The organism is Pseudomonas sp. XP2 (genome assembly GCF_053557975.1).
The window spans coordinates 49,895-96,589 of the sequence record NZ_JBNRIK010000031.1; the positions used below are offsets into that span (position 1 = coordinate 49,895).

At 62.5% G+C, this 46,695-nt stretch carries 49 protein-coding genes; 30 read left to right on the forward strand and 19 right to left on the reverse strand.

What is annotated here, in order from left to right; translation table 11 throughout:
- Window positions 1-22: 22 nt before the first annotated feature.
- The 6 genes from ispF (at window position 23) to rpoS (ending at window position 5,175) form a co-directional block, all read left to right on the forward strand.
- A complete protein-coding gene (ispF, locus tag ACK1VC_RS25030; RefSeq protein WP_016485229.1) occupies window positions 23-496 on the forward strand; it encodes a 2-C-methyl-D-erythritol 2,4-cyclodiphosphate synthase in 474 nt (157 codons plus the stop codon).
- The gene (gene truD / locus ACK1VC_RS25035; protein ID WP_016485230.1) at window positions 493-1,551 is read left to right on the forward strand and encodes a tRNA pseudouridine(13) synthase TruD; all 1,059 of its coding nucleotides are present in this window, start codon (window positions 493-495) and stop codon (window positions 1,549-1,551) included. Before ispF ends, truD begins: the two co-directional genes overlap by 4 nt.
- Entirely contained in the window at window positions 1,539-2,288 is a 750-nt protein-coding gene (surE, locus tag ACK1VC_RS25040) for a 5'/3'-nucleotidase SurE (protein ID WP_016485231.1), read from the forward strand. Before truD ends, surE begins: the two co-directional genes overlap by 13 nt.
- 35 nt (window positions 2,289-2,323) lie before the next feature.
- The gene (locus ACK1VC_RS25045) at window positions 2,324-2,962 is read left to right on the forward strand and encodes a protein-L-isoaspartate(D-aspartate) O-methyltransferase (RefSeq protein ID WP_191087845.1); all 639 of its coding nucleotides are present in this window, start codon (window positions 2,324-2,326) and stop codon (window positions 2,960-2,962) included.
- A 239-nt stretch (window positions 2,963-3,201) separates the two neighbouring features.
- Entirely contained in the window at window positions 3,202-4,059 is an 858-nt protein-coding gene (locus ACK1VC_RS25050) for a peptidoglycan DD-metalloendopeptidase family protein (RefSeq protein ID WP_060519608.1), read from the forward strand.
- 108 nt (window positions 4,060-4,167) lie between these two features.
- Window positions 4,168-5,175, forward strand: a complete 1,008-nt coding sequence (rpoS, locus tag ACK1VC_RS25055) for an RNA polymerase sigma factor RpoS (protein WP_003252351.1) — start codon at window positions 4,168-4,170, stop codon at window positions 5,173-5,175.
- A 582-nt stretch (window positions 5,176-5,757) separates the two neighbouring features.
- Here rpoS and fdxA read toward each other — a convergent pair.
- The gene (fdxA, locus tag ACK1VC_RS25060; protein ID WP_016485233.1) at window positions 5,758-6,081 is read right to left on the reverse strand and encodes a ferredoxin FdxA; all 324 of its coding nucleotides are present in this window, start codon (window positions 6,079-6,081) and stop codon (window positions 5,758-5,760) included.
- 140 nt (window positions 6,082-6,221) lie between these two features.
- Window positions 6,222-8,795 carry a DNA mismatch repair protein MutS gene (gene mutS / locus ACK1VC_RS25065; protein WP_060519606.1) on the reverse strand — a complete coding sequence of 858 codons (2,574 nt, stop codon included), beginning with the start codon at window positions 8,793-8,795 and terminating at the stop codon, window positions 6,222-6,224.
- Window positions 8,796-8,982: 187 nt separating this feature from the next.
- Between mutS and ACK1VC_RS25070 the strand changes: the two genes are divergently transcribed.
- The 4 genes from ACK1VC_RS25070 to recX all read left to right on the forward strand — a co-directional run bounded on the left by ACK1VC_RS25070 (window position 8,983) and on the right by recX (window position 12,249).
- Window positions 8,983-10,050, forward strand: coding sequence for a hypothetical protein (locus ACK1VC_RS25070; RefSeq protein WP_016485235.1), 1,068 nt, complete (start codon window positions 8,983-8,985; stop codon window positions 10,048-10,050).
- A gap of 54 nt (window positions 10,051-10,104) precedes the next feature.
- Complete coding sequence (locus tag ACK1VC_RS25075) at window positions 10,105-10,587, forward strand: CinA family protein (protein WP_191087338.1); 483 nt, start codon at window positions 10,105-10,107, stop codon at window positions 10,585-10,587.
- 103 nt (window positions 10,588-10,690) lie between these two features.
- Window positions 10,691-11,758: a recombinase RecA gene (gene recA / locus ACK1VC_RS25080; RefSeq protein WP_016485237.1), complete on the forward strand. Its 1,068-nt coding sequence runs from the start codon at window positions 10,691-10,693 to the stop codon at window positions 11,756-11,758.
- Between the two features lie 20 nt (window positions 11,759-11,778).
- A complete protein-coding gene (gene recX, locus ACK1VC_RS25085) occupies window positions 11,779-12,249 on the forward strand; it encodes a recombination regulator RecX (RefSeq protein WP_016485238.1) in 471 nt (156 codons plus the stop codon).
- 294 nt (window positions 12,250-12,543) lie between these two features.
- Here recX and ACK1VC_RS25090 read toward each other — a convergent pair whose 3' ends face one another.
- Window positions 12,544-13,662 carry an LOG family protein gene (locus ACK1VC_RS25090; RefSeq protein WP_016485239.1) on the reverse strand — a complete coding sequence of 373 codons (1,119 nt, stop codon included), beginning with the start codon at window positions 13,660-13,662 and terminating at the stop codon, window positions 12,544-12,546.
- Between the two features lie 160 nt (window positions 13,663-13,822).
- On the opposite strand from ACK1VC_RS25090, the gene ACK1VC_RS25095 reads away from it, so the two are divergent.
- Complete coding sequence (locus ACK1VC_RS25095) at window positions 13,823-14,032, forward strand: hypothetical protein (protein WP_016485240.1); 210 nt, start codon at window positions 13,823-13,825, stop codon at window positions 14,030-14,032.
- A gap of 15 nt (window positions 14,033-14,047) precedes the next feature.
- On the opposite strand, the gene ACK1VC_RS25100 is transcribed toward ACK1VC_RS25095, so the two are convergent.
- Complete coding sequence (locus ACK1VC_RS25100; protein ID WP_016485241.1) at window positions 14,048-14,467, reverse strand: quorum-sensing-regulated virulence factor family protein; 420 nt, start codon at window positions 14,465-14,467, stop codon at window positions 14,048-14,050.
- A 260-nt stretch (window positions 14,468-14,727) separates the two neighbouring features.
- On the opposite strand from ACK1VC_RS25100, the gene ACK1VC_RS25105 reads away from it, so the two are divergent.
- The 3 genes from ACK1VC_RS25105 to ACK1VC_RS25115 all read left to right on the forward strand — a co-directional run bounded on the left by ACK1VC_RS25105 (window position 14,728) and on the right by ACK1VC_RS25115 (window position 16,706).
- A complete protein-coding gene (locus tag ACK1VC_RS25105) occupies window positions 14,728-15,438 on the forward strand; it encodes a tRNA-uridine aminocarboxypropyltransferase (RefSeq protein ID WP_016485242.1) in 711 nt (236 codons plus the stop codon).
- A 178-nt stretch (window positions 15,439-15,616) separates the two neighbouring features.
- The gene (gene erdR / locus ACK1VC_RS25110; RefSeq protein ID WP_016485243.1) at window positions 15,617-16,267 is read left to right on the forward strand and encodes a response regulator transcription factor ErdR; all 651 of its coding nucleotides are present in this window, start codon (window positions 15,617-15,619) and stop codon (window positions 16,265-16,267) included.
- 73 nt (window positions 16,268-16,340) lie between these two features.
- On the forward strand, window positions 16,341-16,706 hold the full coding sequence (locus ACK1VC_RS25115) for a diacylglycerol kinase (protein WP_016485244.1): 366 nt from the start codon (window positions 16,341-16,343) through the stop codon (window positions 16,704-16,706).
- On the opposite strand, the gene finR is transcribed toward ACK1VC_RS25115, so the two are convergent.
- The gene (gene finR, locus ACK1VC_RS25120; RefSeq protein WP_016485245.1) at window positions 16,703-17,629 is read right to left on the reverse strand and encodes a LysR family transcriptional regulator FinR; all 927 of its coding nucleotides are present in this window, start codon (window positions 17,627-17,629) and stop codon (window positions 16,703-16,705) included. The genes ACK1VC_RS25115 and finR overlap by 4 nt on opposite strands.
- Window positions 17,630-17,747: 118 nt before the next feature.
- Here finR and fpr point away from each other — a divergent pair, with 118 nt between their 5' ends.
- Window positions 17,748-18,527 carry a ferredoxin-NADP reductase gene (gene fpr, locus ACK1VC_RS25125; RefSeq protein WP_012270923.1) on the forward strand — a complete coding sequence of 260 codons (780 nt, stop codon included), beginning with the start codon at window positions 17,748-17,750 and terminating at the stop codon, window positions 18,525-18,527.
- A 187-nt stretch (window positions 18,528-18,714) separates the two neighbouring features.
- Here fpr and ACK1VC_RS25130 read toward each other — a convergent pair whose 3' ends face one another.
- Both ACK1VC_RS25130 and ACK1VC_RS25135 read right to left on the reverse strand, forming a co-directional pair.
- Entirely contained in the window at window positions 18,715-19,209 is a 495-nt protein-coding gene (locus ACK1VC_RS25130; RefSeq protein ID WP_023047669.1) for a SprT family zinc-dependent metalloprotease, read from the reverse strand.
- 131 nt (window positions 19,210-19,340) lie between these two features.
- Window positions 19,341-19,940 carry a Yip1 family protein gene (locus ACK1VC_RS25135; protein ID WP_012270925.1) on the reverse strand — a complete coding sequence of 200 codons (600 nt, stop codon included), beginning with the start codon at window positions 19,938-19,940 and terminating at the stop codon, window positions 19,341-19,343.
- A 262-nt stretch (window positions 19,941-20,202) separates the two neighbouring features.
- Here ACK1VC_RS25135 and ttcA point away from each other — a divergent pair, with 262 nt between their 5' ends.
- Together ttcA and ACK1VC_RS25145 are read left to right on the forward strand one after the other, a co-directional pair.
- On the forward strand, window positions 20,203-21,027 hold the full coding sequence (ttcA, locus tag ACK1VC_RS25140; protein ID WP_016485247.1) for a tRNA 2-thiocytidine(32) synthetase TtcA: 825 nt from the start codon (window positions 20,203-20,205) through the stop codon (window positions 21,025-21,027).
- Window positions 21,028-21,031: 4 nt separating this feature from the next.
- Window positions 21,032-21,703, forward strand: a complete 672-nt coding sequence (locus tag ACK1VC_RS25145; protein WP_016485248.1) for a DNA-3-methyladenine glycosylase I — start codon at window positions 21,032-21,034, stop codon at window positions 21,701-21,703.
- 102 nt (window positions 21,704-21,805) lie between these two features.
- Here ACK1VC_RS25145 and ACK1VC_RS25150 read toward each other — a convergent pair whose 3' ends face one another.
- The 3 genes from ACK1VC_RS25150 to arsC are packed head-to-tail and all read right to left on the reverse strand — an operon-like array spanning window position 21,806 to window position 23,167.
- Window positions 21,806-22,219 (reverse strand): DUF2069 domain-containing protein, encoded by a 414-nt coding sequence (locus ACK1VC_RS25150; protein ID WP_060519597.1) that lies wholly within the window; start codon window positions 22,217-22,219, stop codon window positions 21,806-21,808.
- Window positions 22,212-22,817: an NAD(P)H:quinone oxidoreductase gene (gene wrbA, locus ACK1VC_RS25155; RefSeq protein ID WP_060519595.1), complete on the reverse strand. Its 606-nt coding sequence runs from the start codon at window positions 22,815-22,817 to the stop codon at window positions 22,212-22,214. Before wrbA ends, ACK1VC_RS25150 begins: the two co-directional genes overlap by 8 nt.
- Complete coding sequence (arsC, locus tag ACK1VC_RS25160) at window positions 22,814-23,167, reverse strand: arsenate reductase (glutaredoxin) (RefSeq protein WP_060519594.1); 354 nt, start codon at window positions 23,165-23,167, stop codon at window positions 22,814-22,816. The genes wrbA and arsC overlap by 4 nt, the downstream gene beginning before the upstream one ends.
- Before the next feature lie 85 nt (window positions 23,168-23,252).
- On the opposite strand from arsC, the gene ACK1VC_RS25165 reads away from it, so the two are divergent.
- On the forward strand, window positions 23,253-23,717 hold the full coding sequence (locus ACK1VC_RS25165) for a TlpA disulfide reductase family protein (protein ID WP_023047672.1): 465 nt from the start codon (window positions 23,253-23,255) through the stop codon (window positions 23,715-23,717).
- Window positions 23,718-23,751: 34 nt separating this feature from the next.
- Here ACK1VC_RS25165 and ACK1VC_RS25170 read toward each other — a convergent pair whose 3' ends face one another.
- From ACK1VC_RS25170 to ACK1VC_RS25185, 4 genes are read right to left on the reverse strand one after another with little or no spacing between them, the layout of a single operon-like run.
- The gene (locus ACK1VC_RS25170; protein WP_016485253.1) at window positions 23,752-24,156 is read right to left on the reverse strand and encodes an META domain-containing protein; all 405 of its coding nucleotides are present in this window, start codon (window positions 24,154-24,156) and stop codon (window positions 23,752-23,754) included.
- Window positions 24,153-24,590: a hypothetical protein gene (locus ACK1VC_RS25175; protein ID WP_096425701.1), complete on the reverse strand. Its 438-nt coding sequence runs from the start codon at window positions 24,588-24,590 to the stop codon at window positions 24,153-24,155. Before ACK1VC_RS25175 ends, ACK1VC_RS25170 begins: the two co-directional genes overlap by 4 nt.
- 31 nt (window positions 24,591-24,621) lie before the next feature.
- Window positions 24,622-25,611 carry a 2-hydroxyacid dehydrogenase gene (locus tag ACK1VC_RS25180; protein WP_016485255.1) on the reverse strand — a complete coding sequence of 330 codons (990 nt, stop codon included), beginning with the start codon at window positions 25,609-25,611 and terminating at the stop codon, window positions 24,622-24,624.
- A gap of 13 nt (window positions 25,612-25,624) precedes the next feature.
- A complete protein-coding gene (locus tag ACK1VC_RS25185; RefSeq protein ID WP_016485256.1) occupies window positions 25,625-28,408 on the reverse strand; it encodes a response regulator in 2,784 nt (927 codons plus the stop codon).
- Between the two features lie 193 nt (window positions 28,409-28,601).
- Between ACK1VC_RS25185 and ACK1VC_RS25190 the strand changes: the two genes are divergently transcribed.
- The 7 genes from ACK1VC_RS25190 to ACK1VC_RS25220 all read left to right on the forward strand — a co-directional run bounded on the left by ACK1VC_RS25190 (window position 28,602) and on the right by ACK1VC_RS25220 (window position 36,935).
- A complete protein-coding gene (locus ACK1VC_RS25190; RefSeq protein WP_016485257.1) occupies window positions 28,602-29,321 on the forward strand; it encodes a response regulator transcription factor in 720 nt (239 codons plus the stop codon).
- 6 nt (window positions 29,322-29,327) lie between these two features.
- Window positions 29,328-30,719, forward strand: coding sequence for a sensor histidine kinase (locus ACK1VC_RS25195; protein WP_060519593.1), 1,392 nt, complete (start codon window positions 29,328-29,330; stop codon window positions 30,717-30,719).
- A gap of 159 nt (window positions 30,720-30,878) precedes the next feature.
- Window positions 30,879-31,778, forward strand: a complete 900-nt coding sequence (cysM, locus tag ACK1VC_RS25200; protein ID WP_024717686.1) for a cysteine synthase CysM — start codon at window positions 30,879-30,881, stop codon at window positions 31,776-31,778.
- The gene (gene rlmD, locus ACK1VC_RS25205; RefSeq protein ID WP_016485260.1) at window positions 31,779-33,137 is read left to right on the forward strand and encodes a 23S rRNA (uracil(1939)-C(5))-methyltransferase RlmD; all 1,359 of its coding nucleotides are present in this window, start codon (window positions 31,779-31,781) and stop codon (window positions 33,135-33,137) included.
- 96 nt (window positions 33,138-33,233) lie between these two features.
- On the forward strand, window positions 33,234-35,474 hold the full coding sequence (relA, locus tag ACK1VC_RS25210) for a GTP diphosphokinase (RefSeq protein ID WP_016485261.1): 2,241 nt from the start codon (window positions 33,234-33,236) through the stop codon (window positions 35,472-35,474).
- Window positions 35,475-35,535: 61 nt separating this feature from the next.
- Window positions 35,536-36,369, forward strand: coding sequence for a nucleoside triphosphate pyrophosphohydrolase (mazG, locus tag ACK1VC_RS25215; RefSeq protein ID WP_016485262.1), 834 nt, complete (start codon window positions 35,536-35,538; stop codon window positions 36,367-36,369).
- A 26-nt stretch (window positions 36,370-36,395) separates the two neighbouring features.
- On the forward strand, window positions 36,396-36,935 hold the full coding sequence (locus ACK1VC_RS25220; RefSeq protein ID WP_016485263.1) for a DUF2058 domain-containing protein: 540 nt from the start codon (window positions 36,396-36,398) through the stop codon (window positions 36,933-36,935).
- A gap of 44 nt (window positions 36,936-36,979) precedes the next feature.
- Here ACK1VC_RS25220 and ACK1VC_RS25225 read toward each other — a convergent pair whose 3' ends face one another.
- The 4 genes from ACK1VC_RS25225 to purM all read right to left on the reverse strand — a co-directional run bounded on the left by ACK1VC_RS25225 (window position 36,980) and on the right by purM (window position 39,775).
- On the reverse strand, window positions 36,980-37,162 hold the full coding sequence (locus tag ACK1VC_RS25225; protein WP_016485264.1) for a hypothetical protein: 183 nt from the start codon (window positions 37,160-37,162) through the stop codon (window positions 36,980-36,982).
- 182 nt (window positions 37,163-37,344) lie between these two features.
- Window positions 37,345-38,055 (reverse strand): DUF3108 domain-containing protein, encoded by a 711-nt coding sequence (locus ACK1VC_RS25230; protein ID WP_096425703.1) that lies wholly within the window; start codon window positions 38,053-38,055, stop codon window positions 37,345-37,347.
- An 8-nt stretch (window positions 38,056-38,063) separates the two neighbouring features.
- Window positions 38,064-38,717 (reverse strand): phosphoribosylglycinamide formyltransferase, encoded by a 654-nt coding sequence (gene purN / locus ACK1VC_RS25235; RefSeq protein WP_016485266.1) that lies wholly within the window; start codon window positions 38,715-38,717, stop codon window positions 38,064-38,066.
- Complete coding sequence (purM, locus tag ACK1VC_RS25240) at window positions 38,717-39,775, reverse strand: phosphoribosylformylglycinamidine cyclo-ligase (protein ID WP_016485267.1); 1,059 nt, start codon at window positions 39,773-39,775, stop codon at window positions 38,717-38,719. The genes purN and purM overlap by 1 nt, the downstream gene beginning before the upstream one ends.
- Before the next feature lie 436 nt (window positions 39,776-40,211).
- Here purM and ACK1VC_RS25245 point away from each other — a divergent pair, with 436 nt between their 5' ends.
- The 5 genes from ACK1VC_RS25245 (at window position 40,212) to ACK1VC_RS25265 (ending at window position 44,778) form a co-directional block, all read left to right on the forward strand.
- Window positions 40,212-41,279, forward strand: a complete 1,068-nt coding sequence (locus ACK1VC_RS25245; RefSeq protein ID WP_191087340.1) for a DUF2066 domain-containing protein — start codon at window positions 40,212-40,214, stop codon at window positions 41,277-41,279.
- Between the two features lie 12 nt (window positions 41,280-41,291).
- Window positions 41,292-42,365: an AI-2E family transporter gene (locus tag ACK1VC_RS25250; protein WP_016485269.1), complete on the forward strand. Its 1,074-nt coding sequence runs from the start codon at window positions 41,292-41,294 to the stop codon at window positions 42,363-42,365.
- 252 nt (window positions 42,366-42,617) lie between these two features.
- Window positions 42,618-43,325, forward strand: coding sequence for a DnaA regulatory inactivator Hda (gene hda / locus ACK1VC_RS25255; protein ID WP_016485270.1), 708 nt, complete (start codon window positions 42,618-42,620; stop codon window positions 43,323-43,325).
- A 126-nt stretch (window positions 43,326-43,451) separates the two neighbouring features.
- Window positions 43,452-44,105, forward strand: coding sequence for a C40 family peptidase (locus ACK1VC_RS25260; protein ID WP_016485271.1), 654 nt, complete (start codon window positions 43,452-43,454; stop codon window positions 44,103-44,105).
- 139 nt (window positions 44,106-44,244) lie between these two features.
- A complete protein-coding gene (locus tag ACK1VC_RS25265; protein ID WP_016485272.1) occupies window positions 44,245-44,778 on the forward strand; it encodes a C40 family peptidase in 534 nt (177 codons plus the stop codon).
- A gap of 57 nt (window positions 44,779-44,835) precedes the next feature.
- Here ACK1VC_RS25265 and ACK1VC_RS25270 read toward each other — a convergent pair whose 3' ends face one another.
- A complete protein-coding gene (locus ACK1VC_RS25270; protein ID WP_191087341.1) occupies window positions 44,836-46,143 on the reverse strand; it encodes a PQQ-dependent sugar dehydrogenase in 1,308 nt (435 codons plus the stop codon).
- Window positions 46,144-46,695 lie beyond the last annotated feature (552 nt).

The window sequence follows — 46,695 nt, forward strand, 5'->3', positions numbered from 1 at the left end:
GACTCATTCAGGGCGTTTTTCTATGCGTATTGGCCATGGCTACGATGTGCACCGGTTCTGCGACGGTGATTTCATTACCCTGGGCGGGGTGCGTATCCCCCACAAATACGGCCTGCTGGCCCATTCCGACGGCGACGTGCTGCTGCACGCCCTGAGCGATGCCTTGCTGGGCGCTGCGGCGCTGGGCGACATCGGCAAGCACTTCCCCGACACCGACCCACAATTCAAGGGCGCCGACAGCCGCGTGCTGCTGCGCCATGTGGTCGGCATCGTCAAGGCCAAGGGCTGGAAGGTCGGCAATGTCGACGCCACCATCGTCGCCCAGGCGCCGAAGATGGCCCCGCACATCGAGACCATGCGCCAGCTGATCGCCGAAGACCTGCAGGTTGAACGCGACCAGGTCAACGTCAAGGCCACCACCACTGAAAAGCTGGGCTTCACTGGCCGTGAGGAGGGGATTGCCGTGCATTCGGTCGCCCTGCTGCTGCCAGCATGACCGAGCAGGAACTGCTGGGCCCGCGCGCATCGGGCGAACCCTTGGGCACCGCCGTCCTCAAGGCAGTGGCTGAAGACTTCCAGGTTGACGAAGTACTGGACATTCCGCTGTCCGGCCAGGGTGAGCACCTGTGGCTGTGGGTCGAAAAGCGCGACTTGAACACTGAAGAGGCCGCCCGCCGCCTGGCGCGCGCCGCAGGCGTGCCGGCGCGCGCTATCAGCTACGCCGGGCTCAAGGACCGTCAGGCCCTGACCCGTCAGTGGTTCAGCCTGCACCTGCCGGGCAAGGCCGACCCGGACCTGTCGCGTGCTGAAGATGCCAGCCTGCGCGTGCTCAAGCAGGTGCGCCACCAACGCAAGCTGCAGCGCGGCGCGCATTCGGCCAACGGCTTCACCCTGCGCCTGACAGCCCTTGCTGCTGACCACCAGGCTGTGGATGCCCGCCTGGCACAGCTCAAGCAGCACGGTGTGCCCAACTATTTCGGCACCCAGCGTTTCGGCCACGGCGGGGGCAACGTCCATGATGCCCTCGACTGGGCCGCGCGCAAGGCGTTGCCCGAGCAGCGTAACGTGCGTTCGCGGTTGCTTTCGGCCGGGCGCAGCTACCTGTTCAATCAGGTGCTGGCTGCACGTGTCGCCGAAGGTAGCTGGGCGCAGGCCCAGGTCGGCGACTTGCTGGCGTTCACCGACAGCCGTAGCTTCTTCCCGGCCGGTGAGGCGGAATGCGCCGACCCACGTCTGGCGATTCTCGACCTGCATCCGACCGGCCCGATGTGGGGCGAGGGCAGTTCGCCCGCAGGCGGCGCCACCGCGCAGCTGGAAAATGCCGTGGGCGAGCGGCAACAGGCACTTTGTCATTGGTTGGCCCAGGCGGGCATGGATCACGAACGGCGTATTTTGCGGCTCCCTATTGGCGGCCTGACATGGCATTATCCCGAGCCTGATATCCTGCAACTGGAATTCGTCCTGCCGGCCGGATGCTTCGCCACCGTGGTGGTGCGCGAAGTCGTGGATCTGGTGTCGGCAGGGCAGACGGACAGCCCATGCGTATTCTGATTTCGAACGACGACGGTGTCACCGCACCCGGCATCGCCGCGCTGCACGCTGCGCTGGCGGATTACGCCGAGTGCGCGGTGATTGCCCCGGACCAAGACAAGAGCGGCGCCAGCAGTTCGCTGACGCTGGACCGGCCACTGCACCCGCAGACCCTGGCCAACGGCTTCATCAGCCTCAACGGCACACCGACCGACTGTGTGCACCTGGGGCTTAATGGGCTGTTGCCGCAGGCGCCGGACATGGTGGTGTCGGGGATCAACCTCGGTGCCAACCTGGGTGATGACGTGTTGTACTCCGGTACAGTCGCCGCAGCGTTGGAAGGCCGTTTCCTTGGTGGCACGTCGCTGGCGTTTTCGCTGTTGTCGCGCCAGCCGGACAACTTGCCGACGGCGGCCTACATCGCCCGTCGCCTGGTCGAGGCACAGTCGCGCCTGGTGCTGCCGCCACGCACCGTACTCAACGTCAATATCCCCAACCTGCCGCTGGAGCACATCCGTGGCATCCAGCTGACCCGCCTCGGTCACCGGGCGCGGGCGGCGGCACCGACCAAGGTGGTCAACCCGCGCGGCAAGGAAGGCTACTGGATCGCCGTGGCCGGTGATGCCGAAGATGGCGGCCCGGGCACCGACTTCCATGCGGTGATGCAAGGCTTTGTCTCGATCACTCCGCTGCAGCTCGACCGCACCTTCAATGATGCCTTCGAGCAGCTCGACGGTTGGCTGGAGGGCCTGCTCTGATGCGCGAGGACGATATGCTGCGGCGTGGCATCGGCATGACCTCCCAGCGTACCCGGGAGCGGCTGATCCAGCGCCTGTGCGAAGAAGGGGTGTCGAACACCAAGGTGCTCGACGTGATTCGTTGTACCCCGCGTCACCTGTTCGTCGACGAGGCACTGGCGCATCGTGCCTATGAAGACACCGCGCTGCCGATCGGCCACAACCAGACCATCTCCCAGCCATTCATGGTTGCCCACATGAGCGAGCTGCTGCTAGAGGCCGGCCCGCTGGACAAGGTGCTGGAGATCGGCACCGGCTCGGGTTACCAGACGGCGATACTGGCCCAGCTGGTGGAGCGGGTTTTCTCGGTGGAACGTATCAAGGTGCTGCAGGACCGTGCCAAGGAGCGTCTGGTGGAGCTGAACCTGCGCAATGTGGTATTCCGCTGGGGCGATGGTTGTGAAGGCTGGCCGGCGCTGGCGCCTTACAACGGCATCATCGTCACTGCGGTGGCGCCGGAAGTCCCCCAGGCACTGCTTGACCAGCTGGCGCCCGGTGGCCGCATGGTCATACCGGTAGGGCCGGCCGGCGAAACGCAGCAACTGATGCTGATCGTGCGCGAGGAGCATGGGTTCTCCCGCCGTGTGCTGGGTGCTGTGCGTTTCGTGCCGCTGCTCAATGGCCCGCTGGCCTGAGTGCAGCGTCGAGCTGGGTGCTGCGGGCATGAGCTGCACGGTATTTTTGCGCCGGTGGCGAATTCTTGTAGCTGCGCCCTGTCTATCTGGCGGAGCGAAGCGCTAGCACACAGCGCGCACCGCGGCTTTGCTACAGCCTTTTGCATCAGCCTGCCATTACCGGCCGGCTTGGTTATAATTGCAATAATATTGCATTTCTTGTCTTCATATCGTTTTTCGGCACCATGAGGGGAGCGCGGGTGGGTCACACAGTCATTCGGCAGCGCAAGGATGGGTCGGGTTTCAAGCTTCTGTTGATTGCACTGGCCATGGGCACGCTACTGGTGGGTTGTTCGAGCACCAGTAATACCAGCGCGCGGGTGGTCGACCGCAACAACACCGTGCCCAAGCGCCCGGCGGTGACGTCCGGGCAGTACATCGTCAAGCCTGGTGACACGCTGTTCTCCATCGCCTTCCGTTATGGCTGGGACTACAAGGAGCTGGCCGCACGCAATGGCATCTCGGCGCCTTATACCATTCGCCCAGGCCAGGCGATTCGTTTCAGCAGTGGTTCTAGCAGTAGTACCACGGTGGTGTCCAACCCGTCCTCGTCGAGCCGCACCACGGTCACGCGGCGGCCTGTGGGGGGCACGTCCACGTCGCCTGCCAGCACCGGCAAACCGGCCACGCCTGCCCCGTCCAGCAGTGCGCCGGTGGTTGCCACCGTGCCGGCTGCGGAGCGCGCGGTAGGCGGCTGGACCTGGCCAGCCAACGGTGTGCTGATTGGAAAATTTGCTTCAAACGGTAGTTTGAATAAAGGCATTGATATCGCCGGTGATTTGGGACAGCCTGTTTTTGCTGCGTCTGATGGTGCGGTGGTGTACGCCGGGAGTGGTTTAAGGGGCTACGGCGAGCTGATCATCATCAAACACAGCGATACCTACGTCAGTGCCTACGGCCATAACCGCAGGCTGTTGGTTCGGGAGGGGCAGCAGGTCAAGGCAGGGCAGTCGATTGCTGAAATGGGGTCTACAGGCACAGATCGGGTGAAGCTGCATTTCGAGATTCGCCGCCAGGGCAAACCCGTCGATCCACTCCAGTTCCTGCCACGCCGTTGATCGTTGTACCCGGCCTGTTCCTGTGATGTAGAGGGGACAGGCTCCAGCGCTGCCAGGGAAAAAGGTGCCGCTCGAGTCTGAGTTCGAACTCAGCAAAGGACTATAACAATGGCTCTCAGTAAAGAAGTGCCGGAGTTTGACATCGACGATGACGTCCTCCTGATGGAGACGGGTATCGTTTTGGAAACGGATGTGGTGTCAGACGAACCTGCTGTATCTTCGGTTCGGACGAGGGCCAAGTCGGGCTCTTCACTCAAGCAACACAAGTACATCGATTACAGCCGGGCGCTTGATGCCACCCAGTTGTATCTCAACGAGATCGGCTTCTCGCCCCTGCTTTCGCCAGAAGAGGAAGTGCACTTCGCGCGCTTGTCGCAGAAGGGCGATCCTGCTGGCCGCAAGCGCATGATCGAAAGCAACCTGCGCCTGGTTGTCAAAATTGCCCGTCGTTACGTGAACCGCGGCCTGTCGCTGCTCGACCTGATCGAGGAGGGCAACCTGGGGCTTATCCGTGCGGTCGAGAAGTTCGACCCGGAGCGTGGTTTCCGTTTTTCGACCTATGCGACCTGGTGGATTCGCCAGACCATCGAACGGGCGATCATGAACCAGACCCGCACCATCCGCCTGCCGATCCACGTGGTCAAGGAACTGAACGTCTACCTGCGCGCCGCACGCGAGCTGACCCAGAAACTCGACCACGAACCCTCACCGGAAGAAATCGCCACGCTGCTGGAAAAGCCAGTCGCCGAGGTCAAGCGCATGCTGGGCCTGAACGAGCGGGTGTCTTCGGTGGACGTGTCGCTTGGCCCGGATTCGGACAAGACCCTGCTCGACACCTTGACCGACGACCGCCCCACCGACCCGTGCGAACTGTTGCAGGATGACGACCTGTCGCAGAGCATCGACCAGTGGCTGGGCGAGTTGACTGACAAGCAGAGGGAAGTGGTGGTGCGTCGCTTTGGCCTGCGTGGGCATGAAAGCAGCACCCTGGAAGATGTAGGGCTGGAGATCGGCCTGACCCGGGAACGGGTACGGCAGATCCAGGTAGAGGGGCTCAAGCGTTTGCGCGAGATCCTTGAGAAGAACGGCCTGTCCAGCGAGTCTTTGTTCCAGTAGCGAAGGCCTGTCACCCAAAACGCCCCGATGACCTCGGGGCGTTTTTGTGTGTGTCATTTGAAAATGTTGGGATACGCGATCATCCGGGCAATCACGGTCTCTTGTGGGAGCAGCCTTGTGCTGCGAATGGGCTGCAAAGCAGGCCCAAAATCTGCCGGGTAAACAGATAGCTAATGTGTACTGCGCTACCTCAGTAACATTGCGTGTAAGCCTTTTCTTACTTGTTTTGTAAGCTATCTATGCAAGCCTCAGTACATCATTGTCGCTTCCAGCCTGTGCATTTTTCCAAGCCATTGAAAAACATGACTTATTCGGCTGTGAGGAAATGTGTCCCCAGCAATACCTTGTGAGGTTTCGCGCTTGCCCGCCCGGCGCAACCCGCTAATATTCGAACTGTGCACAGGGACATGCACAGGCTTTCAGGACGAAGGCCAAGGACGTCGCAAGAAGCGATTTCATCAGGATGATGTTAGGGACAAGCAGGGACTACGGAAAAAATGTGGGCGGGTCAAACCGCCCCTTTTTTTTGCCCGTAAAAAACCAGAAAAGGCCCCGAGGGGCCTTTTCCGTGTCCGGGCGCTATCAGCGCTCCAGGTCTGCAATCTTGCCAGTCTTGCCGTCCCACTCTTCAGCGTCAGGCAGGGCTTCCTTACGCTCGGTGATGTTTGGCCAGACTTCCGCCAGCTCGGCGTTCAGCTCGATGAAGTTCTCCATCCCGGCAGGGATTTCGTCTTCCGAGAAGATGGCTTGCGCCGGGCATTCCGGTTCGCACAGTGCGCAGTCAATGCACTCGTCCGGGTGGATGACCAGGAAGTTCGGGCCTTCGTAGAAGCAGTCCACCGGACAGACTTCCACGCAGTCGGTGTATTTGCATTTGATGCAGTTGTCGGTGACGACGAAGGTCATTTCTAGTTCTCTCCTCAGGCGACGGCGGCGGCCCTTCCTCTCAGGGCCGCGCGGTTTACAGGTATGTGGCTGCAGGCCAGGCTAATAACCTGCAGCACCAGCAAACCGCGGCGGATTCTACCAGCTTGTAGTGGGCGCCGTTATAACAGGTTCTTTAGTTGATATAGCATTTCGATAGCTTGGCGCGGGGTCATGTCGTCCAGTTGCAGCTTGCCCAGCTTCTCGATGGCTGGGTGTGGCAGGCTGGCGAACAGATCGCTCTGGTGCGGCACCTGTGGCACATCCCTGGCCTTTTCGGCCGGGGCTTGCTCATGCGGCAGGCTGGTGGTTTCCAGGCGCGCCAGATGTTCCCGGGCACGCTGGATCACCACACCCGGCACACCGGCCAGTTGTGCCACGGCCAGGCCGTAGCTCTGGCTGGCAGGGCCAGGCAGTACGTGGTGCAGAAACACGATGCGTTCGTTGTGCTCGGTGGCATTCAGGTGCACGTTGGCCACCAGTGGCTCACTTTCCGGCAGCACGGTGAGCTCGAAGTAGTGAGTGGCGAACAGCGTATAGGCGCGCAGCTGAGCCAGGCGCTCGGCCGCAGCCCACGCCAGCGACAGGCCGTCGAAGGTGCTGGTGCCGCGGCCCACTTCGTCCATCAGCACCAGGCTGCGCTCGGTCGCGTTGTGCAGGATGTTGGCGGTTTCGCTCATCTCGACCATGAAGGTCGAGCGCCCGCCGGCCAGGTCGTCACTGGAACCGATGCGGGTGAAGATGCGGTCGACCAGCGACAGCTCGCAGCTGGCTGCCGGCACGAAACTGCCGATGTGCGCCAGCAGCACGATCAAGGCGGTCTGGCGCATGTAGGTGGATTTACCGCCCATGTTCGGGCCGGTGATGATCAGCATGCGCGTGCTGTTGTCCAGGCCCAGGTCGTTGGCCACGAACGGCGTGGTCAGTACCTGCTCCACGACCGGGTGACGGCCTTGCTCGATGCGCAGGCACGGCTCGTCGACGAAGCGCGGGCAGTTCAGGTCGAGGGTCAGCGCACGTTCGGCCAGGTTGCTGAGCACGTCCAGTTCGGCCAGGGCGGCAGCGCTGTCCTGCAGCGGCGCCAGGTGGCTGATCAGGGTTTCCAGCAGGGCGTCGTAGAGCATCTTCTCACGGGCCAGAGCGCGGCTCTTGGCTGACAGCGCCTTGTCCTCGAACACTTTCAGCTCGGGGGTGATGAAGCGCTCGGCGCCCTTGAGGGTCTGACGGCGGATGTAGTCGCCCGGTGCCTGCTCGGCTTGCTTGGTGGGCAGCTCGATGAAGTAGCCGTGTACACGGTTGTAGCCGACCTTGAGGTTGGCAAGGCCGGTGCGGGCCTTTTCCCGGGCTTCCAGGTCGATCAGGAACTGGCCGGCGTTCTCGCTGATCGCCAGCAGCTCGTCCAGCTCGTTGTCATAGCCGGCCTTGAGCACGCCGCCGTCGCGGATTACCGCCGGCGGGTTGTCGATGATCGCCCGCTCCAGCAGGCTGGCCAGTTCCGGGTAGGTGCCGGTAATGGCTGCCAGGCGCGCAAGGTGCGGCGCCTCCAGCTCGGTCATGGCGTTTTGCAGTTCGGGCAGGGCGCCCAATGCATCGCGCAGGCGCGCCAGGTCGCGTGGGCGGGCATTGCGCAGGCCGATTCGGGCGAGGATACGCTCGATGTCGCCAATTTCTTTCAACTGTGGCTGCAGCTTCTCGAAGCGGTAGCTGTCGAGCAGGCAGCGGATCGAGTCCTGGCGTGCTTGCAGAACCTTGAGGTCGCGCAACGGGCGGTTCAGCCACCGGCTCAGCAGGCGGCTGGCCATGGCGGTCTGGCAGCGGTCGACCACCGATTGCAGGGTGTTGTCACGCCCACCCGCCAGGTTGACGTCCAGCTCCAGGTTGCGACGGCTGGCGCCATCGAGGATGACCGTGTCGTCCAGGCGCTCATGGCGCAGGCTGCGCAGGTGCGGCAGGGCGGTGCGCTGGGTTTCCTTGGCGTAGGTCAACAGGCAGCCGGCGGCACCGATGGCCAGGGTCAGCTTGTCGCAGCCAAAGCCCTTGAGGTCCTTGGTCGCGAACTGTTGGCACAGGGCCTTGCGTGCCGAATCGCGGTCGAAATCCCATGGCGCACGGCGGCGGGCACCGGGGCGTTTTTCGGCGGGCAGGTCACGTGGCCAATCGTCCGGGATCAGCAGTTCGACAGGGTTCAGGCGCTCAAGCTCGGCCAGCAGGTTTTCCCAGCCTTTGATTTCCTGCACGCTGAAATTGCCGCTGGTGATGTCCAGCACCGCCAGGCCAAACAGGCGTTCATCACCGAGCAGCGCGGCAATCAGGTTGTCGCGGCGCTCGTCCAGCAGCGCCTCGTCGCTGACGGTGCCTGGGGTGATGATGCGTACCACCTGGCGCTCCACGGGGCCCTTGCTGGTGGCCGGATCGCCAATCTGTTCGCAGATCACCACCGATTCGCCCAGCTTGACCAGCTTGGCCAGGTAGCCTTCCAGCGAATGGAACGGAATCCCGCACATGGGGATGGACTGGCCGGCCGACTGCCCGCGCGCGGTCAGGGTGATGTCCAGCAGTTTTGCGGCCTTCTTTGCGTCTTCGTAGAAGATTTCGTAGAAGTCGCCCATGCGGTAGAACATCAGCTGGTCCGGGTGCTGGTTTTTCAGCTTCCAGTACTGCTGCATCATCGGGGTGTGTGCGGAAAGATCTGACATTCAGGGCCTTACAGCGGGTGATCTGGTTGGCGATGGTAAACCGGCAATGGTACAGGCTTTTTTGTTGCGATGCAGGCGCAGGCTTCGGGGCATGTGCGCGCAGCCTGGCGGGCAATGGTGGAGCTGTGCGGCGTTAGCCTCTAAAATGCGCGGCCCTCGACGAACGCCTGTAGCCATGACGTGCACGATGAATGTGTCCAGCCCTGTCCCTTATGTTAAGCAACAGCTGATCTACCTCCTGTACGGCGAGCGCCGGATCTATCAGCTGGAGGCCAAACTCAGCATCCTCACCGCCGTGGCGCGCTGCAAGCCGGCAGAGCTGCCGGTGATCCGTGTGCTTACCGACCAACCACAGGCCTTTGTCGGGTGGCCGGTGGAAGTGATCACGCTGGATGAGCAGACCCTGCAGGCTTGGACCGGTGACGGTGGCTACACCCACCGGCGCAAGGCCTGCGCCATTGCCCATGCTGGGCAGTGGGCGGAAAAGACTGTGTTTATCGATACCGATACGGTGTTCCTGCAATCGCCGCTGAAGCTGTTCAGTCAGGTCGATGCCGGACAATTTCTGGTCGACGAGGTGGAAACAAGCTGGGCCGAAGCTTTGCGCAGCAGCGACTACCTCCGCTTCAGCGCGGGGCTCGCCGAGGCAGGAAGTGCGCCGGCCGATGATTTGCGGCTGTGCAACAGCGGTGTCATGGGCTTCACCCGCTGCAATGTCGGCATTGCTGAACGCGCCATCCCGCGCATCGATGCCTGGACACCCTATACCGGTGACCTCCACACCATCGAACAGATTGCCTTTTCCTTCGAATTGCACGGGGCGCAGGTCAATGAAGCGCGTGGCGTGATCAGCCATTACTTCGCGATGAAGCAGTACGTGCATGCCATCCTGGAAATTTTCTTTGCCAGGCACGGCGAAGGCTTCCATCCACAGATGCCAAGGCTGGCCCTCAAGGTGCCGGCACATCGCCCTGTCCCTTCGTGGCTGGCGCGGCTCTCGGTAAAATGGAGCCTCAAGCGTGTGCCTCGGGAGCTGCGTGGCATCGGCCGTAAGCTGCTTTACGGCAGTGTGATGAGCGGCGACGACTACCAGCGTGCCTGCAAGGTGATCTGGTGGCGTTCGGCGATTGATGACATGCGCAAGCAAGGTGGTATCGACTGGAACCAGGATTGGCCAGCAGGGCTGCCGCGCCTGGGGCGGCGTGACGAGCGTGCGTTCAGCGAAATTGCCCGGGAGAGCCTGAAGGTTTCCTGAGCCACGGGCCGCGGCACGGTGATAGGGTAGAGGGTAGCCTTCCAGGAGCCTGACATGGACCCGATCACCACACTTGCCACCCGCCTGGGTGAACACTTGCGTCGTTTCAACGCACAGGTGGCTACCGCCGAATCCTGCACCGGCGGTGGCATTGCCGAAGCCATCACCCGTATATCTGGCAGCTCGGCCTGGTTCGAGGTGGGCTACGTGACCTATTCCAACGCCCAGAAAACCCGCCTGCTGGGCGTGCCCCCCGCCTTGTTCGGCCAGGTTGGTGCAGTCAGCCAGGAAGTGGTCGAAGCCATGGTCCGAGGGGCCCAGGCCGCCAGCGGCGCCCGCTTTGCCGTGGCGGTAAGCGGTGTGGCCGGGCCGGATGGTGGTTCGCCAGCCAAACCGGTAGGTACCGTGTGGCTGGCTTGGGGCGATGGCAACCGCGTGTTCAGCGAGCGCCGCCAGTTCGACGGTGACCGCGAAGCCGTGCGCCGACAGACGGTGATCGCCGCGTTAGACGGCTTGTTACAGCTTGGCGCCGAGTAAATCGACGACAGGGGTTTGCGCGAGCGCCTGCCTGTGGAATAATACTGGCTACTTATACAGGTATTCCGGCCATCAGGGCCAAGTCGAACACGTGAGGATTTCAATGGACGACAACAAGAAACGCGCCTTGGCTGCGGCCCTGGGTCAGATCGAACGCCAATTCGGCAAAGGCGCGGTCATGCGCATGGGTGATCACGAGCGCCAAGGCATTCCTGCCATTTCCACCGGCTCGCTGGGCCTAGATATTGCGCTGGGCATCGGCGGCCTGCCAAAAGGTCGTATCGTCGAGATCTATGGCCCGGAATCGTCGGGTAAGACCACACTGACGCTGTCGGTTATCGCCGAAGCCCAGAAGAACGGTGCCACCTGCGCCTTCGTCGACGCCGAACACGCCCTCGACCCTGAGTACGCCGGCAAACTGGGCGTCAACGTCGACGACCTGCTGGTCTCGCAGCCGGACACCGGTGAGCAGGCCCTGGAAATCACCGACATGCTGGTGCGCTCCAACGCCGTTGACGTGATTATCGTCGACTCCGTGGCTGCGCTGGTGCCGAAGGCCGAGATCGAAGGCGAAATGGGTGACATGCACGTGGGCCTGCAGGCTCGTCTGATGTCCCAGGCGCTGCGCAAGATCACCGGTAACATCAAGAACGCCAACTGCCTGGTCATCTTCATCAACCAGATTCGTATGAAGATCGGCGTGATGTTCGGCAGCCCGGAAACCACCACTGGTGGTAACGCCCTGAAGTTCTACGCCTCGGTGCGTCTGGACATCCGCCGTACCGGTGCGGTCAAGGAAGGCGACGAGGTGGTCGGCAGCGAAACCCGCGTCAAGATCGTCAAGAACAAGGTCTCGCCGCCGTTCCGTCAGGCCGAGTTCCAGATTCTTTACGGCAAAGGTATTTACCGTAACGGCGAGATCATCGACTTGGGCGTGTCTCAAGGCCTGGTCGAGAAGTCGGGTGCCTGGTACGCCTACCAGGGCAACAAGATCGGTCAAGGCAAAGCCAACGCTGCCAAATACCTGGCCGAGAACCCGGCTATTGGTGCCGAGATCGAGAAGCAGATCCGTGAAAAGCTGCTGAAAGCCGGTGCGGGTGCTGAAGCCAGCAAGGCTGCCGCCGCTGATGCCAGTGCTGACGATGTGGCTGACGCCGAAGCCGGTTATTGATTGCGCGGTAGATAGCCAACATGTCCGCCGTACTCGACACCCCCGTCGCCATTCGGCGGACAGCCATGGACCTGCTCGCCCGACGCGAGCACGGTCGCGTCGAGCTGACGCGCAAGTTGCGTCAGCGCGGTGCTTCGGATGAGCTGATCGAGCCTGAACTCGACCGCCTTGCCGAAGAAGGGCTGCTTTGTGAAGCCCGCTACCTCGAAAGCTTCATCAGGTACCGTTCCAGCGCTGGCTATGGCCCTTTGCGAATTCGCGAGGAGCTGGGGCAGCGGGGTCTGGCGCGTGCTGATATCGAGCAGGCGTTGCGCGAGAGCGAGGTGGATTGGCGCGAGCGCATGCGTGATGTCTGGCAGCGCAAGTTTGCCGGGCAGCGCCCACAGGATCCGCGCAGCCGCGCCCAGCAAACCCGGTTTCTGGCTTACCGGGGTTTCCCCATGGACATGATCGGCCGCCTGCTCAGCGGGCGTGAGCTCGACGATTACTGACCACTCTGATTGTTTAGTGCCTGTGAGATCGAGCGCCGCCCGCGCGGCGCATCGCGAGCTGCGCTCGCTCCTACGTTTGTTTGGGGCGAGTCATGCCTGTGACAGGCGCGCGCGACCGCCTTGTTTGTACGACACGATATCGCGCCATGCACCGAGGCGTCCGCGCACAAATCCCACAGAAATAACTGGCCCGAAACAAACGTAGGAGCGAGCGCAGCTCGCGATGCGCCGCGTGGGCGGCGCTCGGTCGCGCAGGCGATAAAACTGTCGTGGCGAACGCTTCAACGCCCCGCATCAGCTCACCTTCAACGCCTCCCTAGCTCGCTGCGTGGTATGCATGGGTTGCGGTTTGGCCCAGTTCTCCGACAAGTTGATGAAATCCACCAGCTCGCGCAGCCGGCCCTGGTCCCGGCCAGTGAAGGCAAATGACAGCCGGGTCAGGTGGTTGAAGTTGCCCACTTCATGTTCCGCACTGCTGTCCGCTTGCTGGTGAAACTTGCCACTCAGGCGCAAGTCTGCAAAGCCTTCCTGGATATCAAACAGCGCTGCTTCGCTGAGCGGGTGGTGCATGCGGATCACAAACTGGTTCTTCAGCCAGCGGCTGGAGTGGTAGTTGCTATAGAACTGGTTGATTTCCTCCACGGCCTCATCGGCACTGTGCACCAGGCGCAAGAGCTTCAGGTCGCTGGGCAGGATATAGCGGTTTTCTTCCAGTTGGCGGCTGATGAAGTCCAAACAGTCGCGCCAGAAACTGCCGCCGGGCGAGTCCAGCAGCACCACCGGCACCAAGGGGCTCTTGCCGGTCTGGATCAGCGTCAGTACTTCGAGCGCTTCATCCAGTGTGCCGAAACCGCCCGGGCATAGCACCAGGCCGTCAGCCTCTTTGACGAAGAACAGCTTGCGGATAAAAAAGAAATGGAAGGGCAGCAACTTGTCGGTGCCATCCACGGTCGGGTTGGCGTGTTGCTCGAAGGGCAAAGTGATGTTGAAACCCAGGCTGTGGTCGCTGCCAGCGCCCTCGTGAGCGGCGGCCATGATGCCGCCGCCGGCGCCGGTAATGACCATCAGGTCGGCGCGCGCCAGGGTGGCGCCCAGCTCGCGGGCCAGGGCGTACATCGGGTGCTCCAGCGGGGTGCGCGCCGAGCCGAACACGGTCACCTTGCGCCGGCCCTTGTAGCGCTGCAGCGTGCGGAATGACTGGTCCAGTTCACGCAGGGCCTGCAGGGTGATCTTGGCGCTCCAGCGGTCGCTGTCGTCATGAGCCATGCGCAGGATGGTCAGCATCATGTCGCGATACAGCGGCAGGTTGGGGCTGTCGGGGGCTACCAGTTGCAGTTGTGCGTCGATGTTGCTCAGGTCGATATTGTTGTCGCGGAAGTGGCTGAACAGCAGGTCATTCGCTTGGTAAGGCATGCAACGTCTCCTTCTGCACCAATACCTCTGACCTCAATCTAGACCCTCGGGCCGGTTCGTGCCGGGCTGTTTGGTGCAGCCGCCCGTCGGTATGTGGCCACCGGCAGCAGGGGTTTGGTTAACTGGTGAAGCGAAACGTATCGATGCAGGAGGTGGCGGTATGCATCGCTTGATCATCGAGGTGGACCGGCAGCTCTACCAGCAGCTGGAGGATGCGGCTCAAGTGCATCACTTGAGCCTTGAGGACGAGTGCTGTCGCAGGTTGGCGGGGTTGGAGTGCCAATCGCGCTACTTGCAGGCGTTATTGGCCGAGATGCGCGCCGATGCCGCCGAAGGGCATTGGCGCGCCCGCGAGGACGAGAAGGTGTAGCTTGAACAGCTGTGGTTATTTCTTCTTGTTACCGGCCACGCAGCTGGCATTGTCGAAGGCCTGGTCCATGATCGGCTGGTTGGTCTTGTACACCGTGAAGCGGTAGACCATCACCGCGCCCTTGGACATCAGGTTGCGGAAGCCGCTGTTGCGACAGACGCTGTCGCCCAGCTGGCTGCGTACCTGAGCGGGATTGGCCCGCATGCGCTCGGCGTGGCTCTCGCGTACGCTCAGGTGGTTGACCAGCGCCTTGCCTTCGACCGTGTAGCCTTGGTCGAGGATGTCCTCGTTGATGGCGCGTGGGGTACCGACGCTGCTCTCTTTGGCGACCTTCTGCAATGTCCTGTTCAGGTCGTAATCCTGCTTGGAGGCTGCCTGGGCTGCCAGTGGCAGAGCGAGTAGCAGGCTCAGGGCGGGGACGATAAGGCGCAGCATGAATCTCTCCTGGTTCGATGACTGGCGCTTTGACATGCGCAGGTCTGCAGTGTTCCATAAAACGATACTGTGGCTGCAATTGGGGCCGTGCAAAGTCCCATCGCGGGCAAGCCGGCTCCCGCAGGTGCACGGCAAGCATCGATTATAAGGCGCGCCTTGCCAGCTGCACAGCAAATGCCCCCTGTTCTGGTAAACTGGCCGCCTTGTTTTTTCCGAGCCATCCTTGTGCCCATTTCCAACCTGTCCAAAGGCCTGTCGGCATGAGCCACGCGGTAGCGCGCCTGCGCGCCGAACGCCTGGCCCGCAGCAACAAGCCCTTCATTGCCCGTGGCTCGCGTGCCGAACGCTGCCCGGATTGCCGGGTCATCGCCACCCATTGCCTGTGTGCCTGGAAGCCCAGGGTGCAGGCCGAGTCGGGCGTGTGCCTGCTGATGCACGACACCGAGCCGTTGAAACCCACCAATACCGGCTGGCTGATTGCCGACCTGATCGAAGACACCTGGGCCTTTGGCTGGCTGCGCACCTCGGTCGACGAACGCTTGCTGGCTTTGCTGGACGACCCGACCTGGCAGCCCTATATCGTCTTCCCCGGTGAGTTCGTGGCCGAGCAGCGGGTGGTCAGCGAGGTGGCGCGTGAGCCGGGCAAGCGCCCGCTGTTCATCCTGCTGGATGCCACCTGGACCGAAGCCCGCAAGATGTTCCGCAAAAGCCCGTACCTTGACCGCTTCCCGGTGTTGAGCCTGCAGGCCGAGCAGATGTCGCGCTACCGGCTGCGGCGCTCCAAGCGCGACGATCACTTCTGCACGGCAGAGGTCGCAGCCATGTGCCTGGACCTGGCCGGCGACAGCCAGGCCTCCCAGGCGCTGGATGCCTACCTGGATGTATTCAGCCTGCACTACCTGAGCGGCAAGCGGCGCCTGCCGCTGGATGATCAGGACGATACCCACCAGCGTTTGCATACCTTCCTATAGTCCAAGGGGCACAACCCCTGCTTTGGTTCATAATGACGGGGCTGGCAGCCAGGGTGGGCGAGACGGCAGAGCAATGGCTTGACCGCTCTGGACCGTGCTCGGCATCCTTGGCGCCGATTCCCCGCCGGGCGCTTCTCATACCCCCGAGTGCCTGGCATAGAACAGGATCCTTAGATCGATGGCCACTTACGAAATCCTGATTGCCGATGACCACCCGCTGTTCCGTGGCGCCCTGCGCCAGGCCGTTACCCTTGGCCTGGGCCCGGATGTGCGCCTGGTCGAAGTCGCGAGCATTGCCGAACTGGAAACCCGCCTGAGCGAAAAAGCCGACTGGGACCTGGTGCTGCTGGACTTGAACATGCCGGGTGCTTATGGTTTTTCCGGGCTGGTGCTGCTGCGCGGGCAATACCCGCAGATCCCCGTGGTGATGGTGTCGGCGCAGGAAGAGGCCGCCGTGGTGGTCAAGTCCCGCGAGTTTGGCGCCAGTGGCTTCATTCCCAAGTCCAGCACCCTGGAAGTGATCCAGGAGGCCGTGCGCAAGGTGCTCGATGGCGAGGTCTGGTGGCCGCCGCAGGCGTTCGAAAAGGTCGATGTCTCTGCCGAGGCCAAGGCCGCCAGTGAAGGCCTCGCCAGCCTCACGCCGCAGCAGTTCCGCGTACTGACGATGGTCTGCGAGGGCCTGCTGAACAAGCAGATTGCCTATGAACTGAGTGTCTCCGAAGCCACCATCAAGGCGCATGTGACTGCGATTTTCCGCAAGCTGGGCGTACGTACCCGCACCCAGGCCGCGCTGCTGCTGCAACAACTTGAATCGGTTGCCAGCAACTGACTGCGCGTGGCTTCACGCTTTTTTGACCCGTGCCGGTCTAGTCTGCTGGCCTTTCTGTTGTGAAGTGACTCACATGACATCGCCATTCAAGGGCCAGACCGGCCTGAAACGCATCTTCAACGCCGCCGGCTACTCGCTGGACGGCCTGCGCGCCGCCTTCAAGGGTGAGGCCGCATTCCGCCAGCTGGTGCTGCTCAACGTGCTGCTGATCCCGATCGCCTTCTGGTTGCCGGTCAGCCGTGCGGAGCGGGCGATCATGATCGCGGTGTGCTTGTTGGGGCTGATTGTCGAGTTGTTCAACTCCGCGGTGGAGGCGGCCATCGACCGTATCTCGCTGGAGCGCCACCCGCTGTCGAAAAACGCCAAGGACATGGGCAGCGCCGCGCAACTGGTGGCAATGACCATGGTGGCGCTGGTGTGGGGCGTGATCCTGCTTTAAGCGATCGGCGGCAGCACGATTTCGTCACTGCGGGTATAGCCCGCAGTGAAGTTGCGGCACAGTTCCAGAAACTCGCGCATTGCAGAGGTCTGGTACTTCTGTTTGTGCCAGATGAAGTAGAACTGGCGCATCAGGTCCAGTTCCGGCGTTTCTACCGGTACCAGGCTGCCTCGGCGGAAGGCGTCACGCAGCGCCAGGCGCGAAATACAGCCAATGCCCAGGCCCGATTCCACCGCGCGCTTGATCGCTTCGGTGTGTTCCAGCTCCAGGCGGATGTTGAGGTTGGCGCGGTGATGGCGCATGGCTTGGTCGAAGGTCAGGCGCGTCCCGGAGCCTTGCTCACGTAAAATCCACGCCTCTTGCGACAAACTTTCGATATCGGCACGGCCCAGCTTGGCCAGCGGATGCTGCGGTGCGCAGAACACCACCAGCTCGTCCTCGACCCACGGCTGCACTTCCAGGTCCGGGTGGTTGCAGTCGCCTTCGATCAGACCCAGATCAATTTCGTAGTGCGCGACCTGTTGCACGATGTGCACAGTGTTCTGGACATGCAGTTTGACCTGGCTTTCCGGGTGGGTCTGCATGAAGCTGCCGATCAGCAGGGTGGCCAGGTAGTTGCCGATGGTCAGTGTGGCGCCGACCGCCAGCGAACCGAAGCCGGACTTGCCGTTTAGCAGGTCTTCGATTTCCTTGGCCTGGTCGAGCAGGGCCACGGCTTGTGGCAGCAGTTGATGTCCCAAGGCGTTCAGGGCCAGGCGCTTGCCGGCACGGTCGAACAACTGGCAGCTCGATTGCCGCTCCAGCTCGGTGATGGAAGTGCTGGCGGCCGACTGCGACAACGCCAGCAGGCTAGCGGCCCGAGAGACGCTTTGATGCTGTGCGACGGCGACGAAGACCTGCAGTTGACGAAGTGTGAATCGCATATCTATATAACCGATAACACATATCTTGATAATTCAGTTAACAGATATTGTCGCTGCCCCTAAACTATCGCGCAACTGCGCGTTTTGCGCGCCGCGTTTTTCTTCAGGAGCCCCATCGATGAGCAACATGAACCACGAACGTGTCCTCAGTGTGCACCACTGGAACGACACCCTGTTCAGCTTCAAGTGCACCCGCGACCCGGGGCTGCGCTTCGAGAACGGTCAGTTCGTGATGATCGGCCTTCAACAGGAAAGCGGCCGTCCGCTCATGCGTGCCTATTCCATCGCTTCGCCGAACTGGGAAGAGCACCTGGAGTTCTTCAGCATCAAGGTGCCGGATGGCCCGCTGACTTCGCAGCTGCAGCACCTGAAGGAAGGCGATGAGATCATCATCAGCAAGAAGCCTACCGGTACCCTGGTGCTGGACGACCTGAACCCGGGCAAGCACCTGTACCTGCTGAGCACCGGCACTGGCCTGGCGCCGTTCATGAGCGTGATCCAGGACCCGGAAACCTATGAGCGCTTCGAAAAAGTGATCCTGGTGCATGGTGTGCGTTACGTGAACGAAGTGGCCTACCGCGAGTTCATTACCGAGCACCTGCCGCAGAACGAGTTCTTCGGTGAGTCGGTTCGCGAAAAGCTGATCTACTACCCGACCGTGACCCGCGAGCCGTTCGAGAACCAGGGCCGTCTGACCGACCTGATGCGCAGCGGCAAGCTGTTCAGCGACATTGGTCTGCCACCGATCAACCCGCAGGACGACCGTGCGATGATCTGCGGCAGCCCGAGCATGCTCGACGAGACCAGTGAAGTGCTGGACAGCTTCGGCCTGAAAGTCTCCGCCCGCATGCGTGAGCCGGGTGACTACCTGATCGAGCGTGCCTTCGTCGAGAAGTAAGGCGCAGGCTGGTACAGGAAGGCGACCCCCGGGTCGCCTTTCCTATGCCTGAAAGTTGTATATGGGCTGCACCGGCCCTTTCGCGGGGCAAGCCCGCTCCCACAGGGATACTACTGGGCCTGTGCGAATGGTGACCCTGTTGGCGCGGGCTTGCCCCGCGAAGAGGCCCGCACAGGCCGTGCACAATCTATTCGACGCGAGTTTCACCGCTATACACCAGAATCTCCCGGCAGCGTTTGCACAGGTACCGCCGCCCCTGGCGCACCAGCTTGTGACGCTGGGCGGTAAATGGGAAATCACCCTGTGGGCATGGGCAGCGGTAGATGTAGCGGGTTACCACACGCCGTTGCACTTCATAGTTGTGGCAACGGTTGGGTGGCAGTTCATACACCCCGCGCATGATCAATTGCCATTCTTCGCCATGGGCCTGGATGCGGTCGCCAAACAACTGGTGGGCCACCAGGTGCGCCACTTCGTGGGCAACGGTCTGGCGCAGGAAGTCGTCCTGGTTTTCCCGGTAGAGCTGCAGGTTGAAGCGCAGCAGGTTCTCGTGCAGGTGGGCGACGCCGGCTTTTTGCCCGCGCAGCTTGAAGCTGACTTCCGGGCGCGAGAAGGGGCGTTTGAAAAAGGTTTCGGCTTGCTGGTAACAGGTTTCGACGCGTTGTCTGAGCAGCTCGGGCATGGTGGGGCGGTTCTCCTGACCGGGCATTATGCCGCAAGCACTGGCGGGCTGCCGAGCCACCGGTCAGCGCACAGCCAGGGGCCGCCTTGCGGCGGCCCCTGGTTGATGCCCCAGTGTTGGTTGAGTCTGTTCTAGTTGGTGTAGACGGGCCCCACGCCCAGTCCCCAGATGATGACCGTGGCAGCCATGATCGCCACCAGCACCACAAGGCCCACCGCCAGCACGGAGCTGGAGAACAGGAAGCCTTCGTCGGACGGAATGTTCATGAACGTCGGCAGGCCGACATACAGCAGGTACACCGTGTAGCAGATGGCGGCAGTGCCGATCAGCATCCCCAGCCACAGGTGCGGGTACAGCGCCGCCAGGCCACCGATGAACAGCGGTGTGGCGGTGTAGGTGGCAAAGGCGATGCACTGCGCCATGGACGGGTTGGCATCGTAGGTGCGGGCCATCCAGTGGATGAATGCGCCCATTACCGCCACCCCGGCGAGCATGGCCAGGTACGACATGATGCTCATCCAGATGGCACTTTCCATGGTCAGCATCACCGCCGGCCGGTCACCGATGACCCAGCCCACCTGGGTAGTGCCGATGAAGGCCGAAATGGCAGGGATGGCTGCCAGGATCAGGGTGTGCGTCAGGTACATGTGGCTGATGGTTTCTTCTTCGCCACGAATTTCCCGCCATTCCTGATCGGGATGGGTAAACAGCCCCACAACGTGATGAATCATGCCGATCACTCCTCTCAATGTTGCCAAACGCCCCCCAAATGGAGCGCAAGCGGCCCGAGGCCCGAACACCGATGCAAGCGGTAATGTGGCCTTATGTCGCAGTATAGGAAGCGGTTACCGGCACGAACCGTGCTTTTTAGAGCAAATTGCGCTGTCAGTGGGGCTGTTGATTACATCGAAGTCTTTATCGGAATGCCTACAGCGATGCTGCGTTTGTGCGTAAAATAGCCGGCTTTTGTCACACCTCGCGGATCCAAGCGCTATGGGCACCCTCTCGGTCAACCAGAACAAACTGCAAAAACGCCTGCGTCGTCTCGCCGGCGAAGCCATCACCGACTTCAACATGATCGAGGATGGCGACAAGGTCATGGTCTGCCTGTCCGGCGGCAAGGACAGCTACACCATGCTCGACGTTCTGTTGCACCTGCAGAAGGTGGCACCGATCACGTTCGAGATCGTCGCGGTGAACATGGACCAGAAACAGCCGGGCTTTCCAGAGCACGTGCTGCCGGCTTACCTCAAAGAGCTGGGCGTCGAATACCACATCGTCGAGAAAGACACCTATTCGGTGGTCAAGGAACTGGTGCCCGAGGGCAAGACCACGTGCTCGCTGTGCTCGCGCCTGCGCCGTGGCACCTTGTATACCTTTGCCGACGAAATCGGCGCAACCAAGATGGCGCTGGGGCACCACCGCGACGACATCGTCGAAACCTTCTTCCTCAACATGTTCTTCAATGGCGCGCTCAAGGGCATGCCGCCGAAGCTGCGCGCCGACGATGGCCGCAACGTGGTGATCCGCCCGCTGGCCTACTGCAGCGAGAAGGACATCCAGGCCTACTCGGACATGAAGCAATTCCCGATCATCCCGTGCAACCTGTGCGGCTCGCAGGAAAACCTGCAGCGCCAGGTGGTCAAGGACATGCTGGTGGAGTGGGAGCGCAAGCACCCGGGCCGTACCGAAAGCATCTTCCGTGCCCTGCAGAACGTGGCGCCGTCGCAACTGGCCGACCGCAACCTGTTCGACTTCACCAGCCTGAAAATCGACGAGAACGCCACGCCGCGTTTCCTCGACGTGCTGAACATCTGAGCCGATGCGTGACTATCAGTGGTTGCATGAGTACTGCCTGAACCGCTTTGGCTCGGCCCAGGCGCTGGAGGCCTTTCTGCCGCAGCCGCGCACGTCGGCGCAGCTGCGCGGCATCAGCGACGACCGCTACCTGTCGACCTTGGCGCTGCGCGTGTTCCGCGCCGGGCTCAAGCACAGCCTGGTGGATGCCAAGTGGCCAGTGTTCGAGCAGGTGTTTTTCGGTTTCGACCCGGAGAAGGTGGTGCTGATGGGCGCCGAGCACCTGGAGCGGCTGATGCAAGACGAGCGCATCATTCGCCACCTGGGCAAGCTCAAGAGCGTGCCGCGCAATGCGCAGATGATTCTCGACGTGACGAAGGAGAAGGGCAGCTTTGGCGCCTTCATCGCCGACTGGCCGGTGACCGACATTGTCGGCTTGTGGAAGTACCTGGCCAAGCACGGCAACCAGCTGGGTGGGCTGTCGGCGCCGCGTTTCCTGCGTATGGTTGGCAAGGACACCTTTATCCCCACCGATGACATGGCGGCGGCGTTGATTGCACAGAAGGTGATCGACAAGCAGCCGACCAGTCAACGCGACCTGGCCTTGGTGCAACAGGCGTTCAACCAGTGGCATGCAGAGAGTGGGCGGCCGCTGTGCCAGTTGTCGGTGATGCTGGCGCATACCGTCAACCATTGAGATTTGTGTTGGCCTTTTCGCGGGCATGCCCGCTCCCACAGGTCCAGCGCAGGCCTCAAGTGTGGCGCGATCCCTGTGGGAGCGGGCGAGCCCGCGAAAAATTCAACTCCCTTCGCCCGCCATGCGCCGCTCATGCTGGAACTTCCAGCGCACATACAGCAGCCCGGCAATGAACAACCCCAGGCTCAGCAACACTTCAAGCCAGCCAAAAATCGCCCGCGTCGGGTCAAATGCCGCCAGCACGCCCTTGATGAAATAGATATTCACCACGAAACAGGCCCAGGCATGTGCCCGGGCGCTGCCTGTCAGCATGCCCGGCAACAGCAGCAGTAGCGGCACCAGCTCGATCGCCAGAATCACCCCGACCCGTGCCCCATGCAGGTTGGCAAACCACAGGTTGTTCACCACCAGCAGGGCGATGAGGCCGAAGAAGAACGCCAGGCTCAAGGCCCGTGTCAGGCGCAGGCGCGGTGCCAGCCATTCCAGCGGCGGCAACACCTTGGGCTTTTTAGCCACGCGCGGCCTCCAGGGCTTTGGCTGTGGTGGCCAGGCGTTGGCCCAAGGCACGACACAGGGCGGTCTCGTGCTGGTCAAGTTCGCGTTTGCCATCTGCACCTGCATGGTGGCTGGCGCCGTAAGGCGTGCCGCCGCCGCGGGTTTCCAGCAAGGCCGACTCGCTGTACGGCAGGCCCATCACCAGCATGCCGTGGTGCATCAATGGCAGCATCATCGACAGCAGGGTAGTTTCCTGGCCGCCGTGCAGGCTGGCGGTAGAGGTGAACACACCCGCCGGCTTGCCGACCAGTTCACCACCCAGCCACAGGCTGCTGGTGCCATCCAGGAAGTACTTCAGCGGCGCCGCCATGTTGCCGAAGCGGGTCGGGCTGCCCAGTACCAGGCCGGCGCAGTGGCGCAGGTCGTCCAGGGTGGCGTACAGCGCCCCGCTGGCCGGGATGTCCGGGGCCACCGCTTCACATTCGGTAGAAATAGCGGGCACTGTGCGCAGGCGAGCCTCCATGCCGGCCAGTTCGATGCCGCGGGCAATATGCCGGGCCATTTCACTGGTCGACCCATGGCGGCTGTAATACAGCACCAGGATGTAGGGGGCGCTCACGGCAGGATCTCCAGCACTTTTTCCGGTGGGCGGCCTACCACAGCCTTGTCGCCGGCAACCAGAATCGGCCGTTCGATCAGTTTGGGGTGCTGGGCCATGGCCTCGATCAGCTGCGCGTCGGTCATTGCCGGGTCGGCCAGGTTCAGCGCTTTGTATTCGTCCTCGCCAGTACGCAGCAATTGGCGTGGGGCGATGCCCAGCTTGTCGAGCAGTGCCTTGAGGGTGGCCACGTCGGGCGGGGTTTCCAGATAGCGCACGATGGTCGGTGCCAGCCCGCGGGCTTCGAGCAGTTCCAGCGCGCCGCGGGATTTCGAGCAGCGCGGGTTATGATAAAGCGTGAGGTCAGTCATGTCGGGTCGCATCCAGCTGGGTGTGGCGGCTATTCTAACCGCAGCGACTGACCAATTTGCTTTAAAACTCGAGAAGGATTGACCCATGGCAAGGCGTCTGGCAGCAGTACTGGCCATCACCGCGAGCCTGTTGCTCGGTGGTTGCGGTGCCGATTATGGCGTGGACCAACACGGTAATACGGTTAAGGCCGAACAGATCGAAGGGCACTGGCTGGTGCTCAACTATTGGGCCGAATGGTGCGGGCCGTGCCGTACCGAAATCCCGGAATTGAACGCGGCGGCCAAGCAGTGGGCGGCCGATGGCATCAAGGTGGTGGGGGTGAACTTCGATGGCTTGCAAGGGCAGGACCTGAAACAGGCCGCTGAAACCCTGGGCATCGGTTTTACCGTACTGGCCCAGGACCCGGCCGAGCGTTATGACCTGCCCCGCAGCGAGGCGCTGCCGGTGACCTACATCATCGATGACAAGGGCAAGGTGCGTGAGCAGTTGATGGGCGAGCAGACCCTGGAAGGGCTGCAGGCCAAGATCAAGGCCCTGAAAGGCGCCTGATGCAGTTGGGGCCGCAAAGCGGCCCCGGCAATCCTCAGCCTTCCTCAGGCCAGAACCGCAGTGGCTTGCCTTCGGCGGGCCAGAAGCGCATCTGCTCCACCGGCGACACATCCCAGCGCTCTACCGTTTCCAGCGCCTGCAAAAAGCGCTTTTCCTGCTCCATCAACGCCGGTGCGCACAGCTTGCGGGTCTTGCCGACCTTGCCGAAGCTCAGGCGCTCACCCTCCAGCGTATACGGCGCAAACCAGTGGTTGCAGCCGGCATTGCCATAGGCGCGGCCGTCGCTGGCCAGGGTCAGGGTCAGGTGGCTGTAGTCGATCAGCGGGCGTTCGCCAATCCACTCCAGCACGTAGCTGCGCTCCTGTTGCAGTTTTGAAGGTTGTGCGGCGCAGCCGAGCAGGCTGGTGGTAATCAGCACGCCGGTGAGCAGATTTTTCACTCGGCGCTCTCCTGGCAACGCGGGCACAGGTGTTTTTCGCCACGGCTGGCCCAGCCCAGTTCGGCGATACGTGCGTTGGCGGCGGGCTGGCGGGCTTTCTTGCCCAGCTTGGCGTCCACGGCAAATTCGAAATCCAGCACGGCGTCGCAGCTGTCGCACTCAACCTGCCAAGTGAGGATTTCCAGTTCGTTGAACACGGGCCCGCTGGCCACGGCAACCCACTGGCCGCGCGGGTTGATCAGGTGGCGCACGCTGTCCACGGTCAGTCGCATGGACAAGTCCTTGCTGCCCTTGAGGGTCACCAGCAGGGTGTCGCCTTTGTGCATCGAACCGCCGTTGCCGGTGACCTGATAGCGGCCCGGCACCAGTGCACGGCACTCGATCAGGGTGTGTTGCGGGTTGAAAAGGGTGTAGCGGAAATCGTGCTCGACCATGGGTCCTCCAGAAATGCCGCGTATCCTAGCACTAACCCATGACCAGATTCTGTGGATTGCCTGCCGCCCAGCGGTTGATGTTGTCCAGCGTGGTGGCGGCAATGGCGTCCAGCGCTTCGCGGGTAAGGAAGGCCTGATGGGCAGTGATGATCACGTTGGGGAAGGTCAGCAGGCGGGCCAGTACATCGTCCTGCAGGGGCAGGTCGGAGCGGTCCTCGAAGAACAGCTGGGCTTCTTCTTCGTAGACGTCCAGGCCCAGGTAGCCAAGCTGGCCGCTTTTCAGCGCGTCGATCAGTGCCGGGGTATCGACCAGTGCGCCACGCCCCGTGTTGATCAGCATGGCGCCGTGCTGCAGTTGCGCCAGGCTTTGTGCATTGATCAAATGCCGGGTGTGCTCGGTCAGCGGGCAGTGCAGGCTGATGATACGGGCTTCGCGCAACAGCTCGGGCAAGGTCAGGTAGCGCGCGCCGAGGGCCAGCAGCTCTGGGTTGGGGTAGGGGTCGTAGGCCAGCAGCTGGCAGCCGAAGCCAGCCATGATACGGGCGAAGGCGGCACCGATCTGGCCGGTGCCGACCACACCGACGGTTTTGCCGTGCAGGTCGAAACCGGTCAGCCCGTGCAGGGTGAAGTCGCCTTCGCGGGTGCGGTTGTAGGCCCGGTGCAGGCGCCGGTTGAGGGCCAGGATCAGTGCCACGGCGTGTTCGGCCACAGCGTGCGGCGAGTAGGCCGGCACGCGCACCACGGCAAGGCCCAGGCGCTGGGCAGCGGCCAGGTCGACATGGTTGTAGCCGGCCGAACGCAGGGCGATCAGGCGTGTGCCGCCTTCGGCCAGGCGCTGGAGCACCGAGGCGTCGAGTTCATCATTGATGAAGGCGCAAACGGCTTCGTAGCCGCTAGCCAGGGCAGCGGTGTCGAGGGTCAGGCGGGCGGGCTGGAAATGCAGCTCCAGCGCGCTGCCGCTGGCGGCCCGGGTGAAACTTTCCTGGTCGTAATGCTGGCTGCTGAACAACAGGACGCGCATGGTCAGGCTCCTCCTACAAATGCTGCGTAGGCCACAGCAACGGCCATGCACTCAATCTGGCCTGCGCCGCTAGCCGGCTGATCGCACCGTCCAGCTCATCCAGCGCTTGCTGTGCCTGTGGGTGGTCCTGCTTGAGCAGGGTTTCGCTGCGCTGACAGGCTGCGCGCAGCTGTGGCACACCACAATAGCGCGAGGCACCGTTAAGGCGGTGTACCTGTTCTATCAGGGCATTGCGGTCGTCTGCCTCGCGGGCGGCGCGTATGGCATCGCGGTCGGCGTCCAGCGAGGACAGCAGCATGCTCAGCATGTCGGCCGCCAGGTCCGCCTTGCCTGCCGCCAGGCGAAGGCCTTCTTCGGGGTCGAGCACCTTCAGGTCATCACTGCTGGCCAATGGCTCTGTCTGCGCCTGTTGCGGCACGCCCAGGCTCAAACCAGTCCACTTCATCACCACTTGCGCCAGTTGCCGCTCGCTGATCGGCTTGGTCAGGTAGTCGTCCATGCCAGCGTGCAGCAATGCGCGCTTTTCGTTGGCCATGGCATGGGCGGTGAGGGCGACGATTGGCAAAGGGTTACTACTTTGGGTGTTTTCCCAAAGGCGGATCTGCTCAGTGCAGGCGCGGCCATCCATGCCGGGCATCTGCACGTCCATCAGCACCAGATCGAACGGCTCGTCCTGCACGGCCTCCACCGCTGCATAGCCGTTGTCCACGGCCAGCACCTGGGCGCCCAGGTCCTCGAGCAGGGTTTGCACAAGCAGCAGGTTGGCGGCGTTGTCGTCGACGCAGAGAACCTTCGGCTGGCGCTGGCCATTGATGTTGTGCGCCTCGCTCTGTGGACGGCGCGGTTGCACCAGCTCCATCAGCAGACGGCGCAGTTTGCGGGTGCAGGTGGGCTTGGACAGCAACTGGCCATGGCCGTTGGGCAGGTAGGGGTGATAAAGCGCCTGCTCGGTGGTGGGGCACAGCACCACGCACTGGCAATGGTAACGCTCAAGTTGCTGGTGATAGTGGCCCAGTTGTTCGGGCGACAGGTTGCCCATGTTCGCCCCGAGCACGGCGAACTCGAACGGCAGGCCGGCCTGGCTGGCGGCCTGTACCGCCTGCAGCAACTGCTCGTAGGAGGCGAACAGGCTGACGCTGAGGCCGCAGTCCTCCAGCTGGTGTTCCAAGGCCTGGCGCGCCAGCTCGTGGCCGTCGACGATGGCTGCGCGGCGGCCCAGCAGCGGCTGCAACGGCTGCTCCTCGAGGTCGTCGTGGGCTTTTGGCAGGTTGAGGCTGATCCAGAACTGCGACCCCTCGCCCGGGGTACTGTCGACACCGATTTCGCCACCCATCTGCTCGATCAGGCGCTTGGAAATTACCAGCCCCAGCCCCGTGCCACCGGGTTGGCGGGCCAGCGAGTTGTCGGCCTGGCTGAAGGCCTGGAACAGCGTGCGCACTTCCTGCGGTGACAAACCGATACCCGTGTCCTGCACGCTGATGCGCAGCTGCGCGCTGTCCTCGTGCTCGTCTTCGAGCATGGCGCGCACGACGATGGTGCCTTCGCGGGTGAACTTGATGGCGTTGCTGACGAGGTTGGTGAGGATCTGCTTGAGCCGCAAGGGGTCGCCGATCAGCGAAGAAGGGGTGTCGCGGTAGATCAGGCTGAGCAATTCCAGCTGCTTGGCGTGGGCGGCCGGGGCGAGGATGGTCAAGGTGTCCTGGATCAGGTCGCGCAGGTTGAAAGGAATGCTGTCGAGCACCAGCTTGCCGGCCTCGATCTTGGAGAAATCGAGGATCTCGTTGATGATCCCCAGCAGGTTGTCGGCTGACTTCTCGATGGTGTTCAGGTAGTCCAGCTGGCGTGGCGTCAGCTCGCTTTTCTGCAGCAGATGGGTAAAGCCCAGGATGCCGTTGAGCGGCGTGCGGATTTCGTGGCTCATGTTGGCCAGGAACTCCGACTTGATGCGGCTGGCCTCAAGGGCCTCTTTGCGCGCCATGTCCAGTTCGATGTTCTGGATTTCGATGGTTTCCAGGTTCTGGCGCACGTCTTCAGTGGCCTGGTCGATGCTGTGCTGCAGTTCTTCGTGAGCGTTTTGCAGGGTTTCGGCCATGCGGTTGATGCCACGGGCCAGCTCGTCCAGCTCGTGGCTGCCCATGGTCGGCAGGCGTTCTTCGAGGTGGCCGTCCTTGAGTTGGTTGACCGCGTGTTTGATGCGCTCGATGGGGTCGTTGATGGTGCGGCTCATGCGCAGCGCCAGCAGGCCGCTGAGTACCAGGCAGGCGAGGATCAGCAGCAGGCTGGTGAACAGGTTGCGGTAGCCGCGCAGCAGGGTGCCGTCGTGCGACAGCTCGATCTCGACCCAGCCTAGCAGGCGCTCGGCTTCGGCCGGCACGGCATCGGTGGCGAGGTCGCGGTGGTGGCCGAACACGGGCATCAGGTAGCGGGTGGCGTCATTGCCGCTGCGTTGCAGCAGTTGCGTGCCAGTGCCTCCGCTGGGCGGCTGGTTGAGCATGCTCGGGCCCGCGTGGGCCAGGCGCGTGCGGTCCGGGGCCAGGAATGCGACTGCACGCACATCGGCCTGTTCCAGGGTCTGCGCGGCGATGCGCTCCAGCTGTGCGGGCGCAAGCCGGGCCATGGCGGGTGCAGCCAACGGCGCCAGCTGCTCGGCGATCATCTTGCCGCGTTGCAGCAACTGGGTACGCAGGTCGTTCTGTTGCAGCCAGGTAAAGTAACTGCCGAGCACCAGGGCCATCAGAGCGGCCGGCAGCAGGGCCAGCAGCAGGACCCGGCTGCGGATTCCCAAACGATCGAGCACACTCGCCTCCTGTCATGTGCCTGGACGCCGTCAAGCGATGACGGCCAAGCCGGGAAGTTACTCCGCCTGCAGCGCTATTGCACCTCTTTAGTGGCTGTTTTGCACCATTGCCGGGGCATTGGTCACAGGGCGGTTGCCTGGCGGGTATTGGATGCTCAATAATCGCGCAATTGAGAATGCATGGCAGTTGCCAATGAATCCTGTAGCTATTTACAACTCCAACATCCTCGCCATCGAGGACGACCCGGTTCTGGGTGCCTATCTCCACGAAGAGCTGCAACGCGGCGGCTTCCAGGTAACCTGGTGCCGAAATGGGCTGGAGGGGCTGGAAACGGCAGGTCGCCAGGTTTTCGATGTGGTGCTCATGGATATTTTGCTGCCCGGGTTGAACGGCCTGGATGCCTTGGCGCAATTGCGCAAGCGCAGCGCGACGCCGGTGATCCTGATGTCGGCGCTGGGTGCCGAGGCCGACCGCATCAGCGGCTTCCAGCGCGGGGCCGACGATTACCTGCCCAAGCCGTTCAGCATGGCCGAGCTGCAGGTGCGCATCGAGGCAATCTTGCGCCGGGTGGCGCTGGAACGCCGTCACCAAGCCCCGCTGGAGCATGCCGCCTGCGGCGAGCTGCAGTTTGACGAGGGCTTGTGTGACGTACGCCTGGACGGTCGCCTGGCGGGCCTGACCCCCAGTGAATACCGGCTGTTCGACATCCTGAACCGCAACTTCGATGATGTCCTGAGCAAGCCATTCCTGTACCAGCAGGTGTTGCAGCGTGGCTATTCGCGGCATGACCGCAGCCTGGACATGCACGTCAGCCAGATCCGCCGCAAGCTCAAGGGCATTGGCTATCACGAACGGCAGATCCGAACCGTGTGGGGCAAGGGTTATGTCCTCAGCGCCAGCGAGGCGGAGTGATCCCCCATGCTTGACCGCCATTCGCTGTTCTGGAAACTGGCCATCCTGCTGGTGGGCTTCTGCCTGCTGATGATCGGCCTCAGTTACACCTGGGGCCGGCACATGGAAATCCAGAATGCCTTCCTCTCGGAGCCGGCGCGGCAGGTGTTGCGTGGCTATGCCGGCGAGGCTGAACAGGCCTGGCGCAGCGGCGGCCGGGCAGGGCTTGACCAGTGGGTGGCGACGATGCACCAGCGCGAACGGGGCTGGGTTGGCGTGCTCGATATCAACCTGAGGCCGCTCGACAGCGCCACCCTCGACCCGCAGATCATGCAGCGGCTGACGCGCCTGCGGGGTGTCGACTGGCCGATGAGCCGGCGCAGCGTCGACCAGCCGTGGGTACGTATACCGTTCCCGGGGGCGCCTGAGCAGGGCATGGTGGTGATCGAACTGCCACAGCGGTTCAATCCGGACCAGTACCGGTTGCTGTGGCGCATCGTCACCAACGGCGTCATCCCTGGCCTGTTCACCTTGCTGTTGTGCGTGGGCCTTTACCGCATGTTGATCGTGCCGCTGAATCAGCTTCGCGAGCAGGCCAATGCCTGGCGCGCCGATCAGTTATCGGCTCGCCTCGACTCGCGCACTATCGCACGCCATGACGAGCTGGGCGAACTGGCCCGCGCCTTTGACCAGATGGCCGAGCGCCTGCAGGGCACGGTGGCCATGCAGCAGCAGTTGCTGCGCGACCTGTCCCACGAAATGCGCACACCGCTGAGCCGCTTGCGGGTGGCATGCGACGGCGAAACCGACCTGCAGCGCCTGCGCGAACGCCTGACCCGTGAAGTGGACTGCATGCAGCAGTTGGTGGAGGACACCCTGCAGTTGGCCTGGCAGGACGCCGAACGTGCGCCGATGAACCTGGAGCCCATCGAAGTCCACGCGCTTTGGGAACTGCTGGCAGAGAATGCCAGCTACGAAAGCGGCTGGTCTCCCGCGCGCCTGCGCTGCGAAGTACCGGCCGACTGTTGGGTGCAGGGCAACCTCAACCACTTGGCCCAGGCACTGGAAAACATCTTGCGCAACGCCATTCGTCACTCGCCGGCCGAGGGGGTGGTGCGGCTGGGTGGTCAGCCCGAAGGCAGTTATTGGCGGCTGTGGCTGGAGGACGAGGGCGGCGGTGTGGCTGAAGAAGACCTGGAGCGGATCTTCGCCCCGTTCTCGCGGCTGGACGGTTCTCGGCCAGGGGATGGGGGGTTCGGCCTGGGCTTGAGCATCGCCCGCAGTGCCATTCAGCGCCAAGGCGGCACTTTGTGGGCGCAGAATGGCAAGCGTGGGCTGCGGCTGTGGATGAGGTTGCCGTTACATGCGCCGGCCCCTTCGCAGGTAAACCCGCTCCCACAGGGTCACCACTACGCTTGAGGCCAGTGGAGTACCTGTGGGAGCGAGTTTACCCGCGAAGAAGCCCGCACAGGTCCGCGTTATAGCTTGTAGCTATATACACCACAGATTGCGTGATATGGCCGCGAAGGGTTTGCCGGTATGATAGGCGCCCCTGCCGTCCGGATTGTGAAATACACCATGACCTTGCAGTACCCAACCATCGCCGATTGCGTCGGCAATACGCCCCTGGTTCGCCTGCAGCGCATTGCTGGTGAAACCAGCAACACCCTCCTGCTCAAGCTCGAAGGTAACAATCCTGCCGGCTCGGTGAAGGACCGCCCGGCGCTGTCGATGATCACCCGCGCCGAATTGCGTGGCCAGATCAAGCCCGGCGACACCCTGATCGAAGCCACGTCCGGCAATACCGGTATTGCCCTGGCAATGGCGGCGGCGATCAAGGGCTACAAGATGATCCTGATCATGCCCGACAACTCCACCGCCGAGCGCAAGGCCGCCATGACCGCCTATGGCGCCGAGCTGATCCTGGTGACCAAGGAGGAGGGTATGGAAGGCGCCCGCGACCTGGCCGAGAAACTGCAAGCCGAAGGCCGCGGCCTGGTGCTTGACCAGTTCGCCAACGGCGACAATCCGATTGCCCACTACAACAGCACCGGCCCTGAGATCTGGCAGCAGACACAGGGCAGCATCACCCATTTTGTCAGTTCCATGGGCACTACCGGCACCATCATGGGTTGCTCGCAATACCTCAAGGAGCAGAACCCGGCGGTGCAGATCATCGGCCTGCAACCGATGGAAGGCTCGGCTATCCCGGGCATTCGCCGCTGGCCCGAGGAATACCTGCCGAAAATCTTCGACGCCACCCGTGTCGACCGTGTGGTCGACATGTCGCAGCAGGAAGCCGAAGACACCACCCGCCGCCTTGCCCGTGAAGAGGGCATTTTCTGCGGCGTGTCCTCTGGTGGTGCGGTTGCAGCCATGCTGCGCCTCTCCCGCGAGGTGGAAAATGCCGTGATGGTTGCCATCATCTGCGACCGCGGCGACCGTTACCTGTCCACCGGCCTGTTTGATCCGAGCTAAATGTCCAAGAAAAAAAGCAACAGCGGCCTGCGCTTCCAGCCGGCCGGCGGCAACCGCACCCCCCAGGTCCCCGTGGGCAAGAAGCAGCGCCTGGACATCGAGCGCCTGGCCGGTGACGGCCGTGGCATCGCCTTCCTTGACGGGCGCACCTGGTTCGTCAGTGGCGCCCTTGCCGGTGAGGCCGTGGAGGCGCGGGTGCTCAACGCCCGTGGCAAAGTGGTCGAGGCCCGCCTGGAGCGGCTGCTGCAGGCCAGCCCCGAGCGCCGTGAGGCGCCGTGCCGCCATTATGCGCGCTGTGGTGGCTGCAACCTGCAGCACCTGCCCCATGAAGCGCAGCTGGCACTCAAGCAGCGCACCCTTGCCGAGCAACTGCAGCGGGTGGCCGGCGTGCAACCCGAGGAATGGGCCGCGCCCCTGAGCGGGCCGGAATTCGGCTACCGGCGCCGGGCCCGTGTGGCCGTGCGCTGGGACGTCAAGGCGCGTCAGCTGGAGGTGGGCTTCCGTGCCGAAGCCAGCCAGGACATTATTGCCATCGACGATTGCGCGGTGCTGGTACAGCCCTTGCAATCGATTTTGCGTCACTTGCCGACGGTGCTGCGCTCGTTGAGCAAACCGCAGGCGGTAGGCCATGTGGAACTGTTCAGCGGTACCGCCGAGGCGGTGTTGGTGCGCCACGTCGCGCCGCTGCCGGCAGACGACCTGGCAAAGCTGCAGGCGTTCTGCGAACAGGCCAATGCCCAGCTGTGGCTGCAGGGTGAAGATGAGCCGGCGCCGGTGGACCCTGCCGCACAACTGGGCTTTGCCCTGGCGCCGTGGCAGCTGGAACTGGCCTGGCGCCCTGGTGACTTCGTGCAGGTGAATGCCCAGGTCAACACGGCGATGATCGAGCAGGCCCTGGCCTGGCTGGCACCGCAAGCCGACGAGCGGGTGCTTGACCTGTTCTGCGGCTTGGGCAACTTTGCCCTGCCGCTGGCCCGCAAGGCGCGCGAGGTAGTGGCGGTAGAAGGTGTTCAGGCCATGGTCGATCGGGCCGCGGCCAATGCCCGGAACAACAATGTGCATAACGCACGGTTTTTTCAGGCCGATTTATCGCAGCCTTTGGCAGGCACCGGATGGGCCGCCGAAGGCTTTTCTGCGGTACTCTTGGATCCACCGCGCGACGGTGCGTTCGAGGTGGTGCAAGGCATCGCACGCCTCAAGGCCAAACGGCTGGTCTACGTATCGTGCAACCCGGCCACGCTGGCGCGAGACGCGCAGGTGCTGGTCGGCCAGGGGTACCGGTTAAAAAGGGCCGGGATTCTCGACATGTTTCCTCAAACGGCGCATGTCGAGGCCATGGCGTTATTCGAAGCGGGCTAGCAGAGTGGCCCCTTGGTGCGGCTTCCATGGAATGGTTGCCGCACGGTGATCTCCAGCGCTCCCGCGTGGCGCGCTGTATGGAAAGGTAAAACAAAGATGGTACAGGTGAGAGTGCACCAGCCGGTCAACACCGACGGCAGTATCAATCTCGAAGGATGGTTGGACCATGTGGTAAGCGTCGATTCGGCACTGGATCGCGCAGCGCTCAAAGAAGCCTGCGAGTTTGCCCATGAGATCGAGAAGAAGGGCAACCCGGCCAAGCATTCCTGGGCGGACGGTACGTCCAGTTTCCAGGCAGGCCTGGAAATTGCCGAAATTCTGGCAGACCTCAAGCTTGACCAGGACTCCCTGGTGGCAGCGGTTATCTACCGTTCGGTGCGCGAAGGCAAAGTGACCCTGGCCGAGGTCAGCCAGCGGTTCGGGCCGGTGGTGTCCAAGCTGATCGACGGCGTGTTGCGCATGGCGGCCATCAGCGCCAGTCTCAGCCCGCGGCAGTCGTTGGTGCTGGGTTCGCAGGCGCAGGTCGAGAACCTGCGCAAGATGCTCGTGGCCATGGTCGACGATGTGCGTGTGGCACTGATCAAGCTGGCCGAGCGTACCTGTGCAATCCGTGCGGTCAAGGCCGCCGACGACGAGAAACGCCTGCGTGTCGCGCGTGAGGTGTTCGACATCTATGCGCCGCTGGCGCACCGCCTGGGTATCGGCCACATCAAGTGGGAGCTGGAAGACCTGTCTTTCCGCTACCTCGAACCCGACCAGTACAAGCAGATCGCCAAACTGCTGCACGAACGCCGGCTGGACCGCGAACGCTTCATCAGCGACGTGATGAACCAGCTGCAGAACGAGCTGCTGGCCACGGGCGTCAATGCCGACATCAGCGGCCGGGCGAAGCATATCTATTCGATCTGGCGCAAGATGCAGCGCAAAGGCCTGGAATTCAGCCAGATCTACGACGTGCGTGCAGTGCGTGTGCTGGTGCCGGAAATTCGCGACTGCTACACCGCGCTGGGTATCGTGCACACGCTGTGGCGGCACATCCCCAAAGAGTTCGACGACTACATCGCCAACCCCAAGGAAAACGGCTACCGCTCGCTGCACACCGCAGTGATCGGCCCCGAGGGCAAGGTGCTGGAGGTGCAGATCCGCACCCACGGCATGCATGAAGAGGCCGAGCTGGGGGTTTGCGCCCACTGGCGCTACAAGGGCACCGACGTCAAGCCCAGCTCCAACCATTACGAAGAGAAGATCTCCTGGCTGCGCCAGGTGCTGGAATGGCACGAAGAGCTGGGCGACATCGGTGGCCTGGTCGATCAGTTGCGGGTCGACATCGAGCCGGACCGGGTCTATGTGTTCACCCCTGACGGCCACGCCATCGACTTGCCCAAGGGCGCGACCCCGCTGGACTTCGCCTACCGTGTGCACACCGAGATCGGCCACAACTGCCGGGGTGCCAAGATCAACGGCCGTATCGTGCCGCTGAACTACAGCCTGCAGACCGGTGAGCAGGTGGAGATCATCACCAGCAAGCACGGCAACCCCAGCCGTGACTGGTTGAACTCCAATCTGGGCTACGTCACCACCTCGCGGGCGCGGGCAAAGATCGTGCACTGGTTCAAGCTGCAGGCGCGCGACCAGAACGTAGCCGCCGGCAAAACCCTGCTCGAACGCGAGCTCAGCCGCCTGGGTTTGCCGCAGGTGGACTTCGAGCGCCTGGCAGAGAAGACCAACGTCAAGACTGCCGAGGACATGTTCGCCTCGCTTGGCGCGGGCGACCTGCGCCTGGCCCACCTGGTCAACGCCGCCCAGCAATTGCTGGAGCCCGAGCGTATCGAGCAGATCGAACTGGTCCCGCGCAAACCTACCGGGCCGCGCAGCGGCAAGCGTGGCGACATCCAGATTCAGGGGGTCGGCAACCTGCTGACGCAGATGGCCGGCTGCTGCCAGCCGCTGCCGGGCGACGCCATCGTCGGTTATATCACCCAGGGCCGTGGCGTGAGTATCCACCGCCAGGATTGCGCCTCGGTGCTGCAGCTGGCGGGCAAGGAGCCGGAGCGCATGATCCAGGTGAGCTGGGGGCCGATCCCGGTGCAGACCTATCCGGTCGACATCGTTATCCGTGCCTACGACCGCCCGGGGTTGCTGCGCGACGTGTCGCAGGTGCTGCTGAACGAGAAGATCAACGTGCTGGCGGTGAACACCCGATCGAACAAGGAAGACAACACTGCGTTGATGTCGCTGACCATCGAGATTCCAGGCCTGGATGCGCTGGGGCGCCTGCTGGGGCGGATTTCGCAGTTGCCGAACATCATCGAGACGCGGCGTAATAGAACCCCTTGAGATTGCGTGGCCTCTTCGCGGGCAAGCCCGCGAAGAAGCCACTGCCGAAGGACTTGTCTAGATGACCTACACCCTCGAAGACCTGCTGCACCTCATGGCCCGCCTGCGCGACCCGCAATATGGCTGCCCGTGGGATCTTCAGCAGAACTACGCGAGTATCGTTGCGCACACCATCGAAGAAGCCTACGAAGTCGCCGACACCATCGAGCGCGGCGATTTCGAGCACCTGCAGGGTGAGCTGGGCGACTTGCTGTTCCAGGTGGTCTACTACAGCCAACTGGCCCGGGAAGAGGGCCGTTTCGAGTTCGATGGCGTGGTCGACAGCATCACCCGCAAGCTGATCCGCCGCCACCCACATGTATTCCCTACCGGCGAGCTGTATGCGCCGCTGGATACGCCCAGCCTGAACGAGGCCCAGGTCAAGTCACGCTGGGAAGAGATCAAGGCCCAGGAGCGGGCCGAGAAAAGCACACCCGAGCAACTGTCGTTGCTCGACGATGTACCGTCAGCCTTGCCGGCCCTGTCGCGGGCAGCCAAACTGCAAAAGCGTGCGGCCACGGTCGGTTTCGACTGGCCTGCTGCATTGCCGGTGCTGGACAAGGTGCGCGAAGAGCTGGATGAAGTGCTTCAGGCCATGGCCGACGGTGATGCCGATGCGCTTGAAGACGAGGTGGGCGACCTGCTGTTCGCCGCCGTCAACCTGGCCCGCCACCTCAAGCAAGACCCGGAAAACGCCCTGCGCCGCGCCAACCGCAAGTTCGAGCGACGTTTCCGTTTTATCGAACAGGCGTTACGCGACAGTGGCCGCCCCATTGAAGATTGTGACCTTGACGAACTGGACGCCCTTTGGGGTGAAGCCAAGCGTCAGGAAAAGAACCTGCCCAGCTGCGGCTGAGCTGTTGCATAAGTGAGTGAACATTCATGAGCCTTTCCCTTCGCGACCAATTGCTCAAAGCCGGTCTGGTCAACCAGAAACAGGTCTCGCAGACCAACAAAGCTGAAAAGAAACAGAAGCGCATGGAGCACAAAGGCCAGGTCGAAGTCGACGACAGCCAACAGCGCATTGCCAAGGAAGCCATGGCCGAAAAGGTCAAGCGCGACCAGGAGCTGAATCGCCAGCAGCAGGAAAAGGCTGAGCAAAAGGCCCGTGCCGCGCAGGTCAAGCAATTGATCGAAGCCACGCGCCTGCCCAAGCTGAACACCGAGGACTACTACAACTTTGTCGACGACAAGAAGGTCAAGCGCATTGCTGTCAATGCCCTGATGCGGACCAAGTTGAGTAACGGCGCACTGGCGGTCGTGGCCCATGCCGGCGGCTACGAGGTCATTCCTCGTGAGGCGGCGGTCAAGATCCAGGAGCGCGACCCCAACCGCATTCTGCTGCTCAACACCCATGTCGAGGAAGCGGACGAGGATGACCCGTACGCGGCCTACAAGATCCCGGACGATCTGATGTGGTAAAAACCAACAACCCCGCCTTGGCGGGGTTTTTTATTTGAAGAGGGCTACTGCGTGGTGCGCTGGCTTTCCAGGTCTTCCAGCTCTGCGCGGTACTGGTGTGCTTCGTGTTCATTGTGGAACATGCCCACCAGTTGGCCTTGTTGGTGCACATCCCAGATCCGCACGCCAGCGGCCAGGCCTTCGTGGGACATTTTCGATTCGTCGCGTTCGGTTACTTGGACTGTCATCGGTAAACTCCACTTCTTCAGTTGGCTGCGACAGTGTGTCGCACACCCTCTTTATAGAGTTTGTTAGCAGGCTAAGTAAATAAAACGGGCATGAAACAAGTTTCATGAAGCGATGGCGGTGCAGGGCAGGCACAAAAAGCCCCGCACTGAGCGGGGCTTCGGGTGCTGCTGGCAGTGCGGGGTCAGTTGCCCTTCACCGGCTTGCCATCGACCGTGCCATCCTGCAGCACGATCACATACTCCTTGCCATCAGTCTCGACCTGGCGCAGTTGCACCAGCAGGTAGTCCCAACTCTTGGCGAACCACAGCTCGGTGATGCGTTTACTCTGGCTTGGGTCGCGCACGCGCTCGACCTTCACGGCATCGACCTGGCCGGTCTTGGTGGTGACCTTTTCGGTACCCAGTACACGGAAGTCGTAGGTGTCGATCTCGTCACCGTCGACCACCTGGTAGGTCATGCTCTTCTTGCCGGCCGCCACGTCATGCTGCAGCGCCAGCTGGTAGGACGACTTGTCCAGCACGCCGCGGATCAGTGGCAGGTTGATGGCATCGCCACGGTCGCTGCCGGTGACCTTCTTGCCGGTCCAGTCGAAGTTCAGGTCGACCTTCTTGGCTTTGCCCAGGCCGCCGCGCTCGAAATGGTACTTCTGCGGCAGCAGGGTGTCGTTTTCCAGGCGCAGGGTGCTTTGCTCGGTCAGGCTGGCGATCATCATGGAAGCCTTGAAGTTAAGGTCCCAGGTACCGTTGGCATTCTTGACCAGGCTGCGCTCGGCGGTGCCACTCATGGGCAGCTGCTTCCAGTCGGCGGTGTAGCTGGCCGAGAAAGGCTTGAGGTCAGCTGCCTGGAGGGGCAGGGCAAGCACGGCAAGAGCCAAGAGCAGGACGCGACGCATAAATTCTCCTAGGATCGAATCAAGTGGCCGCTGGCCGCCAGCGGCTGGCCATCCAGTAATGCACCCTGTTCGCCAAGGCGCAAGCGCCCTTCAGCGAACCAGCGCACTGCCAGCGGATAGATCAGGTGTTCCTGATGGTGTACCCGCTGGGCCAGGCTTTCGACGGTGTCGTCAGACGCAACCGGTACCACAGCCTGTACGACCAGTGGGCCGCCATCGAGTTCCTCCGTCACGAAGTGTACGCTGCAGCCATGTTCGGCGTCGCCTGCCTCAAGCGCCCGGCGATGGGTATGCAGGCCCTTGTATTTGGGCAGCAACGACGGGTGAATGTTGAGCAGGCGGCCTTGATAGTGGCGCACAAAGCCGCCACTGAGGATGCGCATGAAACCGGCCAGCACCACCAGGTCGGGAGCGAAGCCGTCGATGCGCGCCATCAGCGCGGCATCGAAGGCCTCACGGCCGTCGAACTGGGTGTGGTCGAGCACGACGGTGTCGATGCCGGCCGCCGCTGCGCGTTGCAGGCCGTAGGCATCGGCGCGGTTGGAAACCACCGCACGGATGCGCACCGGGCTGTCCTGGCCTTGGCAGCTGTCAATCAGGGCTTGCAGGTTGCTGCCGGAGCCCGACAGCAACACCACTACATTGCAGGTCTTGCTTGGCATCAGTGTGCCTTGAGGTTTTGCAGCTCGACCTGGGCGGCGCCTTCGGCGGCTTCGGCGATGTGGCCGATCACCCATGGCTGCTCACCTGCGGCGCGCAGTTCGTTCAGGGCAGCTTCGACCTGATCCTGGGCTACGCAAATGACCATGCCCACGCCGCAGTTCAGCACACGGTGCATCTCATGCTCGTCGACGTTGCCTTTTTCCTGCAGGAAGTCGAACACCACCGGGCGCTGCCAGCTGGCTACGTCAACCACGGCCTGGGCGTTTTTCGGCAGTACGCGCGGGATGTTGTCCAGCAGGCCGCCACCGGTGATGTGGGCCATGGCCTTCACGGCGCCGGTGTTCTTGATCAGCTGCAGCAGCGGCTTGACGTAGATGCGGGTAGGCGCCATCAGCAGGTCGGTCAGCGGTTTGCCGTCCAGCTGGGTGTTCTCGATGTCGGTGGCGGACACTTCGAGGATCTTGCGGATCAGCGAGTAGCCGTTGGAGTGCGGGCCCGAAGACGGCAGGGCGATCAGCGCGTCGCCAGTGGCAACCTTGGAGCCGTCGATGATCTCGGCCTTTTCCACCACGCCGACGCAGAAGCCGGCCAGGTCGTAGTCTTCGCCTTCGTACATACCAGGCATTTCGGCGGTTTCACCACCCACCAGCGAGCAACCAGCCAGTTCGCAACCGGCGCCAATGCCGGTAACCACGGTGGCGGCCACGTCAACATTCAGTTTGCCGGTGGCGTAGTAGTCGAGGAAGAACAGCGGCTCGGCACCGCACACCACCAGGTCGTTGACGCACATGGCGACCAGGTCCTGGCCGATGCTGTCGTGCTTGTTCAGGTTCAGCGCCAGGCGCAGCTTGGTGCCGACGCCGTCGGTGCCGGAGACCAGTACTGGCTGCTTATAGCCGGCCGGGATCTCGCAGAGGGCGCCGAAGCCGCCCAGGCCACCCATGACTTCAGGGCGTGCGGTGCGTTTTGCCACGCCCTTGATGCGTTCGACCAGTGCTTCGCCGGCGTCGATGTCTACACCGGCGTCCTTGTAGCTCAGGGAGGGTTGCTTGCTCATTGATCCAGGCCTTTAGGAGGGAGGGATTCTTAAAAACGACCATGACGGCCAAGACCGGCGGGTAAGCGGCGGCTGCCTGAAACGTCAGTGGTCTGTGAAGGCGCGCGATTTTATCAGGGTTGCCGGGCAGCGGCCATCCTCAGGCCGACGGGCAGGGCATGAAAATGGCTATCTTGCCGGACAAACAGGGCGGTTGAGCGCTCAGGCACAAGCGACATTGGCCCGAAACAGATCCTGGCGCGAACTTCGCTTGCGATGCGTCGAGCGGGCGGCGCTCGCTCGCCCAGGCACTGAACCTGTCGTGGCGAACACCTGTCCGACCCGGCGCACGCTCCCGACAACACCCCGCAACCAATCTTTCACCCTCTCACGACTGGTTACCTTGCGCCCCCGTGTATAAGGTATAGACATTGCGGTAACTGGACAGGAATCCTCCATGCGTTTGTTCAATATTCTGGCAACCGGTTGCCTGGCCCTGATCTCGGCCACTGCCTTGGCTGAAAATGTTTCCGGCCTTTATCAGGTGCGCGAGCCGGTCACCGGGCAGGGCGCCGAAGCCCGTACCGCTGCCACCGCCAAAGCCCTCGACACGCTGGTGCTGCGCCTGACCGGCGACCCAAAGGCAGCGCAGAGCCCGGCGTTGGCCGACCTGCGCAAGGATCCGCAGCAAATCATCAACCAGGTTGGCAGCGAAGCCGGCCCGCCCGAGTCTGTGCTGGTCGAGTTCGACCCGGGTAGTACCGAGCGCGCCCTGCGCAAGGCCGGCCTCGCGCTGTGGGGTAGCAATCGGCCATCGATTCTCGGCTGGTGGCTGAATGACAGCGTCGAAGGCAGTAGCCTGGTCGGTGATGGTCAGGCCAGCGCCCAGCCTTTGCGTCGTGCCGCCCAGCACCGTGGTCTGCCGCTGCGCCTGCCACTGGCCGATCTGCAGGAGCAACTGGTGGCCAATGCCAAGCAGATCGAAGGCAGCGACCCGGCCCCACTGCGCGAGGCCTCTGAACGCTACGGCGCCGACGCCTTGCTGGCGGTACATGCCCAGGAAGCCGACGGAAAGTGGCAGGGCAAGTGGCAGTTGTGGCTGGGCGACCAGCGTGAGCAGGGCACGGCCGAGGGGGGCGACCCGGCAGCCTTGGCCGATGCGGTGATGTTGGCGGTAAGCAGCCGTCTGGCGCCGCGTTATGTCGCCCGTCCGGGCGCCAGCAGCCAGATGCAGGTGCAAGTGCAGGGGATGAGCCTGCAGCGTTATGCCGAGCTTGCCCGTGTGCTTGAGCCTTACGGCCCGCGCCTGCAGATGGCCGAAGGCACCACCCTGACCTATGGCGTGACCGGCAACCGCGAGCAATTGCGTGCCCAGCTTGGCCTGGCCAAGTTGCAGGAACTGCCTGCCGACCAGGCGCCCGCAATGCCCCCCGCACCAGCCCCGTCTGCGAGTGCAACGGGTGAGCAACCCGCGCCGGCCACACCTGCGCCCAAGCCGTTCGACGGCCTGCGTTTTCGCTGGTAAGAGGAGCATACCGTGACCGATGTTCGTCGCTGGATCTGGCTGGGTGTTGCTCTGCTGATCGCTGTGCTGCTTTATAGCTTGCACAATATCCTTACGCCGTTCCTGGTAGGCATCCTGCTGGCCTACCTGGCCGACCCGCTGGTTGACCGCCTCGAGCGCCTGGGCCTGTCGCGCACCTGGGGCGTTGTGGTGGTGTTCAGCCTGTTCACCCTGCTGATGCTCGCCCTGTTGTTGGTGCTGGTGCCGATGCTTGCCAAGCAGCTGGTGCGCCTGTACGAACTGGCGCCGCAGATGCTCGATTGGCTCGAACAGGTGGCGCTGCCTTGGGTGCAGGGTCGCCTGGGCCTGGCCGATGGTTTCTGGAAGTTCGACAAGATCAAGGCCGCCATCGGCGCGCACATGGGGCAGACCACCGATATCGTTGGCATGCTGTTGTCTCAGGCCACTGCCTCGAGCCTGGCATTGATGGCCTGGCTGGCGAACATGGTGCTGATCCCTGTGGTGGGTTTTTATCTGCTGCGCGATTGGGACCTGATGATGGGCAAGCTGCGCGGCCTGCTACCGCGCCAGCGTGAACCGCAAGTAGTGGGCCTGGCTGGCGAATGCCATGAAGTGCTGGGGGCATTCGTGCGCGGGCAACTCATGGTGATGGTGGCTTTGGGCATCATCTATTCAGCCGGGCTCATGCTGGTGGGGCTTGAACTCGGCCTGCTGATCGGCATGCTTGCGGGCCTTGCGGCCATCGTGCCTTACATGGGCTTCATCATCGGCATTGGTGCCGCGCTGGTGGCCGGCCTGTTCCAGTTTGGTGGTGACCTGTACCCGATGCTGGGTATCGTTGCGGTGTTCATGGTCGGGCAGGCGCTGGAAGGCATGGTGCTGACCCCGCTGCTGGTAGGCGATCGTATCGGGCTGCACCCGGTGGCGGTGATCTTTGCCATTCTTGCCGGTGGTGAGCTGTTCGGCTTTACCGGGGTGCTGCTGGCCCTGCCGGTGGCGGCGGTGATCATGGTGCTGCTGCGCCATGCCCATGACCTGTACAAAGAATCGGACATGTACGCCGGGGACATTGACCCGGAGCTGTGAGGGACAGGTCTGTGCCAAACCTGTGGGAGCGGGCATGCCCGCCAAGCATGTAACAAGGTGCATGGCACCGGCTTTGCCGGTGTTCGCGGGCACGCCCGCTCCCACAGGGATCGATGTCAGCGGCAAAATAGCGCAACTTGTTGATTTTGCTTGTGCTATCCATTGCCGTGATTGTGCGCCCCGCGTTGCGGGTATAGACTTTGCAGATTGTTCACCAAAGGCCCCCTGCGGTCCTGCCGACCGCCCGCGAGCATGAAACCACCGATCCAGTTGCCCCTGGGTGTGCGCCTGCGCGATGACGCCACCTTCATCAACTACTATCCGGGCGCCAATGCTGCGGCATTGGGTTACGTCGAGCGGCTATGCGAAGCCGACGCCGGCTGGACCGAGAGCCTTATCTATCTGTGGGGCAAGCAGGGTGTTGGCCGTAGCCACCTGTTGCAGGCCGCCACCCACCGTTTCCAGCAACGCGGCGAGCCCGCTGTCTACCTGCCATTGGCGCAACTGCTCGATCGGGGTGTGGAGGTGCTCGACTACCTGGCCCAGTACGAGCTCGTGTGCATCGACGACCTGCATGTGATCGCCGGCAAGGCAGACTGGGAAGAGGCCATGTTCCACCTGTTCAACCGCCTGCGCGACAGTGGCCGTCGCCTGTTGCTGGCCGCCTCGGCATCGCCACGGGAGCTGCCGATCAAGCTGCCGGACCTGAAGTCGCGGCTGACCCTGGCGCTGGTGTTTCAGATGCGTGGCTTGTCCGATGAAGACAAGCTGCGTGCCCTGCAGTTGCGTGCTTCGCGCCGCGGCCTGCACCTTACCGACGAAGTCGGCCACTTCATTCTCACCCGCGGTGCGCGCAGCATGAGTGCGCTGTTCGACCTGCTCGAACGCCTCGACCAGGCCTCGCTGCAGGCACAACGCAAGCTGACCATCCCGTTTCTCAAGGAAACCCTGGGCTGGTAACCCCCTGAAAACGCTGGGCCAGAGCGGCAAAACAGAAAAGTCACATCTTTTTCGATAAAATTTGCAAATGGCCATGATAGAGGGCATAGTTTCCCCCTCTAAAGGATTACAGACACGGTCGTGCCCATGCTAAAGCGCTTCGCACCCCTCGTGCCACTCGCACTCGTGACCCTGCTTTTTGGCTGCGCGGCCCAAGGCCCAGCTTCTCATTCAGCGCTGCAGCCCCAGGACCACACCCCGATCGCCGCACAATCGGCAATCAAGGCCAAGGCCTCGCCTTCGTCGGTATTCGGCGAACCGGAAGAGCTGGCCACTGAAGATGACCTGGAGGCTTTCTCCAGCAACAGCAAGCCTTACCAGTTGCCGGTACTGGCGGACAGCATTCTCGAGCGCGGCATGTCGTTGATCGGCACCCGCTACCGCTTCGGTGGTACCTCGGAAAAGTCCGGGTTCGACTGCAGCGGTTTCATCGGCTATCTGTTCCGCGAAGAAGCGGGCATGACCCTGCCGCGTTCCACGCGTGAAATGATCAACGTCGATGCCCCGAAAGTGGCCCGCAACAAGCTCAAGCCAGGTGACCTGCTGTTCTTCAGCACCAACGGCCGCGGTCGTGTGAGCCATGCCGGCATCTACCTGGGTGACAACCAGTTCATCCACTCCAGCAGCCGCCGCAGCGGTGGCGTTCGCATCGACAGCCTCGGTGACCGCTACTGGAGCAAGACCTTCATTGAAGCCAAGCGTGCCTTGGCCATGGCGCCGACCAACATCGCGCGCAACTGATAGCAAAATGATATATCCTGCGGCGGCGGCGATGCTTTGAAAAAAGCTCGCCGCCGTGCGCATTTACAGAAAGCGTCTAATCTAAATTCTCAACTCTTTTCGGCTGCAGCGCAGCGGTCTCAGACAGGATGTTCTGGCCATGATAAAGATGGCGCGCTTTGCATTTCTCTCCCTGGCAGCATTGCTTGCTGCCTGCTCCAGCCGTGCGCCTGCGCCGGCCCCTGTGGTTACGCCGCAGGTTACTTACAGCCAGCCAAGCCCTTCGCCGATTGCCGATGACGTATTGATCCGCGCCATTGGCCTGGTGGGCACGCCCTATCGCTGGGGCGGCAACACCCCGGACTCCGGCTTCGACTGCAGTGGTTTGATCAAATACGTCTACCGTGACGCGGCCGGTATCAGCTTGCCGCGTTCAACGCGGGAGATGATCGTCATGCGTGCACCTACGGTGGATGCCAAGGCACTGCAATCCGGCGACCTGGTGTTCTTTGCCACCAGTGGCGGTTCGCAAGTCAGTCATGCTGGCATTTATGTAGGGGAAGGGCGTTTTGTGCATGCGCCTTCCACGGGTGGCACGGTGCGCCTGGACTATCTGTCCAACAGCTATTGGGCCAAGGCTTACCTTCAAGCCAAGCGTGTGATTCCGCAAGGGCATCTGGCGCAGAACCCCTGATAATCAACGCCTGTAGCAGCGGCCCCGTTCAACGGGGCTGATACAGGCCGCCCGGTTTCAAGGTGCTTTGCTCACCCGCCAGATCACATTGCCGACATCGTCGGCCACCAATACACCGCGTTGCCCATCGTTGATCACGCCCACCGGACGCCCCATCGCCTTGCCCTCTTGGTCGAGAAACCCCGTGAGCAGGTCGATGGGGCGGCCGGCAGGTTTGCCTGAGCGGTCGAAAGGTACGAACAGCACTTTGTAGCCGCTGTGTGGTTTACGGTTCCACGACCCGTGCTGGCCGACCAATGCCCCCTGATCGAAAGGCGGCGGCAGTACACCAGGCTCGGTGAATGCCAGCCCCAGGGATGCGGTATGCGGGCCGACCGCATAGTCTGGCGCCAGGGCCTGGGCCACCTTTTGCGGGGCCTGTGGATGTACCCGGTGATCTACATGCTGCCCGTAGTAGCTGTATGGCCAGCCATAGAAGCCGCCGTCTTTTACCGAGGTGATGTAATCAGGCACCAGGTCGCTGCCGATTTCGTCACGTTCATTGACTGCTGTCCACAAGACGTTGCTGTGTGGCTCCCAGGCCAGGCCGTTGGGGTTGCGCAGGCCGGTGGCGAACAGCCGGTGCTTGCCGCTTGCGGGGTCCACTTCCCAGATAGCGGCGCGGCCTTGCTCCTTCTGCATACCGTTTTCCCCGATGTTGCTGTTCGAGCCAACCGTCACATAAAGCTTCTTGCCATCGGGGCTTGCGATCACGTTCTTGGTCCAGTGATGGTTCAGCGGCCCGCCGGGCAGCGCGGTCACCGGGTGGCCTTTATCGGTTATCTGCATGGCGCCCGGTTCATAGTGAAAGCGCAGCAGCCTGTCGGTGTCGGCCACGTACAAGTCCTTGCCCACCAGGGTCATGCCGAAGGGTGAGTTGAGCCCTTCGATGAAAGGGGTGCGAGTTTCTGCCACCCCGTCATGGTCGGCATCGCGCAGCAGGGTTATACGGTTGGCGCTGGGTACGGTCGCGCCGGCGCGTTTCATCGCCTTGTCCATGGCCCAGCCGCGAATGCCCTTGCCATCTTCGGGCTTGGGTGGCGCGTTGGTCTCTGCCACCAGTACATCGCCGTTGGGCAGCAAGTAGAGCCAGCGCGGGTGGTCGAGGCCGCTGGCGAAGGCTTTGACCTGGGTGCCTGGTGCCGAGGTCGGCTTGCTGCCCTTTGGCCAGCCCACTGCAGGGGCGATATTTACGGTGGGGATCAGTGTTGTGACGGGGGTGGGGAGGCGGGGGTTTGGCCCGCTGCCGTCGTTTACGCTCAACAGGGCTGTTTCGCCGCAGCCTGCCAGGCTGGCTGCGATTAACCAAGGCATCAGGCATTTCATGTGCGGCGTCCTCTAAAGAAGCCTGTTGAATTGAGAGGCCGGCTGGGTTCGGCAGGTTCCCCTTGGTTTGCTTGCTCTTGCTCTTGCTCTTGCTCTTGCTCTTGCTCTTGCTCTTGCTCTTGCTTTTGCTTTGGCTTCTAAGCGCGCGGTAGCTCAGGCAACGCAGATTGCGACTTCAGGAGGCCGAGCGCAGGGCTTGCGTAGGGAGGTGACGGGCATGGATGCCCGTCAAGCGCTGGGCCCCAGGATGGGGCCTGTAGCGCGGTCCTCCCGGGAGCAAGCCCGGAGCGAGGGGACCCCGGAGCGCAGCGCAGGGGCCGGATGATGGGAGCCAGCGTTTTTTGGTTACTTTTTGTCGCGTTTGACAAAAAGTGACCCGCCGTAAGGGCGGAAAGGTGATTTGGCGCCACCTTTGAAAATGAATGTTGACTCATTGTTGATGCTCACACCTGAACGCGAACAGCGAACAGCAAGACCGAACAGCGAAACAGTGCTGGTTTTTAGCTCGCGCATAGGCCATTTGCGATAGCGACACTAACTCACCTTTTCGCC

Coding starts and splice junctions, on each gene's coding strand:
- recA (WP_016485237.1), top strand. CDS start 10,691: ATGGACGACAACAAGAAACGCGCCTTGGCTGCGGCCCTGGGTCAGATC.
- rlmD (WP_016485260.1), top strand. CDS start 31,779: ATGTCCAAGAAAAAAAGCAACAGCGGCCTGCGCTTCCAGCCGGCCGGC.
- ACK1VC_RS25195 (WP_060519593.1), top strand. CDS start 29,328: ATGCTTGACCGCCATTCGCTGTTCTGGAAACTGGCCATCCTGCTGGTG.
- fdxA (WP_016485233.1), bottom strand. CDS start 6,081: ATGACCTTCGTCGTCACCGACAACTGCATCAAATGCAAATACACCGAC.
- ACK1VC_RS25135 (WP_012270925.1), bottom strand. CDS start 19,940: ATGATTCATCACGTTGTGGGGCTGTTTACCCATCCCGATCAGGAATGG.
- purM (WP_016485267.1), bottom strand. CDS start 39,775: ATGAGCAAGCAACCCTCCCTGAGCTACAAGGACGCCGGTGTAGACATC.
- ACK1VC_RS25245 (WP_191087340.1), top strand. CDS start 40,212: ATGCGTTTGTTCAATATTCTGGCAACCGGTTGCCTGGCCCTGATCTCG.
- truD (WP_016485230.1), top strand. CDS start 493: ATGACCGAGCAGGAACTGCTGGGCCCGCGCGCATCGGGCGAACCCTTG.
- ACK1VC_RS25105 (WP_016485242.1), top strand. CDS start 14,728: ATGAGCCACGCGGTAGCGCGCCTGCGCGCCGAACGCCTGGCCCGCAGC.
- surE (WP_016485231.1), top strand. CDS start 1,539: ATGCGTATTCTGATTTCGAACGACGACGGTGTCACCGCACCCGGCATC.
- ACK1VC_RS25260 (WP_016485271.1), top strand. CDS start 43,452: ATGCTAAAGCGCTTCGCACCCCTCGTGCCACTCGCACTCGTGACCCTG.
- hda (WP_016485270.1), top strand. CDS start 42,618: ATGAAACCACCGATCCAGTTGCCCCTGGGTGTGCGCCTGCGCGATGAC.
- mazG (WP_016485262.1), top strand. CDS start 35,536: ATGACCTACACCCTCGAAGACCTGCTGCACCTCATGGCCCGCCTGCGC.
- ACK1VC_RS25095 (WP_016485240.1), top strand. CDS start 13,823: ATGCATCGCTTGATCATCGAGGTGGACCGGCAGCTCTACCAGCAGCTG.
- ACK1VC_RS25270 (WP_191087341.1), bottom strand. CDS start 46,143: ATGAAATGCCTGATGCCTTGGTTAATCGCAGCCAGCCTGGCAGGCTGC.
- purN (WP_016485266.1), bottom strand. CDS start 38,717: ATGCCAAGCAAGACCTGCAATGTAGTGGTGTTGCTGTCGGGCTCCGGC.
- relA (WP_016485261.1), top strand. CDS start 33,234: ATGGTACAGGTGAGAGTGCACCAGCCGGTCAACACCGACGGCAGTATC.
- ACK1VC_RS25265 (WP_016485272.1), top strand. CDS start 44,245: ATGATAAAGATGGCGCGCTTTGCATTTCTCTCCCTGGCAGCATTGCTT.
- mutS (WP_060519606.1), bottom strand. CDS start 8,795: ATGTCAGATCTTTCCGCACACACCCCGATGATGCAGCAGTACTGGAAG.
- ACK1VC_RS25115 (WP_016485244.1), top strand. CDS start 16,341: ATGACATCGCCATTCAAGGGCCAGACCGGCCTGAAACGCATCTTCAAC.
- erdR (WP_016485243.1), top strand. CDS start 15,617: ATGGCCACTTACGAAATCCTGATTGCCGATGACCACCCGCTGTTCCGT.
- ACK1VC_RS25180 (WP_016485255.1), bottom strand. CDS start 25,611: ATGCGCGTCCTGTTGTTCAGCAGCCAGCATTACGACCAGGAAAGTTTC.
- ACK1VC_RS25045 (WP_191087845.1), top strand. CDS start 2,324: ATGACCTCCCAGCGTACCCGGGAGCGGCTGATCCAGCGCCTGTGCGAA.
- ACK1VC_RS25230 (WP_096425703.1), bottom strand. CDS start 38,055: ATGCGTCGCGTCCTGCTCTTGGCTCTTGCCGTGCTTGCCCTGCCCCTC.
- ACK1VC_RS25090 (WP_016485239.1), bottom strand. CDS start 13,662: ATGCCTTACCAAGCGAATGACCTGCTGTTCAGCCACTTCCGCGACAAC.
- ACK1VC_RS25175 (WP_096425701.1), bottom strand. CDS start 24,590: ATGGTCGAGCACGATTTCCGCTACACCCTTTTCAACCCGCAACACACC.
- ttcA (WP_016485247.1), top strand. CDS start 20,203: ATGGGCACCCTCTCGGTCAACCAGAACAAACTGCAAAAACGCCTGCGT.
- fpr (WP_012270923.1), top strand. CDS start 17,748: ATGAGCAACATGAACCACGAACGTGTCCTCAGTGTGCACCACTGGAAC.
- arsC (WP_060519594.1), bottom strand. CDS start 23,167: ATGACTGACCTCACGCTTTATCATAACCCGCGCTGCTCGAAATCCCGC.
- finR (WP_016485245.1), bottom strand. CDS start 17,629: ATGCGATTCACACTTCGTCAACTGCAGGTCTTCGTCGCCGTCGCACAG.
- rpoS (WP_003252351.1), top strand. CDS start 4,168: ATGGCTCTCAGTAAAGAAGTGCCGGAGTTTGACATCGACGATGACGTC.
- ACK1VC_RS25100 (WP_016485241.1), bottom strand. CDS start 14,467: ATGCTGCGCCTTATCGTCCCCGCCCTGAGCCTGCTACTCGCTCTGCCA.
- ACK1VC_RS25220 (WP_016485263.1), top strand. CDS start 36,396: ATGAGCCTTTCCCTTCGCGACCAATTGCTCAAAGCCGGTCTGGTCAAC.
- cysM (WP_024717686.1), top strand. CDS start 30,879: ATGACCTTGCAGTACCCAACCATCGCCGATTGCGTCGGCAATACGCCC.
- ispF (WP_016485229.1), top strand. CDS start 23: ATGCGTATTGGCCATGGCTACGATGTGCACCGGTTCTGCGACGGTGAT.
- ACK1VC_RS25075 (WP_191087338.1), top strand. CDS start 10,105: ATGGACCCGATCACCACACTTGCCACCCGCCTGGGTGAACACTTGCGT.
- ACK1VC_RS25070 (WP_016485235.1), top strand. CDS start 8,983: ATGAATGTGTCCAGCCCTGTCCCTTATGTTAAGCAACAGCTGATCTAC.
- ACK1VC_RS25165 (WP_023047672.1), top strand. CDS start 23,253: ATGGCAAGGCGTCTGGCAGCAGTACTGGCCATCACCGCGAGCCTGTTG.
- ACK1VC_RS25130 (WP_023047669.1), bottom strand. CDS start 19,209: ATGCCCGAGCTGCTCAGACAACGCGTCGAAACCTGTTACCAGCAAGCC.
- ACK1VC_RS25190 (WP_016485257.1), top strand. CDS start 28,602: ATGAATCCTGTAGCTATTTACAACTCCAACATCCTCGCCATCGAGGAC.
- recX (WP_016485238.1), top strand. CDS start 11,779: ATGTCCGCCGTACTCGACACCCCCGTCGCCATTCGGCGGACAGCCATG.
- ACK1VC_RS25225 (WP_016485264.1), bottom strand. CDS start 37,162: ATGACAGTCCAAGTAACCGAACGCGACGAATCGAAAATGTCCCACGAA.
- ACK1VC_RS25145 (WP_016485248.1), top strand. CDS start 21,032: ATGCGTGACTATCAGTGGTTGCATGAGTACTGCCTGAACCGCTTTGGC.